Source organism: Peribacillus cavernae (assembly GCF_003989135.1).
Taxonomy (GTDB): Bacteria; Bacillota; Bacilli; order Bacillales; family DSM-1321; genus Peribacillus; species Peribacillus cavernae.
The window spans coordinates 173,015-230,685 of the sequence record NZ_RYZZ01000006.1; the positions used below are offsets into that span (position 1 = coordinate 173,015).

Here is a 57,671-nt window from a genome sequence, read left to right on the forward strand (position 1 = left end):
AAAAAATCGAAGGAATTTTGAAAGAGCTTGTCCAGAATGCATACGAAGAAGTGAACGAAGAGCAAATGCTGCTTTGCTTGGAATGCGGAGACGTCGATTTAACGATTGCAACAATGAATCATGATGAATTTCAAGATGCTATCAAGGAAAATTTTGAACTGGATGAATTTGGCGAAATCATCACTCATGACAAATATTTGGAACTAATGGAAGACCTGCATGAATATTATGTGGAAATTTTTCATACATCCGGCTTATTTGATTATTTTCCTTCAGGATTTTATGAAGTGAATGGTAAAAAGGTCTTTTCTGAAACAGATATGCTCGCACCAATGGGTATTTTTTATGCTCCATTCGACGAGGCAAAAAAAGAAAGTAGCGATTGATCGTTTATATGATATTAAGTTTGAGACCAACCATAGATTGCACTCCTCAAAATAATCGGCTTTAACTCTAGTTTAATATCATCAGGAAAGACTGATTCAATCCGCTATTTAAGAGACCTTCTAGTTCAAATTTCAGTTCCATATATATACTATATAGCACCCTCATTAAATTCTAACTTTCTCTCTCTAACACAGCCTATTTAATAAAAAATATATTCGTTCAAAGTTGATGAATTTGTTTTTATTCTTTAAAAGTCCCAGTAATTCCTCTCCGCGTCTGGAGCATTTTGATAACATATTTGTATACTCCCAGCTCAAAAACAGCGGTGTAAACTGAGTGTAAATAAAATGACTTTGTCATAATTTGACTTCATTCAGCATAAAAGAATATAATTCTATTATAAATAATAGGTTCAGAATCTTCATAAGCTTAGAATAGATCTGAACCGTTTGAAGAATACATATATATTAGTGAAAAGGAGGGGGAAAAGTGATTGAATTCAAGGGAGTAAATAAGTATTACGGGGATTTTCAAGTATTGAAAGATATTAATCTTTCAATAAATAAGGGGGAAGTTGTCGTCATTATTGGGCCATCCGGTTCTGGTAAAAGTACGATGCTTCGCTGTATAAATCACCTTGAAACAATTACGGAGGGGGAATTGACCATCAATGGTACCCTGGTCGCCGATAAAAAAACAGATATTAATAAGCTAAGGCGAAACATTGGTATGGTATTTCAGCATTTTCATCTTTATCCACACAAAACGGTGCTGGAGAATATCACTCTTGCTCCCAAAAAAGTTCTTGGGAAATCTGAGAACGAAGCAAAAGAAACAGCCAGGTATTATCTTGACAAGGTAGGTATCGCCGAAAAGGCGGATGCCTATCCATCCCAGTTATCAGGTGGACAGCAACAACGTGTCGCCATTGCTCGGGGCCTGGCGATGAATCCAGAAGTTATGCTGTTTGATGAACCGACATCAGCGCTTGACCCTGAAATGATTGGTGAAGTGCTTGACGTTATGAAGGCCCTGGCAAAAGAAGGGATGACGATGGTCGTTGTCACCCATGAAATGGGCTTTGCAAAAGAAGTCGCGGACCGGATCGTGTTCATAGATCAGGGCCAAATTCTAGAAGAAGCAACACCGGCGGAGTTTTATGCAAATCCCCGTGAAGAGCGGGCGAAGCTATTTCTTAGCCGTATTTTAAATCATTAATTAGTAGGGGGAAGGGTATGTTGAAGAAAAAAAAGGTTTTTAAGCTTGCGTTTATTTCACTGATGGCTGCGATGCTATTGGCGGCTTGCGGCAGTGGAGATAAGGAAACGAGCGGCGGTAACAAAGAAGAGAAAAATGCTTTGGAGCAAATTAAAGACCGTGATAAAATCGTCATCGGCGTAAAACATGATACCCGTTTGTTTGGTTTGAAAAACCCAAGCACCGGCGAAGTAGAAGGATTTGATATCGATATCTCGAAGCAACTTGCCAAAGAAATCCTTGGAGACGAAAAAAAGATTGAATTTAAAGAGGTTACATCCAAAACCAGAATCCCGCTCCTTAATAACGGGGATATTGATGCGATCGTTGCCACAATGACGATTACAGAAGAACGCAAGAAGGAAGTCGACTTTACGGATGTCTATTTTGAAGCAGGCCAATCTCTTCTTGTGAAGAAAGGCAGCAAAATCAAAGGTATTGAAGATTTGGGAAAAGGAACGAAAGTACTGGCTACAAAAGGTTCTACTTCTACGATGAACATTCGTGAAAAAGCTCCCGACACACAAGTATTGGAATTCGAAAACTATGCAGAAGCCTTCACTGCCTTAAAGACAAAAAAAGGCGATGCATTAACTACGGATGACGCAATCCTTTATGGTATGGCCGCCGAGGATCCATCTTACGAATTAGTGGGCGGCACTTTCACGGAAGAGCCATATGGAATCGCTGTGAAAAAAGGAAACACAGAGCTTGTCAAGGCACTTAATGATGCTCTGAAAAGCACTAGGGATTCCGGTAAATACGATGAAATCCAGAACAAATGGATTAAAAAATAATATCTTTATTAATCAGGATGGGCTTTTCGCTCATCCTGATTAATTAGGAGGCGACAGCACATTGCTCGATTTCTCAATTCTCACTGAAAATTTAGACATGTATTTAGAAGGATTTAAGACTACAATCATCGCTAGCCTTATCGCGCTGGTCGCAAGCTTTCTACTTGGTACACTCCTTGCAGTTTTTCGTATTGCACCATTTAAGCCACTAAACTGGCTGGGCACTATCTATGTGGAATTCATTCGAAATATTCCGCTATTGATCATCGTTTTTTTCTTTTTCTTCGGTTTAGGGTTCGATGGTTTGACTTCCGGGACGATCGGTTTGACTATTTACACTGCTTCATTCATTGCTGAAGCAATCAGAGCTGGCATTCTCGCTGTGCCTAAAGGCCAGATGGAAGCTGCGCGTTCATCTGGTCTATCATATGGTCAAACGATGCGGATCATCATCCTTCCGCAGGCGATAAAAATTGTTATCCCGCCGCTTGGCAACCAATTTATTAATCTGGTTAAAAACTCGTCTATCTTAGGGATTGTAGCCGGACTGGATTTGATGTACCAGGCAGACCTCATCTCTTCCCGTACGTACGTAGTTTTTGATGTATATATTTTCGTAGCTTTATTTTATTTAATTCTTACCATACCATTAAGCCTTGGCGTAGGATATTTGGAAAAACGCCTGGCTAAGAGTAATTGAAGGAGGTGCCACGATGGATTTCATTGGTGCTTATGCTCCCGATCATCTTACATTTCTACTGAAAGGCTTCTGGGTTACGCTTAAGGTGGCATTCATTTCGATTATATTGAGTTTCATTATCGGGGCCATTGTCGGCACACTGCGTTATGCAGCCATCCCGATAGTATCACGGGTTCTTGCCGTAGTGGTAGAAACGATTCGTAACCTGCCGCTGTTATTGATCATTTTCTTTACGTATTTCGCGCTTCCGGAAATCGGCATTAACTTAGAAATCACATATGCAGCAATTGCCGCTTTAACGGTTTTCGAATCCGCGATGTTATCGGAAGTCATCCGCAGCGGACTTAAGTCGATTGAAAAAGGGCAAATCGAAGCGGCCCGTTCATCTGGACTGACTTACGTGCAAACACTGCAGCATATCGTCATGCCACAGGCTCTAAAAAGAATGGTGCCTCCAATTGTCAGCCAGTTTATCTCTTTATTAAAAGATACCTCATTGGCTGTAGTTATCGCACTGCCGGATTTGATGCATAATGGACAAATCATTTATGCCCAGAAAGACTCCTACATTATCCCGATTTTCCTCATTGTGGCGATCATGTACTTCATCGTAAATTACTGTCTGTCACAGATTGCCCGCAGATTGGAAGTAAAACGGGCCTAACCGGACCTGGCTCAAGTCCTGAGCCAGGTCTTTTTATTTATAGTCAAAAGCCCATTTTCCTTCACTTTTTTCACCTATCATGCCTATCCCCGCATATGTCTATAAGAAAGTTAGGGGGAAGAGGAATGGGAGTTATGAATATAAATGATTATCTGCATACCCTCGCCAACTGGAAGCAGGATGCCCTTGATTCATTCTCAAAAAAAATGAGCGATCAAAACAAATGGTTTCCTTGCATTCCAGCGGTACAGGGGTTTGCCTTGAACCATTTCCGCTATGGCTTTGGGGGAAAACCTGATAATGACACCACTGCCTTACAAGTGGCTGCACTATTAAAAGAATTCTCGATCCAATCGAAAGACTACGGCAGCAATACATCGTTAATTATCTTTTTAGAAACCCCTGATGAAATGGTTGAGGATGGATCTGTTGATTATTTCGAAGAGTTGTTTTGGAAACTCTTAAGTACCATTTCGTCAATGGATGAGAAGGAGTGGGTCGCTCCCATTCCGGTAAATCCGGAAAGTTCATTATGGGAATATTGCTTCCATGGCGAACAGTACTTTGTCTATTGTGCAACTCCTGCACATAAAAGCCGGAAAAGCAGACATTTTCCATGTTTTATGCTGGCCATCACACCAAGGTGGGTACTTAATGAATTTAACGTCAATCAAACATATGCTGGTAAAATAAAAGGTAGAATCCAGACAAGATTAATAGAGTATGATAACATTTCGCCTCATCCTGATTTAAATGTGTATGGAGCTGAGGAGAATTTAGAATGGAAGCAGTACTTCCTAAGGGATGATAAATCATCGCTCGGTTCCTGCCCTTTTTATTACAAGAAATAATTGCAGCATCACCCCGTATCGAAGTGAATGGAATCAATGTGAAAACGATCACTCTTCTTACTTTTACTGTCTCGCTATCTGCAGAATGCATCCAGTTTTATTTCCAAATTGGCGGTTTTAATGTCGATGATATCTTGCTGAATACTTTAGGCGGATTGGGGTATTGGGTTTTCATGCTATGCAATTATGGAAAAAAAAGATGTTTCCATAGAAATTTATGAACGAATGAACTCCCCGGCTCTATTAAACCGGGGAGTTTTTGTTTTTATTGAAGACCTTCGTAACTCGTTTAACCTATCTCCTTTCATAACTGAAGATTCTCTTATATTACTGAACCGTAACAATCCAAATACAATTATTAAAACGTCCTTCATACCCACAAATTTTCCTATATAAAATCGAATCATTTAACAAGAAAATAGTCGGATATATAGTGTTAAGAATCCATTTATTAAGTCATTTAAGGAGGTCTTACGCATGAAGATAATTGATATTGACAAATTATTGGAGGCTACGGTTGAAATCGCAGAAGAAGGTCATTCATATGAGCTTAACAAAGTTGATATAGACCAGTTGCTTGAAAATACAATGGATTGGTAGAAAGCCGGTATAAGAGCTCCTGGCTTTTTTCAAGAGAGAAGAAAGTGTGGGTTTTCCTACGACCCGGTTATTGAATTACCGTCGCTTGGACTCCTAAATATAAAAAATCGATCAAAGGCCTTACATAGACATTTCAGATTACATACAAACTTTGGAGCTGGATACCAACTGAAGGATAGTGATCCAGATAAACTTGTCGAAAGCATACAAAAAATAATCATTGGAATGATCCACTATTTTTCCAATCGAACAAAGCCAAGTACAATAAACATGGAAACCCAGCCAACTACAAGCACGGATTGAAGAATAGTCTCTACCAATACATCGTTCATGAAATTTCACTCCCATCTGGTACAGTTTATGTTTAGAATATGCAAACTCCTTGCTAATTATTTGCAAGTGTAAAAGGGAGTATAGTTTCTTTTGGGGATGACATCACCATAATCAAAAGAGGCTAACCCACATATAGTGGATTAACCTCTTTTTTTATTTCATGCCTAACGCTTTTTTAGTAGCTGGACCAACAATTCCATCGGCAGTTAATTTCTTTGCTTTTTGGAACTTGCGTACAGCGGAATCCGTGTTTTGTCCAAAGGTCCCATCAATACCTTTCGTGCTGTAGCCGAGCTTAGTAAGAATTCGCTGAAGTTCCGCAACCTCAGCTCCGCGGCTTCCTTTTTTCAATACTGCGTTTGAAGCCCCTGGGGGGACAGTTCCATTTGACTTTTGCACATTAAATCCGTTCGCCGCGGCAAGAGAGTCAAAAGATTTTCCTGATGTCGTGATAATAACAGGTGTATTTACCTTTACCTTGGAAAATAACCACTGAACCTCATTGTTATACATCCGTACACAGCCGCTGCTCACATACTGACCAATCGAACTGGCATTATTGTTGCCGTGAATCGCATAAGTCGTTCCCCACGTACCCCTTGCATTAATCCCAAGCCATCTGTTTCCTAACGGATTGTTTGGACTTCCTCCAGGAATTTTCCCTTTGTAGTAGGGACGATTGACAATTTTGTTGACAATCTTGAACTTCCCTTCAGGTGTATACGATGCATTTCTTCCGGTAGCAACCCGGAAAACCTTTGTCAGCCTGCTGTTCTCATAGTAGGCAAGCTGATTGTTTGATTTGTTTATGATGATAAACTGGCTCCCCGCTGCAAAAGCCGGCTTAACACCAACAAACATAAAACAAACCAATACCATACACAGTAGAATTTTTCTCATGTTTCCCCTTCCTTCTTTCTAACTTTTTAATGAAACCCTTCTATCCTATGCTTCTATATTTGCGTCTGATTACAGAAATGTTTGCTTTTTTACAAAAATATTCCAAATCGATTAGACGTACTTTCCATTTCACGTGCCTTTTGGATTTATGTATCATCCTCGATCACGGTGAAGTGGCACGTGTAATAAATGTCCACCGGGACTGTAGCCGTCTTTGATCGTCCCTGACGTCTTTTTACTTTTTCCATCCGTTTCACTTCACCAATAAGTTGATGATAATTAATCTTGTAGCCGAATGTTGATCCAATTGTACGGCGGCATCTTCGTGGCAATGGTATTCGATCTCACTCCAGGTTTTCATGGATTTTTCGATCTCCGATCGTTCGTTGGACACGTCAAGATCTTTTTTCTGAGATCCCTTCCTTCTCCAGAGCTTCAAAAGCAATATCGTGATAAATGCCTGGAAGGTCAATCTATGCGAGCTTTTCCAAAGCCCGCCCCAAGCGGTCATCGTTAAAATCATCGGGCTACCGAGCCTTGTCAAATAAATTGGAAATCTCCACGTTTACAAAATTCATTCACACGATAAAGGGGTTCTCGCTTAACAAAAAGGTTAATAACCAACGCTTTAATGGCTTGACCGGGGGACATTTCCGCTCGGTTTGAATCCCAGGAAACACGATCGTTAATATGCTTCACCACATTCAGTTCATCGCAAAAGTGAGCAAATGACGGAGGAAAACAAGCATAGATTTTTGAGCATCTTCAACTGTGCTGGACACGCAGATCACCTCATTCAGGAAGTATTCTAACAATGATTCGACCTTAGGTATCTTCAATCCTTTTAAGTGACAATCAAAATCAATTTTCGTCAATTTCTTACATGAGGAAAATAGGTTGACCGTTTAACCAGATTTATGTATGGTAGAATAATTCTGGTAGAAATTTATGGAGGGATGAGAATGGAATATCAGGGTTATTCAGTTTATGACGATGATTCATTTTTTGACAAATATATGGCCAGAAGAAGTCGCAACAATAGCCCAAATGCTTTAATTGAGAAGCCTATTATTTTAACTCTTATTGGAGATGTCAAAGGAAAAACGTTATTGGATCTTGGCAACGATAGAAGAGTATTTCCACAGCTTAAAGCAGGCCGGATTTTGCATTGAAGACATTAAAGAAGGGAAACATCGCAGGAACATTTTCAAAATCAGGAAGAATTTGAGCGTAGGATGAGAATTCCGCTATTCTTACTATTTCATTGTAAAAAATAAGCATTCATTCTCTTTGTTCCATTAAATTCATAAAGAACTACATTCAATCCAAATGGGACTGTCACGATTTTCATACCTGGTCATTTAATATAAGAGAGAAAAATAGGTATGGAGGTGTCCATTTGTCCAGGGTGACCATTGATGATTATCTTCAGGAAGGAATTCATGGCAAGAAGGTGCTTAAACCGGAGGAACGGAAAAAATACCTGGGGACCTTGAGGGAAAGGGTAGTTGTTGTTTTAACCCGGGCTCAGGTGAGGGAGGCAACCACTTATCCGGAAATTGCCCGACTTCTAAAAGAAAATTACAAGGCAACTTTATTGTTGAATGGCGCTATGAATTACTCAGATTTAGCAAAATATATTGCTTTAGCCTCAAAAATCAAAGCCCCTTATAAAATTATAGCTAGCCCTGAGCATACATCTGAATTAGGGCTGGTTTTGGCCTCTGATACAGCAGTTGATAAAGACACGATTACTATTGATCAGCGCCCTAAACAAAAAGCGGAAAAAAGGAAGAGACCAGGTTTTGTTTCGAGATTCATCAACAAACTGAAAAAGAAAAGAAATTGATTTGCGTGCATTACTAGTTGTAATGCATTTTTTGATTTATGCAGCAGGAATTTCAATAGTCATGCTGAATAAACAAAGAAAGTACAAGACAATATCCTGAGCCTGGAGGGAACCGTATGAACAGGTCGATATTCCCTGCTTTTTCCGCAATCGTTATCAATGGGATCGTTTTAGCATCATTATTTTTGACCATTTTAGTTTTAAATGGCTTCAGCAAACCTGGTTTGACACAGGCACAGACGGAACTGCCTAGCGGACAAATAAGTACTGTGCTAAAAACACAATCTCTCCAAGCAGCTGATCACGATTGGACAAAGAAAGATGGTGAACGCCTGGTCCAGAAGATTCTAGATATCACCGTATTTGCCGGAAAACATGAAATGCTACGTTTCAAAAAAGGAACAAAGGCCCGTTTTTATCTGAAGGAGAAAGGACACGAGCTGAATGGACAACCTGCCGAACTCTTTTTGATCCAGAACGGAAAAAAGGACAAAATCAACCATGAGAAGGGAGCCTTCCTTTTTCCTGATAAAGAAGGAACGTTCATTTTTGAAGCAAACTTTGAGTCGGAGCAAGGGTCTATTCAATACGTAACTGAACTGGAGATTTACTAACAACAGGGGATCGCAAAATATCAATTTAACATTCTGGAGATTAATTCAACAAAACTTCACAGGAATTCAACTAAACTGAGTTGGAATTCAGCCAAACAATATCCAGAAGCTAATTCAACCAAATTTGCAATTGTCAATCCGAAAAAAAGTAAAACACCCGCCGCTAAATAGCTCAGCAGGCGGGAGGGTACTATCTTGACACATTTTCCGAACGAGAAAGCCTATTACGGTGCCACAGCACCCCCTTAGAGGGGAGTGTTAATCATTTTTTAGAGCTTTTCCCATTCCCTTCAGGAAGTGAATGCCGAATCCAATCGAGCGATTAATATCTGGATCGTTCAAAACCTTCATTATATCTCGGGCGCCGACTTTTTTATTGCTATTTAAATGCTCGTTGGCCGCATGCAAGCCGGCAATGCTGCTTTTCACAACCTTTTCAGTGGCATGAGGATCTGCCTGCATAATCGCTCCGGTAGCACCCATTAACACATTTAGCAGGTTTGTTACCGGTTCCCGCGAAACTTGTTCCAGGGCAACTTTTGTGATTTTTTCCTTGGATTGAATTATGGAGTGAGCAGCTCCAAGGACCCCGATGTCATTCAGTTGGCCAACAATTCCCATCAGTTTGTTAAGAGCTTCCTCATTCTCGGAAAGGAGGGACTTTAACTCATCAAGTTTTTGCTGTTGCAGTTCCTCGGCTGTCAGGACTTTTTTCTGAATAAATGTTATAGGTTGAGCCATATGAATTTCCTCCTTACAATCAATGTGTCAGATGAACATAACCAGGACGATTCCATTTACGTTCTACCTCGACACCTTTTTGAGGGTTGCGTTTTTTAGTACGATGGTTACTTGCAGCTAGAGGAGTTTCCCCATCTACACGCAATATCTCCATACGGACCATAGTTTGCTTATAGGCAGGCGTATTCGTACGCTGGTCGACCGCAGGGCCTGATAAAAAGTTAATCGCCGAATCTTTGTCTACTGAATTCATCGGCAAGAAAAGCTCATTTGCTTTAACACGATCTGTTACAAGTGCATGTAATTTAACTGCACCAAACGGAGAGATAAGGCGCACAAGTGAACCATCATGAATTCCACGGTCTTTTGCAAGTTCAGGAGAAACTTCGACGAATACTTCAGGTACTTTAGATTGAATCCCAGTTGATTTGTTCGTCATATTTCCTTCGTGGAAATGCTCAAGCATTCTGCCATTGTTGATGTGAAGGTCATATTGTTCAGGGAATTCAACAGGACGTACCCAATCAGAAAGGGCAAAACGGGCTTTTTTATCAGGAAAATTAAATCCATCTACATAAAGCAGCGGTGTGCTTTTCCCATCAAAGCTGCCCCATAGGAAACTGTTCCAACCTTCAAGCACGTCATAATTTGCTTCTCCAAAAAGAGGAGATAAACTTGCCATCTCTGCAAAGATTTCACTAGGATGGCTATATTCCCAATTTGCACCTAAACGGTTCGCAACCTCTTGCACGATCCACCAATCAGGCTTGGAGTCTCCCAGTGTTGGAAGTGCTTGATACAATCTTTGTACACGTCGTTCTGTGTTTGTAAATGTTCCATCTTTTTCAAGAGATGGAGTGGCAGGCAAGACTACATCTGCATATTGAGCTGTTCTGGAAAGGAAAATATCCTGAACAACAAAGAATTCAAGGCTTGATAAAATATCGTGTACGTGATTGGCATTGGAATCTACAAGCGCCATATCTTCTCCGACTAGATACATAGCTTTCATCTTGCCTTCATCAATCGAGTGAAGCATTTGAATATTGTCAAGACCTGGTTTTCCGTCGATTTTCACGCCATAAGCTTCTTCAAATTTTGCACGGGCAGCATCATCGGTAATGTGCTGATAACCTGGAAGCCAGCCTGGGAGAGTTCCCATATCGCAGGCACCTTGTACATTGTTATGCCCACGAAGAGGGTAGGCACCAGCGCCAGGCCGGCGATAGTTTCCTGTAGCAAGAAGCAAGTTGGAAATCGCGGCGGACGTATCAGAACCACCGGTGTTTTGGGTTACACCCATTCCCCATAGAATACTAGTACCATCCGCATCGCGAATCGTTTCAGCTACGTGGATCAGGGTTTCTCTTGAAATACCCGTCATTTTTTCAGCATATTCAAGGGTATACTTTTCAAGAACTTCATCGAAATCTTCAAAAAAGTTAACATTTTCTTCAATGAACTTCTGATCGTGCCATCCTTGATCGATGATATATTTCGTTACAGCCATCAGCCAAACCTGGTCCGTTCCTTGCTTTGGACTCATAAAAATATCAGAGCGTTCTGCCATCTCGTTTTTACGAAGATCAGAAACAATCAGTTTTTGGCCATGCAGCTTATGCGCACGTTTAACGCGGGTAGCAAGTACCGGGTGGCCTTCCGCTGGATTTGCTCCAACGATGATTACAAGGCCTGCTTTCGCGATATCCTTAATAGTTCCGGCATCTCCGCCCATACCCACTGTACGGAATAAACCATCGGTTGCCGGGGATTGACAGTAACGTGAGCAATTATCAACATTGTTCGTTTCAAAGACCTGACGTGCTAATTTTTGAATGACATAATTTTCTTCATTGGTAATTTTAGAAGAAGAGATAAAGCCGACGGAACCTTTACCGTATTGTTGTTTAATTGAACCCAATTTACTTGCAACTAAATCGAGCGCTTCTTCCCAGCTGGATTCAACAAACGTTCCATTTTTACGGATTAACGGCTTGGTGATACGTTCCTCAGAATTTACGAAATCCCAGCCGAATTTTCCTTTTACGCAAGTAGAAATCGCGTTAACCGGTGCATCGGAGGTTGGCTGGATTTTTAGGATTTTGCGGTCTTTTGTCCAAACCTCGAATGAGCAGCCTACGCCGCAAAACGTACAAACCGTTTTCGTTTTCTTCGTGCGTGTGTCACGCATAGCCGCTTCTACTTCGGAAATCGCGAAAATAGTTGTATAGTCTGGTTCTACTTCTTTAATTAGATCTATCATCGGTGTAAGCATTTCATCATCAAGGGCAGTCATGAATCCAGCTTCTCCGAGCATTGATTTCTCTTGCAAAGCATTACATGGGCATATCGTTACACATTGTCCGCAACCTACGCATGAAGAATCATTAATAGTAGTACCAGCATCCCAGATTACCCGTGGACGCTCCGCCTCCCAATCAATGGAAATGGTTTCATTCACCTGTAAGTTCTGGCATACTTCCACGCATTGGCCACAGGCAATACATTGATTTGGATCATAACGGTAGAAGGGATGTGTCATGTCTACTTGATCCGTCGTGACCTTAGGAGTGTAGGGATATTTCTGATGGGCGATCTCCATCATTTCTGCTGTATTATGTAATTTACAATTGCCGTTATTGTTATCGCAAACTGTGCAATATAATAAATGGTTTTCCAAAATCCGATCCATTGCCTCTGTCTGCGCCGCTTTGGCAGGGCTGGAAGCAAGTTCGATATACATGCCTTCTTTTGCAACAGTAGAACAGGATCGCCCCAACTTTCCGTTTACCTCGACAATGCAGGTATCACATGTTTGAATCGGATCGACTTCAGGTACGTAACAAATCTGTGGATGCTGGATATCATTTTCATTCAATATTTGAAGGATGGTTGACCCTTCTTTAGCTGTGTATGGCTGATTGTTAATCATCAGGCTGATTGTGCTTTTAGCCATTATGTTCAGTGTGCCATCCTTGCTTACAAGACTGATTGTGCCATTTCCCATTTTAATCCTTCCTTTCAAAATAAAAAAACCACCACGAAGACACAACTCTCCTTTTCAAAAAAGAGAATGCGCTTACATGGTGGAACAGTTCATTAGCAGATCTTACTAAATTACCAATCCATTTTTAAATAGTCCGATAGAACCTTAACAATCGTGTTATTAAGACTCCAACTCAAAGCTATTATAAACCTACTATTTAAAATACACAAGATGTCCACAAATTAACATCAGGCTTTTATTTTATGAAAACTTCATTTATGATAACTATTGTCAGAAGATCAAACAGCTTAAGAAATGAGCTCAAGAAATATAGTACTCACAGGGGATAGATGCATGTCAAAACAAATCCATGAATTCAATGATATTCTCAGAAAGCTTAGAAAAGAATTATTTGGGAAAGGACCGGAAAAAATCCATACCGTTTTTATTGAAAATAAAGCGATTTCGACCTTATACGGGAACCTGACACCGACGGAAAAATTTATTGCCCGGACTCCTGAAGGCCGGGATATGGTTCATTCGGCCAGGACAAAACTGATACAGGAAGTGTATAAGAATTCCCCACCGGAAGGGATGAATACACTGGTAGGTGCAACATTGATCCACTTGTTTTCAGATATCAAGGTGGAAGAGGATATCGGCATTTCCGTATTTATCTTTGACAAAAACATTACATAAAAAGGAGGGGACTATAATGAAGGCATTAGAGGTAAAACGGGACATTCTCCGTTTTTCGAATTCAGAGGCAACATGGACAGAAGACAGCGTCGTAACTGAATACCCTGTTACCGTGAAAATCAATGGAGAAGAATTCGTCACAATGGTTTGTACGCCAGAGTACATCGAAGATATGATTGTTGGTTACCTGGCCTCTGAGGGAATTATTAAAAAAGCTGAGGATATCGACGAAATCTGGGTGCAGGAAAAGGATGGCGTGGCACACGTCAAAACCAATAAGATCAATCCTTATTACCATAAGCTGCAAAATAAGCGCTATATTACTTCGTGTTGCGGAATGAGCAGACAAGGATTTGTCTTTGCCAATGATGCATTAACCGCAAAAAAGATGGAACAAATTACTGTGAAAGTCTCCCCTGAGGATTGTTTTCGGTTAATGGACGAGCTGCAAAGGTCGGCTGAGATGTTTCAAAAAACTGGCGGTGTCCACAATGCCGCACTTTGTGATTTAAACGGCACCCTTCTCAGCAGAATGGACATCGGCAGGCACAATGCCCTGGATAAAATCTATGGATATTGTCTGCGCAACAACATTACGATACGTGACAAAATACTAGTCTTCAGCGGCCGTATTTCTTCGGAAATCCTGTTAAAGGTGGCGAAAATCGGCTGTGAGATTGTCATATCAAAGTCGGCGCCCACCGAGCTTGCCCTGCAGGCCGCCGAAGAACTAGGGATCACTGCCATCGGCTTCGTCAGGAACCAATCATTAAATGTGTACACCTGTCCAGAGCGGGTCAAGTTGGAACAGGAACTTAATGCATAATACGAGATAATTCTTTTCGTAATATACGAGGTATGTTCAAATGAAAACTTGTCTGAATTATATTAAAAAAGGGTCTGTCCAAAAGTCAACAATGACTGAAATGGACAAACCCTTGTTCTTTTTGGCAAGCACAGTAGCAGAACTTTTTGCTATATTATTTCAACTGCTACATCGTACCCGTTTCATCTGCTGTTTCAGTCACATTCTTTCTTTGCCGCAAACGATAAAACAAGCGGAAGTTTTTAACCAGGGTCTTGATTACGGAATAGAGCGGAATCGCAATCAAGATACCAATAAAACCGTAAATGGAACCTGCAACCAAAAGCAGGAGAATAATTGTCAGAGGATGAATTTGGAGACGCTTGCCCATTACATGGGGCGTTACCAGGTTCCCTTCGAGCTGCTGAACAATGACGAGAACTAGTAAAACCTTCAAGGCCATGATAGGCTCGTGCTGAAGTGCAACGAATAATGCCGGAATGATTCCGATGAACGGGCCAAGAAAAGGGACGACCGTCAAAAACATCGCAAACAATGCCAGAACGATTGCGTAATCAAGTCCGATAATCATGTAGCCTATATACATTAACACACCGTCCACGACCGCAATCGTAAGTTGACCGACGATATAGGTCGATAATGTCTTATCAACGTCTTTTACTATTTTGTTGCCTTCATTCTCAACATTATTCGGAATATATTTGAGAAGAAATGGCTTTAGCTTTTCGTCATCCTTCAGAAAATAAAAAAGAATGAACGGTACAATAATCAAAACTGTTGCTATGCTTGTGATCGTTGAAAAGATCTGGACTAGATTGCCTGTGATCTGAGAAGAGATTGATTGAAAATAGCCGATTGCTTTTCCTTGAATATTTTCGCTGTCTTTTACCATACCAAAGTCATTTTCTTTGATCGCTTCCTCGGATTTGTCGGAAAACTCTTTGACCTTATTTGGAAATTGACTAGAAAGGTTTTGCACCTGTTCAGAAACTGCAGGGCCAAAATAGTGTACCACAAGGAATATGACTCCCACAGCAGTTGCAAATACTGCCAAGATGCTAATTGTTTTTGGGAGGAATTTGGATAACAGCTTTACGAGCGGCCTGACAATATAATAAAGCAGACCGGCAATAAGGATTGGGAAAAAGATGGTAGCAATCATTTTTTGGAATGGCGCGAAAAAATAATCCATTTTCCCGAGTAAGTAAATAATGAGTATTGTTAGTAAAATACCTGCTGCATATTTGAAAAACGGTTTATTGATCCACAAAATGTATACCTCCTCAGCGTTTTCATCTGGATCTGTCTGCTTAACTAATTCCTTCTTTTTCGTAATAGTAAACTTTTCAGGCAAGGTTATGAAAAAGCGAAACGGAACCATGAAAAGCTGAGTGTCTTTTTTGATCAGGAAACTCAGTGTATCAACTAGATAATATGATTAGCTTCTGTCCTTAAAATCGTGCAAAGGGACAGGAGCTTCTTTAATTCATTTTATGCTTTTCTATTCATACATTCCCAAGAAAAAAACCCAATTCTTCCTTCATATTTTTTAACTTTCCAGGGAAACATGAACACAATGGCACCTTATTGAATGAAAGGAGTTATTCTATGAACAGCATTCACCGAATATTTCTCCTCTGTGTTACCCTTTTATTATTCACTGTTCCTGGTTTGGCTTCATCAAATGCCAGCAAACAATTCGACAAAGAAATTCCAATCATGCAGTTTCCGGTCCTGAGCGACGTTCATATATGCGGTGAGCCAAGAACAATTGAAGGGATTCCAATTTGCAGCGGACAAACCGATGAAAAGTTCCTCCACGCCTTGGAAGATTATCAGCAAATCGCCCCAGGGTACAAAGCGATTGCCATAATCGGAGATTTCACAAATCAAGGACTTGGCGAACAATATGATAAATTCATGAGTCTTTTGCAAACCGGTTCCAACCCTGGTGTGGATAAAATACTCGCGATCGGAAACCATGAATTTTTTGAAGCCAGATACTGGAATCGCCCTTTGCTTTCCAATCAAATCCTTGTAAAAAGATTTATTACAAAAACGAATAGGGAAAATGTCTATTACGATAAATGGATTGAGGGCTACCATTTTATAACACTTGGAAGTGAGAGAAAGCTTCCCGAAAACCCAAATGGTCCATATATATCTGACAAACAATATCGCTGGCTGGAACGAACCATTAGCATGAAGGCAAAAAAAAATAAACCAATCTTTGTTTTTCTTCATCAGCCAGTTAAGCATTCCGTATATGGCACAGAAGGAAAATATACGGATTTTGAAGGAACAAGGTTAAAGGGTATCTTGCGTAAATATCCACAGACCATCCTATTCAGCGGCCATTCACATTATGAGCTGAATAACCCCAAAACAGTCTATCAGGACGGATTTACGATGGTCAATACATCTTCGGTAAGTTATGTAATGAGTAACAAAGGCAAAAAACCAGGATTATCGCAGGGTCTACTTGTCGAAATATACAAAGACCGAGTAGAAATCAAGGCGAGGGAATTCAGTAACAAATCCTGGATCAAAACATTTACGGTCCAACTTGATAAATAGCACCATTACCGTCATGATGGTGCTGATTTTCAGCATAAATAGACGAAACTACATAAAAAAATCAGAATTTTTAATAATATGGGGTTGATGTTTATACAGATAAAGGAGTACAATGGCTTTTATAGATTCCATGTATAATTTATTTTATTGATGAGGAGTTAACGGAATGAATACACAAAATATAACAATCACCCTTAGCGAAACAAAAAAAGAAAAACCTCAATCCGATCAGCTTGAATTCGGGCAAGTATTCACGGACCATATGTTCATGATGGACTATACCGAAGAATTGGGCTGGCATGACCCTCGAATCGTTCCTTACCAGCCAATCACTTTAGATCCAGCTTCGATGATTTTTCACTACGGCCAATCCGTTTTTGAAGGATTGAAAGCATATCTAACAGAGGACGAAAGGATCTTGCTATTCCGTCCCGAAAAGAATTTTCAGCGCTTAAACAAGTCAAATGACAGACTTTGCATCCCTGAAATAGATGAGGAGCTGGCTCTCACTGCACTAAAGCAGCTGATTGAGACTGATCGGGAATGGATACCGACGGCAGAAGGCACCTCTCTTTATATCCGTCCCTTCGTCATTTCAACTGAACCATATCTGGGGGTTGCACCTTCAGGTTCTTATAAATTCATCATGATCCTGTCTCCTGTCGGCTCATACTATAAAGAAGGCATTCATCCTGTTAAAATCGCTGTGGAAACACAATTTGTCCGGGCTGTAAACGGCGGGACAGGCACGGCAAAAACGGGTGGAAATTATGCTTCAAGTTTAAAAGCACAGGAAGTATCAGGAAAAATGGGCTATTCCCAGGTGTTATGGCTTGACGGAGTCGAAAAGAAATATATTGAAGAAGTCGGAAGCATGAATGTCTTTTTTAAGATCAACGGAGAAATCATCACTCCTGCATTAAATGGCAGTATTCTTCAAGGAGTTACCCGGACTTCGATTATTGAATTGCTAAAATACTGGAATATCCCGGTAACCGAACGGAGAATCTCGATGGAAGAAGTTCGGCAGGCACATAAAAACGGGACATTAGAAGAAGCATTCGGGACCGGTACAGCTGCAGTCATTTCTCCGATTGGAGAATTCTTCTGGCAGGACGAGAAGTTACTCATCAATGAAGGCAAAACCGGGGAGCTTTCCAAAAAGTTATACGATACTTTGACTGGTATCCAACGCGGCAAACTGGAAGACCCGCTGGACTGGGTAGTCGAGGTCACAAAGGCGAGCAGTCTTTCCACTGTCCGTTAATCTCGTGACCCAGAATAGATTCAACTTAAAGGGCTCAATCATTTAATGATTGAGCCCTTTTGAATTTGCTTTTTCTATATACGAAACTGTTTCGTTGCAGCCAGGCGAACAACTCACAGTGCCAGCAAAAACAATGCATCGCACCCGTTAGAGTACGGAACATCAAGAAACGGTCGGTCGCCTGCTTGAATGGGATAAGGAAGGAACCGTCACACTTGTATATGCTGCCAAGGATCAGGAATACAATCATGTTGTGGTGTTACGGGATTTCCTTACGAACGATTCTTAAGAAATGTGATAAAATAAGTATGGATGCATCGTGATCTTGAAAAAGGCTTGCCTATTGAAGTAGAAAGCTTGCAAGGAAATGTCTTGGAACAAGCAAACAAACATGAAATTCAAGTACCGGTTATTCGTGCTATCTATTCACTTCTTCATCCTTATATAAAATGAACGAATTTATAATGGCTGATGATCCTAATCTCCATGGAAAGTCAGCTTTTTCTTTTTCCAGAGGTCATGCAGCGTTCAGAACTCTTCAAAATCTTGTTGCCATAAGTAAATTAGGCAGTAAAATAAAGATTATGATTTTTTCGAAACGGGGTGGACAGATTGCGTCCAATTACGTTGGGTGTTTGTGCGGCTTTCTTTTTTGCTTTTACGTTTATTTTTAACCGGATGATGGATTTGTCTGGGGGAAGCTGGATTTGGAGTGCTTCGCTGCGCTATTTCTTTATGGTGCCGATGCTGCTTATTATCGTCTTATTCAAAAAGAGTCTGGTTCCGCTATTTGATGAGATGAAAAAGCGGCCACTATCATGGGTGTTATGGAGTACTATCGGTTTTGGCCTGTTTTATGCTCCGATTTGTTTTGCTGCGGCTTACGGTCCGGGCTGGCTGATTGCCGGAACATGGCAGATTACGATTATCTCGGGGTCCTTGCTCGTCCCGTTATTCTATGAAACGATACAGACGGTGAATGGCCCTGCGCGGATAAGAGGAAGAATCCCGTATAAAGGGTTGGCGATGTCCCTGGTCATCCTTTTTGGGGTCGCTCTTATGCAGTACGAACAGGCTTCAGAACTCTCCATAAGATATGCCATATTATGCGTGGTGCCGATTATCATCGCATCATTTGCATACCCGCTTGGAAACCGCAAAATGATGGAAATATGTGCAGGTCGGCTTGATGCCTGGCAGCGCGTTTTAGGGATGACGATTGCAAGCCTGCCGTTTTGGCTGATTCTCTCGTGTTACAGTTTCATCACAGTGGGAATGCCGGCAAAAGAACAGATATGGCAATCCGCGGGTGTTGCGCTATTTGCCGGCGTGTTTGCCACGGTTCTTTTTTTTGCTGCAACCGATTTGGTGAAGGGGAACATGCGGAAATTAGGAGCTGTCGAATCCACTCAATCATTGGAAGTCTTATTTGCGGCGACAGGAGAGATTCTTCTGCTCTCAACAATATGGCCTTCATTCATGTCATGGATGGGAATGGGGCTTGTGATAGTCGGCATGGTTCTGCATAGTTATGTTTCCACAAGGACAGAAAACACCGTTTTACAAGCTGTAAACAAAGAAAAATTCACAGGATAATGCCTTTTCTCATTCCAACTGCAACTGCCTCGGCTCGGTGATTAACGCCGAGCTTCCTTACGACAGAACTTATATAATCTCTAACCGTATATTCACTTACAGACATCATCGATGCCATCTCCTTCATTAAATATCCGTTGGCAAGGTGTTGAAGTACTTCCGTTTCCCGTTTACTAAGCGTGTTTTTTTCGGGGAACGAAGGAAAGAAGGGGACAGTCATGCGTTTGAAATAGTAGGAAAGAAGCGACAAATAATTTTTTGTAAATGGATATTCCCCAATATAGCTGTCTACCAAAACAAAACCAACCACAATATTAACGAGACTGATTGGAACAATGGCCAGCGTCGATAGTTCAAAATGGCGGACATACTTATCCGGAAACGAATTAAGGATATCCTCTCTGTTTATGAAAACAGGCTTATTTCTCGTTAAGGCCTGAAAAAGCGGGAAGATTGGTCGAACGTCATCCTTCACAGCTTCCAATGAAACCATTTTGTCATTTTCGATTAAGAATATTCCTTCACCTGTATGGCTCAATGGTGAGTAGGTAAACAACGAGGCACGCTGGAATGGAAAAAATTGAATGCATCCCCGCATCATCCATTCAGCTTTTTTCCGTACATCAGATACTTCTGCGATTTTTTCCATATATTCATAAACTGCTTGATCCATCATTCGACATTTTTCACCCCTATATTTTCAGTGATGTTATTCCTGTTTCTTTCATCTTATAATATAGTGAAAGCCCTTACAATCCTGAATGTTTTTCATCGACATTCTTTCCTGTTTTGCTAGTGTCGGGCTTTATATGTTCCCAGGAGGTTATGTATGGAAAAGAGAACGATTTTAACTACGAGTAAAAGAGGACTTTTGGAAGATTCCCTGCCGTTTCGCCTTTTTCAGAAAGCGAAACGGTTGGGGACCTGGAATCCAGCAGACATTGATTTTACGCAGGATGCTAAGGATTGGCAAACATTCAGCCATGAACAAAAAGAAGGGATATTAAAGCTGATTTCGCAATTTCAGGCTGGGGAGGAAGCAGTAACAAGGGACTTGCTGCCATTAATGATGGTGATCGCGAAAGAAGGCCGTCTTGAGGAAGAAATGTTTTTAACCACCTTTTTATTTGAAGAAGCAAAGCATACCGAATTTTTTAGGCTTGTTTTGAATGCACTCGGTGAAAAAGGAGACCTTTCCATTTATCATACGGAAACCTACGATACTATTTTCAATCAGATCCTCCCCAATGCAATGGAACGTCTTGTCGACGACCATTCACCTGAGGCCTTAGCCGAAGCTTCGACTGTTTATAATATGTTTGTCGAGGGTGTACTAGCTGAGACAGGATACTATTCTTTTTATCAATCATTGGAACAGATTGGCACCATGCCGGGGCTATTGAAAGGCATCGGCTACTTAAAGAAGGATGAATCCCGCCATATAGCTTACGGGACGTTCCTGCTGCAGCGTTTGATCAGTGAGCACCCACATATCTTTGATATTGTTACAAGCAAAATGGAACAATTAACACCGCTGGCCATCCAGCTCAACCAGGAGGGAATGGTGGAAGATTCTCCATTTGGCAATGACTTTGAGGAGACAATGAATTTTACGATGAAGCAGCTATCCGTTCGGATGGAGATTCTGGCAAGATCACAAGGCAGGAAAGTGGAGGAAATATATAAGCAGAAGGAAAGCGAATTCGGGATCGTATAACAAGCTAAAAGGAGGACGTTACATGACTGTTCAAGTAGACATTCAAACGTTTCCGTTATTTATTAACGGAAAATGGGAACCGGCAACTGGCGGAGAAACCTTCGATGTTCATAATCCGGCAACAGGAGAATTGGTTGCCAAAGCAGCAAAGGCCAGCGTAGAAGATGTGGATAAAGCTGTACAGGCTGCGAGGGACGCGTTTGATAAATCGGATTGGAAATATATGTCTCCAAAGGACCGTTCCAAAGTATTAAACGCGATTGCCCATGGGATTGCAACAAATGCAGAAGAGCTGGTATATCTGGAATCCATCTCCAGTGGCGGCACAGTTCGCCGGATCGCCAGCAACGATATATTGCAGATGGTAGATTTATTTAATACCATGGCAAAATTCGTCCTGGAATATCCTTTTTCAGAAACACTTCCTTCGCCGCCGTTTCCGGGACCTGCGCATAATTTTGTTTGGAGGGAGCCGATTGGTGTTTGTGCAGCGATAACACCGTGGAATATGCCGATGTTGATAGCCACCTGGAAAATTGCGCCGGCACTTGCGATGGGAAATACAGTTGTCATTAAACCGGCAAGCTATACGCCGTTATCTACTCTTAAACTGGCAGAAATCATTTCACAATTTGTTCCCTCCGGAGTCATCAATGTTGTAACCGGTGCTGGGGCAGAAGTTGGCGAGGCTCTTGTCCGCCATTCCAAAGTGGACAAAGTTGCCTTTACGGGATCGACCGAGGTTGGCAGGAACATCATGTCAATTGCATCGGGCACAATCAAGAATACAACCCTTGAACTTGGCGGAAAGTCGCCAAATATCATTCTCGAAGATGCTGATCTGGATATCGCAGTGCCTGGCAGCTTATTCGGTGTCTTTTTACATTCCGGCCAGCTTTGTGAATCCGGCACCCGTTTATTTGTACCGGACAAGCTGTATGATCAAGTTGTAGAAAGGCTTATTGCTTTGGCTGAAACATTGAAACCGGGCAATCCTCTTGACCAGCAAACTGAAATTGGGCCTGTTATTTCCAGGAAACAAAAGGAAACCATCCTCAGCTATATTGAATTAGGTAAGCAGGAAGGCGCTACGTTGGTTTGCGGCGGGAAGGAAATGACAGTTTCCGGCTGTGAAGGCGGCCATTTTATCGAGCCAACCATCTTCACAAATGTTACAAACGATATGAAAATTGCCAGGGAGGAAATCTTCGGCCCTGTACTCTCGGTAATCCGCTATTCTGATGTAGAGGAAGCAATCGCCATGGCTAATGATTCGATTTACGGGCTTGCGGCGGGAATCTGGACACGCGATGTGAATAAAGCATATGCAGCTGCAAGAAAATTGCAGGCAGGGATCATCTGGATCAATGACTGGCATATGCTGCGCAATGATGCTCCTTTCGGGGGTTATAAGCAGAGCGGTATAGGCCGTGAAATGGGAAAACATTCTTTGGATGCATATACACAACTTAAACATGTCCATACATCAATGGTTCCTGAACTGCATAAGCGGAGCTGGTACCAAATTTTATTCTCAGATTCGGTTCAATCTTAAAAAGGGGGAATTGTTTTGCTTACTACGACATTATCCAGTTTCTGGCTGCGCACAGCCATTCATACTGGTTCAAATTCAAGGGCGCTCGCACCGGATTTATTTAGGGGAATGGGGGCAAAAAGAGTCGTTCTTTTCAGTGACAGAGGCCTGGAAAAAGCGGGAATTGTTGAAAAGGTAGCGGAAATATTCAAGCTGACACCACACGGGACAGGGCCTGAACTTGCCGGCATCTTTCTGGATATTACACAGGATGCTGAAAGCAAATGCGTGAATGCCGCCGCGCGCTATGCAAGGGAAGTAGGTGCCGATGCCCTGCTTGCTGTGGGAGGAGGCAGTGTGCTTGATACCGTAAAAGGAGTAAAGTACTCATTGTTCAAGGGGTTAACCGATATTAGCGAAGCAATTCCAGGTGGCTTTGTGTCAGAATCATTCCCGCAGGCACAACACATCCCGATTCCGCATATCGCCATTCCGACAACAGCAGGGACGGGTTCGGAAGTTTCACCGATTGCCGTTATCTATAATGAAGAAATAAAGTTGAAAACGAATATTATCAATCCATTTTTAAGTGCAGACATGGCAATTCTCGATCCTGACTTGACCACAGGACTTCCGCCATTGATTACTGCTTTTACGGGGATGGATGCGCTGACCCATGCAATAGAAGCACTTGCTTCACCGAATGCGACATCACTCACGGATTCTTATGCGCTGCATACCATTCGTCTTATCGAAAAAAACCTGCCAATCGCAGTCAGCGACGGGTCCAATCTAGAAGCGAGAATGGAAATGCTCCAGGCCAGCTTAATGGGCATAACGGCGTTTAGCTTCGCATTGAATGCGATACCTGTCCATAACCTGGCACATGCGTACGGTGCGATATTCCGGATACCTCATGGACTTGCGAATGCTGTATTTTTGCCGATTGTAATGGAGTACATTCCTGATCTTTATCTGCCAAAAGTAAAAGAACTTGCACAAGCATTGGGTATAAAAGCGGACCATGAAGATCCAGCGGCTCTGCTCGAAAAGGCAATCGAAAAGATCCGCCTCTTACAGGTGAAAACAGGGCTGCCTGCTGATTTCTCACAATACAATATTTCAGCAGAAAACCTGCAAAAGGCGATATCCGCAGTCGCTTCTGATCCGGCAGCAGTCAACTTTCCTTTGCCGAAAGAATTAATCGAAGCCATCGGACAAAGGGTCGTACCACTTCCCGTTCAATAAAACAACGGACAGCTTTGCTTTTCAGCGGAGCTGTCTTTCATTTTGATTACTGTTTATTTCTCCATGTTGTTATTGATCGGGTAAAGCTCGCCTTCAGCATCGTTTCTCTTAATCGGATCTTGACCGGTGAAAAATCACAATTGAAATCATCCATGGAGCTTGACGTCCTTTCCCGAGCGCAGGTTCAGTTGGTACAATCTTTCCCCCTGGAAAACCACTTATTCTCTCGCCTTGGGAAAAATCTCTTATCGGATACAAGTAAAATTAAAAACCCTCTTTGCTTTAAAAGAGGAAATCCTCATTCAGCAAGAGGGGGTGCGTTACATACTATTTAGCGCAGTTCCGTTTATATCAAACTCAGGTGTGTCATCCCTTAATTGTGCCACATCGAATGCATTGGCAGCTAAAAGATTTTTTGAAGGATCATGATGGTCTTGATCAGCCGGGTTTCTAACGGCTTCGTTATTCTCTTTATTCCAGAGACTGAGAACCATACTCATACCAGCTCCTTTGACGAGAATAGCCATTGATCTTTGTAATCAAACCCTTTTTAAGAAAAACGATACTCTCCAACATTTCTATATTCTAACCCTGATCACCCGGACTGAATACAGCTTCGTCATTCTCTTTATTCCATTGGCAGTAGTTCACGCGCATGATAAAACAGCTCCTTTGGTCCCGAGAATATCTTACATTTTATTAATTCCCCCTGCTGAAAGAATTAAACAAAATTTTCTGAAAAGTAGGTAACTATTTCGAATGCTTTTTTGAAAGGAAAAGTTGCATTCATTTCTTTATAAACATCGAATACGCTATTATGTACATAAATACTTTTAAGGAGCACGTTATAAATGAAAACATACAAATCTAGACAGGAAGTACCTGTACAAGAACAATGGAATCTAACTGACATATACGAAAATAAAACGGCCTGGGAGCAGGACTATCAACAAATTGAAAAGCTAACAGAAACGTTAAAGGCTTACGACGGTCGTTTGGATGATGCCCAATCTTTATATAACTACCTGACACAAAGTGAAGAATTATCCTTCCTATATCGCAAAGTATATGCTTACGCTATGCTTCATGTGGATTGTGATACGAGGGATACCACTTCCCAGGCGTTGTTGGACAGATCCAGCCAGCTTGGACAAAAAGTCAGCGCTGCCAGTTCTTTTTTTATGCCATTCCTATTGAGCCTTGAAGAGGAAACGCTGAAAAAATATATTTCTGAAGTGGAAGGCCTGCAATATTTTGAGGAAGATTTATTGGATTCGTTTCGCTACAAAAAACATGTGCTCAACAGAGACCAAGAGGAAATTTTATCGCAAATGGGGGAAACCCTGTCTGCTCCTCAAAAAACGTTTGGAATGTTTAATAATGCTGACATCAAGTTCGGGGAAATCACGGCTGAAAACGGCGAAAAAGTCAATTTGACCCGCGGCATGTACGCTAAATTGATTGAGAATGAAGACCGCAAAAAGCGGGAAGAGGCTTATAAAGCATATTACAAGCCTTATATTCATCTGCAAAATACGATTGCTTCCACATTGTCTGCAGCAGTTAAGAATAATGTCTTGATTTCGAAATTGAGGAATTATCCTTCAGCAATTGAGAAGTCCCTTTTTTCTGACATGGTCCCTTTAACGGTTTATGATAACCTGATTAAAGCGACGAAGGAAAATATCGAACCAATGCATACGTACATTAGCCTGCGCAAGAAAATCCTTGGGGTGGATGAACTCCGGCAGTATGATTTAAGCGTACCTCTGGTGAAAGGCATCAAACAGGATATTTCCTATGAGGAAGCTTTCGAAACGATGCTAAGTGCACTAGCACCACTTGGAAAGGATTATGCGGCAACTTTATCCGGATTTAAAGAAAAGCGCTACATTGATGTCAGGGAAACGCCCGGCAAGCGCTCAGGGGCTTACAATCTGGGAGTTTACGGTGTGCATCCGTTTATTCTGTTGAACCATCAAGATGATCTCGATAGCTTATTCACATTGGCCCACGAATGTGGCCATGGAATGCATTCCTATTACAGTACAAAGCACCAGCCGCAAATCACGGCAGGGTATTCTATTTTTGTTGCTGAGGTGGCATCAACTGTCAACGAAATTCTGCTCATTCGTTACTTGCTTGAAACGACAAAAGATAACCACATGAAAAAACATTTGCTCAATCATTTTATCGACGGGTTTAAAGGGACCTTCTTTACCCAGGTCATGTTCGCTGAATTCGAAAAAATCGTCCATGACAAAGCGGAGGCCGGTGAACCGCTGAATACAGAGGCATTCAATACAATATATGAAAAACTGTTTAAGGAATATAACGGTTCCGATCTGCTCGTGTTAGATGAAGAAGTGAAATTTGGCTGGTCGCGCATCCCGCATTTTTATCGTCCTTTTTATGTCTATAAATATGCGACTGGCTATGCTTCCGCGATTCATATTGCAGATAGAATCCTATCAGGTGATAAGGAAACATTGGATCATTATCTCGATTTCCTGAAAAGCGGCAGCTCGGATTATCCGCTTGAGCTGTTAAAGGCAACAGGTGTGGATTTGACAAAACCGGAGCCGATTCAAAGCGCCCTTTCCATCTTCAGTGATTTAGTTGATGAATTTGCCCGGCTTTAAACAAACGCTTTTTAAATGACCGCAAATATTTAAAGTAAGGTAATAAAATCGGAAAACAGCATGTTAGCCATTTCAACCTTTGATTTACCTTGCTAACTGACTATTCCCATCCTATAATATAATTGATAACAATTCTAACTATCATTAATTTCGATAATATCTGCAGGATTTCAGAAAACGTGTTTCGTTTAGGAGTGATCGGGTGAGGATACCAATATTAAAGATGTACGATCTTCTGCTTGTTTCCATCCAAGTAGAACTTGATGATATCAGCGCTTTAGAACTTCAAGAAGATCTATTGAATAAAATTCATGAAACTACGGCAAAGGGAGTCGTTCTTGAATTAACCTCAATGGAAATTATTGATTCCTACATAGCAAGAATCCTGGGAGAAATAGTCAGCATGGCGGAATTGATGGGTACAAAAGTCGTTTTGACTGGTATTCAGCCTGCGGTCGCGATTACTCTAATTGAGCTTGGAATCCACCTGAAAAGTGCAAATACCGCTCTTGATTTAGAAAAAGGTATAGAAATTCTCAATGACATTTATTAAGGTGATACATGAAAACAACAAATGAAGTATCTATAAAAAATGAATGGGACATTGTGGCTGCACGCCAGGCTGGCCGGGAAGCCGCAAAACGGCTGGAATTTGGAATCGTGGATCAGTCCAGGATAACGACAGCTATTTCCGAATTAGCCAGAAATATATATTTATACGCACTTCCAGGAAAAATTGTAATTGAGGAAATCCATAAAAATAATCGGAACGGGTTACGGATCGTAGCAAAAGACAAAGGCCCTGGAATAGAAGATATCAGGAAAGCACTTGAAGACGGATATACAACATCGGGCGGCTTGGGAGCCGGCGTACCGGGAGTCAAACGCCTGATGGACGAGTTCGAGATTGATTCAGCTATTGGTGTCGGTACAGAAGTAACGGCAGTTAAATGGCTTAAATAACTTTTTATATCTTACTGAGAAACTATCAACTTCTCGGTTTTTTTATTTTTATTGAAATGGAAGGAAGAATGTGAGTGAATTCGATTAGCGACCATATGAATGATCATCTGGATATTTTGTTCGTCGGCTTTAATCCGAGCATTCGCTCGGGCGAGACCGGACACCATTATGCAAACCCTAATAACAGGTTTTGGAGAATTCTCCATGAAGCAGGCATCACGCCCAAAAAATATCGGCATGAAGAGGATGAGATATTATTGGATCTGGGTTATGGATTTACAAATATCGTTTCGAGGCCAACAAAAACCGCCGAGGAAATATTGAAGGCAGAATATAAAGAAGGCAGAGAAGAACTAAAGAAAAAAATTGCTCATTTTAAACCGAAAGTCATCTGCTTTGTCGGAAAAGGCGTTTACCAGCAATATAGCGGGCTGAAAGTGCTTCCCTGGGGAGTTCAGGAGCATTCTGTCGTTTCGGGAACGATTGACTTTGTGGCTCCGTCATCCAGCGGGCTGGTAAGGATGAAGATGGAAGAAGTGATCAAGATCTATAGTCATCTGCCAGAATTGCTCCGTTCTCTTAAAGCAGGAAAAAATGATTAGAAGTTTATTAACAAATAAGATTCGCGGTAAGGAGTTTAGCTTAGATGAAACTGGTATCCTGGAATGTAAACGGAATAAGAGCTTGTGTGGGGAAGGGATTCATTGATTATTTCAAGGAAATGGATGCTGATATATTCTGCATCCAGGAATCCAAATTGCAGGAAGGGCAAATTCATTTGGATCTTGAAGGGTACGAACAATACTGGAATTATGCGCTTCGGAAAGGGTATTCCGGCACAGCGATATTCACAAAGAAAAAGCCTTTATCAGTCCGCTACGGTGTCGGAACGGAGGAACAAGACGCAGAAGGCAGAGTCGTCACTCTCGACTTTGAAGAGTTTTATATGGTGACTGTATATACACCGAACTCAAAGCGGGATTTGGCTAGGTTGGATTACAGATTGGCCTGGGAAGATCAAATTAGGAACTATCTGAAGGAATTAGATGCTGTTAAGCCCGTAATTCTTTGTGGTGATTTAAATGTAGCACACATGGAGATAGACTTGAAGAATCCGAAAGCGAACAGGAAAAATTCAGGTTTTACGATAGAAGAACGCGGGAAAATGACAGAATTACTTGGCTCCGGCTTTATCGATACATTTAGATACTTATATACTGATAAAGAAGGCTCGTACACGTGGTGGTCGTATATGAGCAAGGTCAGAGAGAGAAATATTGGCTGGCGAATTGATTATTTCATTGTATCGGAAAGATTGGCTCCATCGATTATAGATGCACAGATTCATTCCCGTGTCATGGGAAGTGACCACTGTCCTGTCGTCCTGGAGATTGATATTGATTAACTTTTTGCAAAAAATAAAAGAAATATTTTTGACGAAATAAGGGAATAATCTTACAAATAACCGCTCTTACCCAATATACTTAACAGGAGGTAATCATGAACTCTTTTATTGTAAGCTTTCACCAAGAAGATAATGTCGACACGATGCAGGTTCAAAAATTAAATCAGGAAGAATTAGAAAAAGCGGCCGGGAGGGGAACAAGGCGTTTATTCGAATTAGATACGAACATTGGTTTTTTTATTTTTTTAGATGCTGAGGATGATGACGGTGACCTTTCCTACCTCGTGCTTCAGTATGAAGAGGAAAGCGAGGAGCCAAGTGCCTGTTACTCCTTTGGAATGAAGGATTTTTATGAATTCATGGCCCTCTTTTTACAGGATGCTTATTTTTACGAGGAATCCGAAGAAGAGCAAGAAGAGGAGTTTGGACCAGTTCATCACCTCGCTCATCTCTTGCACCATATTACGGAGGCTGGGAAAGATATAAAGCCATAATCCCATATGCGTTTTATCCATGTGCAGCCGATGTTATAGGAATTCCCTGACAGTTTGGATGAATTCCCCGGCGGTTTGGTTGAATAAATCTCAAAATTGGTTGAATTCACCTGCATTTTGGTTGAATTATTTTGTTGAATCATTGTTGACAAAATTCTCACTATTTTGTAAGCTAACTGTAACTCACTCCTAGAAAGTTTCCACTTTCAAGATCAGTGAAGCTTACTGAATGAATCTCATATTTTTTAAACTGAGGAATCTATTTGACTTCGCCAGCCCGAAGCAGCGGAATAGATTAAAGCCAGTTGTATCATTTATTTGATATGGCTGGCTTTTTTTATTGAAAAGGAGGGTGGTTCATATTGGCGCTTTGGATGGCATACAAGTCCTTGATTTAACAAGGGTATTGGCAGGACCTTATTGTACGATGATTTTAGGAGATATGGGGGCCGATATCATAAAAGTAGAAGCTCCCGGCGGAAGTGATGAAACAAGGGAATGGGGCCCTCCCTATGCCGGGGATGAAAGTGCGTACTATCTGTGTGCGAACCGGAATAAGCGGGCGATTACCTTAGATTTAAAATCAAAGGAAGGAAAAGAGATTGTAAAAAAACTAATCATCCATGCCGATGTTGTGGTCGAGAACTTTAAACACGGAACGATGGCGAGATTAGGCTTAGCGTATGAAGATTTAAAAAAGATCAATCCAAAGCTCATCTTTTGTTCGATTACAGGGTTTGGGCAATCCGGACCGTATAAGGACCTGCCCGGGTATGATTTTATCATCCAGGCGATGTCGGGGTTAATGAGTATAACCGGAGATGAACAATCAGGACCAATGAAAGTGGGTGTTGCTATTACCGATGTCGTCACCGGCATGTATACAGCAATCGGAATTTTGGCTGCCCTGAACGAACGGGACAGAACAGGAGAGGGACAAAGCATTGACATATCCCTTTTCGATTCGCAGTTGAGCACTTTGGTGAATGTCGCCAGTAATTATTTGATTTCAGAGAAAGTTCCAGGACGGCTGGGCAATGTGCATCCCAATATTGTCCCTTACCAAACCTTCGAAACGATGGACGGAAAAATCGTCATTGCGGTTGGAAACGATCGGCAGTTCAAAAGCCTCTGCACCGTTCTTAACCTTGAAAGGTTAAGTACTGATAACAGATTTTCTACCAATCCAGCACGAGTGGAAAATAGGAATGCATTAATCGATATGCTTTCCGAAGTGATTAAAAGGAAAACAACAACGGAGTGGATTTCCCTTTTAAACGCCTATAGTATTCCGTGCGGGCCAATCAATGATCTTAAACAAGTTTTTGAAGATCCCCAGGTAAAAGAAAGACAAATGGTATGGAACTGTGAGCATCCGACCGCAGGAGATATACGATTTGTTGGCAGCCCATTGAAGTTTTCGAGGACACCGGCTGAATGTAAAAGGCACCCGCCCGTTGCCGGTGAACATACTGAAGAGGTTTTAACACATTTAGGCTATGATCCAGTTGAAATCAGTAATCTTAAAAAAGATAAAATTGTCTGAGGAGGAAGTCAAATGAATTTTCATTTAACGGAAGAGCAAGAGATGGTAAGAAAGGTTGTCAGAAACTTTGTCGATAAAGAAATCATGCCATACATCGCGGAGTGGGACCGCCAAGGCCAATTTCAACCCAATATTATGAAACGGCTTGCAGATCTAGACTTGATGGGGGTTTGCATTCCGGAGAAATATGGCGGCAGCGGAATGGATTACAACACATTAGCGATTGTATGTGAAGAGCTGGAACGAGGCGACACCGCCTTTCGGACAGCGGTTTCGGTCCATACGGGATTGAATAGTATGACATTGCTGCAATGGGGAAGCGAATCGCAAAAGGAAAAATATTTGACTCCACAGGCAAAAGGCGAGAAAGTCGGAGCATTTGGTTTAACCGAGCCAGATGCAGGTTCAGACGTCGCCTCATTAAAATCGACTGCCGTTAAAGAAGGCGATCACTATGTGCTAAATGGTCAAAAAACATGGATATCCCTATGCGACGCTGCTGATCATTTTATTGTTTTTGCCTATACAGACAAAAGTTTAAAGCATAAAGGTATTTCAGCGTTTATCGTCGAACGCGACATGCCTGGTTTTTCTTCAAAAGCGATAAAGGGAAAACTGGGAATCAGGGCCGGAAATACGGGGGAACTGTTCTTTGACAATATTAGAGTACCAAAAGAAAATTTACTAGGTGAAGAAGGAGAGGGATTCAAAATTGCGATGTCCGCCCTTGATAATGGCCGCTTTACAGTAGCGGCAGGCGCCTGCGGACAGATCATGGCCTGCCTGGAAGCAAGTGTGCAATATTGTCATGAACGAAGCACATTCGGCAAAGAAATCGGCAAGCATCAATTAGTTCAGCAAATGATTGCGAAAATGGAAGCAGGCTTACAAATGTCCAGGCTGCTGGTTTTTAAAGCAGGCTGCCTGAAAAACGAAGGGAAGAGAAACACTCGTGAAACTTCGCTGGCCAAATGGCAAGCATGTGATTTTGCCAACGAGGCTGCCAATGATGCGGTCCAAATTCATGGTGCCTATGGCTACTCAAATGAATATCCAGTCGAACGATACTTAAGAAACTCAAAAGCGCCGGTCATTTATGAGGGAACCCGTGAGATCCATACAGTGATGCAGGCGGAGTATGTACTTGGTTACCGGGAGGATAAGCCATTAAATCAGTCTCTCCCTGACTGGCCCCACAAGGTAACAACTGCAAATAGATAATTGATTATTTAGACATCTCCATTTACTATTAATCTAATAAACAAGTGAAATGGAGATGTTTTTTGTGTTAAATAATACATTATTTATTGCCGGGCATGCACGGCTTCCGCAGGGGATGGCTGCCAAGAGTGTCTTTGACTCATTAACGATAACCGTCGAGGTTGACTTGAAATATGGGGTCATTTTGGACGCCTCCTGTACGTTAGCAACCGATCACGGACGCAACTTTGTCCGTAATTTGTTAAGGGGCAATTGTTTACAGGATGGAATTGATACACCGCTGAACCTTATACAAACGTACTATCGCGGAAAAGCAACGAACGCTCTGGTAGCCGCTCTGAAAGATTTATATATCCAATACGAACAAACAAAAGGTTTGGTTAAATAACACGATTGTGGATATGGTGAAGCATATCGATACAACAACCTGAGATGTTTCACTGTATCAAGAATTTCCGAAGAGCCACAGCTTCGGGTTTGAAAACGCAGCCAATTTCATATACATCTTGCAGATATTTGCCGGAATAAGTATAAAAAACTTGTTTTTTTTGAACATTCTTACTAAACTGATAGTATACATACCAACTGGTTGGTATGATATTTTCATAATTACATACAGATGTGTTTCAGCAAAATTCACAACAGTATTTAAGGAATGGAGTTGGTGTTATGGATTTACGCCTTTCAGATGAACAGAAAATGGTTCAAAAAACAATTCGAAGATTTGTAGAAAAAGAGTTGATTCCTCTAGAAAATGATGTGTTAAGAAATGAAAGGGAAGGGAAACCGAGCCTTCCGCCCGGTAAATTGAAGGAGCTGCAGCTAAAAGCAAAAGAAGCAGGATTCTGGGGCATTAACACTCCTGAGGAACACGGCGGTGCAGATTTAGGACAGATGATGCTGGCGATTGTCTATATGGAAGTTTCCAAGACTTTCGTTCCATTCCAATTTGGCGGATCCGCCGATAATATTCTCTATTACGGGAACGAAGAACAAAGAGAGAAATACTTAATTCCGACAATCAACGGAGAGAAAAAATCCTGTTTTGCAATGACCGAACCGGGAGCTGGATCTGATACACGAAATATTAAGATGACAGCTGTAAAAGACGGCAATGATTGGGTTTTAAATGGAGAGAAAACATTTATCACCGGGGGAAATGAAGCAGATTTTGTTATGGTTATCGCGATTACGGATAAAGAAAAACATCAGGCTACAGGCCGTGATGGCGTTACTTGCTTTATCGTCGACCGGGACATGGGCTGGAAATCAGAATATATTGATACGATGGGCGAATGGGGACCGGCCGGCCTGGTGTTTGACAATGTCCGAGTGCCAGAAGAGAACATTCTGGGTGAAGTCCATGGCGGATACAAACTCGGTCTTGAGTGGATCGGCTTTGCAAGATGGATTGTCGGGGCACGTGCGGTCGGCTCAGCGGAACGGCTCCTGCAAATGGCGATTGATTATTCGAAAGAGCGCGAAACATTTGGCAAGCCCATTGCAGATAGGCAAGCAATTCAGTGGCAAATTGCCGATTCGGCGGTTGAAATCGAAGCAGCCAGATGGCTTGTTCTAAATGCAGCTTTTTCACTCGATAATGGAGAAGATAACCGTCATCTTGCATCCATTGCTAAATTATACGGTGCTAACATGGGCAATAGAGTGGTGGACCGTGTCATGCAAATCCATGGCGGAATGGGTTATACAAGAGAATTGCCAATTGAACGCTGGTACCGTGAAGCAAGGCTTTGGAGAATTTATGATGGCACAGATGAAATCCAGCGCATGATTATTTCCAGGAACTTACTTAAAGGACATGTTAAAGTTGGGCAATTTGGATAATGAGAAACGTCCTTAAGCTAATTGAAGCTAGAACTATCAAAAAGCTAAGTTGGGAGGAATTGTAATGGCAGGCAGATTTGCAGGAAAAGTGGTATTTGTGACAGGGGGAAGCCGTGGTATCGGCAAAGGAATCGTACAGCTGTTCGCAGAAGAAGGGGCAAAGGTTGCCTTCATCGATTTAAACGAAGAGTCTTTAAGTGAGACTACCAGTGAATTAAAGGATAAGGGGTATCAAGTATATTCCAGGGTTGCTAGTGTCACAGAAGCAGACCAGGTCGAAGATGCGATGAAAGAAGCTTATGATACATTTGGATCCATTGATATTCTCGTAAATAATGCAGGTGTCATCCGTGATAACCTATTATTTAAAATGACAGATTCAGACTGGCAGATGGTAATGGATGTACATCTGAAAGGCTCTTTCAATGCGGCACGTGCGGCACAGAAGTATATGGTGGAGAAAAAATATGGCCGAATCATTAGCATTTCCTCGACGTCAGCTCTTGGTAATCGCGGCCAGGCAAACTATGCGACTGCAAAGGCCGGACTTCAAGGATTTACGAAAACACTCGCGATTGAACTTGGAAAATATGGCATTACCGCCAATGCGGTTGCCCCGGGGTTCATCGAGACGGAAATGACAAAGGAAACAGCCAGCAGAATCGGGATTTCTTTTGACGATTTGATACATGCTAGCGTCAGCAAAATTCCTGTCGGCAGAAGCGGGAAGCCTTCCGATATTGCCAATACAGTTGCATTTTTTGCTGATGAAAAGTCATCCTTTGTAAACGGCCAGGTCATCTATGTTGCTGGAGGACCAAAAGCGTAATAGCGAAAAAGGGGGTGGAATATCGATGTTCAAGGATTCGATTGGAAAAAGATCCAATAAAGTTAAAAATATCGTCGAGAGAGGCGCTGTCAAAAAATTCGCAGAAGCGATTGGTGACACACATCCGCTTTATTTGGATGAGGAAACAGGAAAGCATTCTAGATATAAGCAAAATATTGCTCCGCCAACCTTTCCAAGGGTTTTTGATTATGGGATCATTGAGGGATTAAACCTGCCTAATAAAGGGCTTATCCATGGGGAACAGATCTATCATTATGAAAGGCCGCTGCTAGTAGGGGAAGAAATTTATTGCTATGCAGAAGTAAAGGATTACTACGAAAAAGCCGGAAAGAACGGCAGTATGGGATTCCTCGTATTAGAAAATAACGGAGAAGATATCAATGGAAAAGCCATCTTCACTTCCACATCTATCGTTATCATAACTGAAGCAGTAAGGAAGGTGCTCACAGTATGACGAAGCTCTCTGAGTTGGAAATCGGCGAGTCACTTAAAGACGTACAGCTTGAAGCAGTCTCCCGATTAGACTTAATAAAATATGCCGGTGCTTCCGGTGACTACAATCCGATTCATACGATCGATGAAGAAGCCAGCAAAGCCGGCCTTCCGGGAATCATAGCCCACGGCATGTGGACGATGGGCAATCTGGCCAAACTCTTCACTGCTCACTATGAGGAAGGTTTTATCAAGGATTACTCGATTAGATTTAAAGGCATGGTATTTGTAGATGATGTTATTACATTGCAGGCAACACTAAATGAAAAGACGCAAAATCAATTAAGCTTTGATGTAAAGGCAGTCAACCAGGCAGGTAGCGAAGTCATAAAAGGGAAAGTTCTCTATCATCAATATTGAACTTTTGAACGCAAGAAATGCAAACGTTTTCTATTGCAGGATGAATAAAGTAAAACCCATTGACTTGAAGGTAAAATCTTTTTGTCGCTGGGTTTTATTCCTTTTATACATACATAACAAGTGGGAAAAGTGGTGATCTTTCGATGAATGATTTCCAAAATACGTTTTATTCGATGATTGAAGAATTACCCCATCCAGTTATCCTGATAAGCGAAGATGATCAAGTAGTCAAGTTCAATCCCTATTTCAAGGAGCTTCTGGTTCGTATTCCGAAAGGCGGTTGTGAAGTAAGCGCCATTTTTGAGGAATGGAAGTATTTTTCTGATCAAAAAATCGCCACTGGCCATTTAGCGGAAAAGAAATATATGTTTCTAAAAATCAATGGATATACTGGGGAAGATTCTTATCGGGTATATATTGGACATGAAACGGCATTTTTAGACGGATTAACGAAACATGTAAAAGAAGTTGAAAAGATAAACCGCGCATTAGATGCCATCATTGAAAATTCTTATGATGGGATATACATTACAGACCGCGAGGGGATCACACTCAAAACCAATTCGGCGATTGAGAGGATTACAGGGATACCGAAAGAATATTATATCGGCAAGTCCGTAGATCGCTTAATCAAAAGAGGGATCCTGTCTTCAAGTGTAACCCATAAAGTCGTCAAGCAAAGAAGGACCGTTTCAGTTGTCCAGGAAAATTATGCCGGAAAAGAGACATTAATTACGGGTAGCCCTGTTTTTAATGAAGATGGCGAGATTGATCGGGTTGTCACGAATATCCGAGATTTATCGGACCTGAACGATCTATTAGATGAGTTAACAAAAGTAAATCAATTAAACAGCAAATACAAAAAAGAAATAGAGAAGTTGAGGAACATCCCATCTCGTGACAGGATTATTTTTGCAAGCGAAAAAATGAAAAGCATAGAGGAAATAATCGATAGAATTGCAGATGTCGATGCTACTGTTTTGCTATTGGGGGAAACAGGAGTGGGAAAAGATGTTCTTGCGCGGATGATCTACACCGGAAGCAATCGCTCTGTAAAAGGGGAATTCATTAAAATAAATTGCGGCGCGATCCCCCCTGACCTTTTAGAGTCAGAACTTTTTGGGTATGAAACGGGTGCCTTTACAGGAGCGAGCCAAAAGGGAAAACCGGGCATGTTTGAACTTGCAGATGGCGGGATTCTTTTTTTGGATGAAATCGGTGAGCTTCCCTTACCCCTGCAGGTTAAGTTGCTGCGTGCTATTCAGGAAAGAGAAATCCAGCGTATTGGCGGGACGAAGCCTAAAAAATTCGATGTCCGGATTGTATCTGCGACGAATCGCAATTTAAAAGAAATGGTCAGGAAAGGAGAATTTCGTGAGGACTTATATTACCGGCTCCATGTGATCCCAATTACAATCCCGCCTTTGCGGGAAAGAAGGGACGATATTTTGCCATTGATTGACTTTTTTCTGCAAAATACGAACGATCGATATAATCTTCAGAAAAAACTGGATTCTTACGTGAAAGATTTCTTTTTTCGGTATGACTGGCCTGGGAATGTACGCGAGATGCTGAACTTAATCGAACGCCTTGTGTTAACGACATCCAATGAAACGCTTACGATAGAAGACCTGCCATCAGATCATAAAGAACTATATCTGTCTGACTGCGCCTGCCAATCGAATCCGCTTTCATTAAAAGAAGCAGTTGAACTTGCTGAAAAGAAAGTGCTGACCCAGGCAGTACAAAAATACCATACGACTTATGAGATTGCCGAGGCTTTGGAATCGAGTCAAGCAACGATCGTAAGGAAATTAAAAAAATATGAAATTAAAAGTAACGAACTGACGAGGTAATGCAATAGCTGCGTCTTTTTTTACTATTTTCAGAGAACAAGAGAACAAATAGAAATTAAAAGTAAATCATTAATTCAATAATGAATCACGTCTGTAAGTGGATTGCCCAAGTTTATAATTCAAAAATGAATTATTTCGAGATTAATAATCCTAGAATGTTTGATATATCAGTACATGAAGGGTTGGCACAGTTATTGCATATAAAATAGGAAGGAATAGAAAGGGGTCTGGGGAAATGACAGTTGAAGTAACAAACGAAATGGACCAAATGAAAATTATGATTCGCAATTTTGCAGAAAACGAAGTGGAGCCGTATGCTCAGCAAATCGAAGAAGAGGATGCCATTCCTCCGCATCTGATCGATAAAGCGAAGGAACTGGGACTCTTTGGAATGAGCATTCCGGAAGAGTATGGCGGAATCGGTTTAAACACGGTGGAAAAAGCAATCGTATTGGAACAATTAGGACGAACCCATAATGGATATGTTTCCTTGATAAGCGCACACACCGGGATTGGCAGTACAGGTTTAGTCAAGCTTGCCTCTGAATCTCTGAAAAAGAAGTATTTACCGGACATGGCTGCCGGGAAGAAAATTGCAGCTTTTGCCTTATCAGAACCGGGAGCGGGATCTGATGCAACCAATTTGGCCACAGTCGCCGAGAAAAAGGGCGCTCAATGGATAGTAAACGGTTCGAAACACTTCATTACTAATGGCCCAGTTGCTGATGTTTTTACCGTTTTTGCCGTTACAGATAAACAAAAGGGTGCGAAAGGCGGAATTACAGCCTTTTTGATCGAGAAAGATTTTCCCGGCCTAATCGTTGGTAAAAAAGATAAAAAGATGGGGCTGCGCGGATCCTATACAAGCCAATTAATCTTCGAGGATTGCCTTGTTCCGGACTCGAACGTCATCGGGGAAGTCGGCATGGGGTATGTTTCAGCGTTGAAAATCCTGGGAGAAGGCCGTGTCGGCCTGGCTGCAAGAGCAGTTGGTTCCTGCCAAAAACTAATTGAGTTGTCGGCCGCATACGCAAAAGAAAGAGTCCAGTTTGGAAAACCGATTGCAGCAAACCAGGCCATCCAGTGGATGCTTGCAGATATGGCAACAGAAACGGCCGCGGCCCGAGCCCTGACAATGGAAGCGGCAAGAAAAATAGATGAAGGAAAAAAAGTGATTAAAGAAGCTTCCATGGCGAAATTGTTTGCGTCGGAAGTATTTAATAAAGTGGCCGATAAAGCGGTTCAGATTCATGGCGGTATGGGATACATGGCCGACTATCCAGTCGAACGCTTTTACCGCGATGCCAGGATTACGAAAATTTATGAAGGTACCAATGAAATCCAGCGCTTAATTATCGCGAGAAACGTATTGGATGAAAATTGATGGAAATCCATCTCTTACATTGACCTCTATGTTAATTTCATATTTTGATTTGTAAAGGAGGAAATTCATCGTGCGTTGGATTGTCCTGGCACTATTATTTCTGGGAATGATCATTAACTTTGCGGATAAATCGATCATTGGACTTGCAGCTGTGCCGATCATGAAAGAATTCAATCTTTCCTATAGTCAATGGGGGCTTGTCGGCAGCAGTTATTACTGGCTATATCCAGTCACAGGGATCATCGGAGCGGCCTGGGCAGATCGAATTGGCGCAAAAAAAATGCTCGGATTACTTATGCTTACCTGGGCCGTTTTGCAGTTTGGTGTCTTAGGTATTACAGGGTTTTTCGTACTGATTGTATACAGGGTGTTGCTGGGCGCATTTGAAGGGCCATTCAGCCCGATATCCTACAGCCATGCACACAATTGGTTTCCACCGAAGCTACGTGGTTTTGCTAATTCAGTTGTCGTATCCGGGGCAACAGTGGGAGCAATGGTAGTAGCTCCTCTCCTTGTTGCCTTAATTACTATTCTGGGCTGGCGGTGGGCTTTTGCTATTTTAGGGGCCGCGAGCCTTGTCTGGTTTGTATTGATTCAGTTTACTCCGGAAAGTCCCAAAGACGCTGAAGGAAAGCAAAAGACAGCTAAGAAAAAGTTAGAAAAACTCAATGTCAAGGCTTTTCTTACTTTACTTTCTTCTCCTTCCGCTCTTTTTACAACACTTGCTTACTTTTCCACCTATATTTTTGTGGTGTGGATATCGGTGTGGCTGCCTGTATATTTGGTGAAAGTTATCAAGATGTCCTCGGTGCAAATGGGATATGCAGTGGCAGGCATTGGGATCGTGTCTGTCGGTGTTTATATTGCCATCTCAATTATCTCGGACCGGTTATTTAAGAAAAATCAGAACTGGCGTGTATCAAGGGTTTACGTCGTCGGCTTCTCCATGATGGCAGGCGCATTAGCGATGATTTCCACGCTTGTCTTCCAAAATGCGATCTGGGTCATCGTTGCCATGTGCCTTGCTAAAGGATTGACTTACGCCATTTTACCGATAGGGCCAACGATTGTCATTAACCTAATGCCTGATAGAGGCAGTTTAATGACTAGTATTTTGACATCCTCCGGAAATATTGCAGGGATTATCGGTCCTATGCTAACGGGTTTCATTATTGAGTTAGCAGGGGATAACACTGCACTTGGCTTTAACCAGTCTATTTTGTTTATGGGAGCAATCATCCTACTGTTCGCAATACTCTTTTCTATTTATGTAAAACCTGACATAAAAACGAATCCTGAAGCCAATTAAATGGGAAAGGAAAAATGCTCATTATCACGAATAGAGGAGGAGAGGATTTTTTTGCAGCATTTAATGAACCGGCCCTGGTCTAAATTTTATGAAAATGATAAGCCTGTACAATTGCCTGTTATATCCGTCTATTCTTTGTTGAATTCGGCGGTGAAAAAGTATCGATCAAAAACGGCGATTATTTTTGAAGACAGCAAGACATCGTACGGAGAGCTCGGAGACCAAGTGATTCGTTTGGCAGGCAAGTGGAGAGAAATGGGTTTCGAAAAAGGGGATCGAATCGGTTTGATGCTTGCCAACCATCCTCATTATATTGTTTCCTATTATGCTGCTCACGCACTTGGGTTAGTAGTTGTTCAAATAAATCCAATGTACACGACGAGAGAATTGCTGCAAATTGTGAACGACTCGCAGGTAAAAGCCATAGTCGCAGATCCGCTTGCAAGCAATACCATCAAACAATTGGAAAGCGTTTATGAATGTACCTATTTATTCGGCTCCCAATTAACTTCTGGTGGAGAAAAGGACCGTTTTATTAATCTTGACGAGCTGATTGCTTTTGGAGTTCCCCTGGATACTCCAGAACAAGTAAATCCGCAAGAAGATGTGGCTGTCATACAGTATACAGGCGGCACAACCGGAAAAATGAAGGGGGCGATGTTAACCCATTACAACTTAACATCCAATGTGGTCCAAAGCTTTGAAATGTATGGCTCGACTATGGTCCCGGGTAAAGAAACTGTTTTGGTCGCCACTCCGCTTTATCATGTCTATGCGATGACAAGTGCAATGAATTTGGGAATTTATATTGGGGCAGATCTCTTATTGTTCAGGAAATTCGAAGTGAATCACGTCCTGGAAAACATAAAAAAGTACAAACCAACATTCTTTCCTGGCGTTCCGAAAATGTATAATGCATTTGTAAATCATCCTGAGGCGGACAAATATGAATTGAATTGTTTGAAAATGTGTTCATGCGGCTCTGCACCGCTTCCTATCGAAATTATCAAGCGTTTTGAAGAGTTGACAGGGACACGGATTGCAGAAGGGTTTGGGTTATCCGAATCCTCTCCTTCAACCCACCGCAATCCGGCTTTCGGCAAAAAAAAGATTGGCAGTATCGGAATTCCGGTGCCGCAAACAGACTGTATCATTATCGACGAAAACAATATTGAGCTTGGACCTCATTCTGTAGGTGAGTTATTGATCAAAGGGCCACAAATTATGAAGGGATATTGGCACAATGATATAGAAACAAATAAGGCCCTTCAAAACGGCTGGCTCTATACGGGCGACCTGGCCACGATGGATGATGAAGGGTACTTCTATATCGTGGGACGCAAAAAAGAAATGATTATTGTAGGCGGTTTCAATATTTACCCGCAGGAAGTGGAAGGCGTTTTATATGAACACCCGGATATAAAGGAAGCGGCCGTTGTCGGCATTCCCCATAAAGAGCTTGGTGAAATCGTAAAAGCCTATGTGGTTCCAAAGGATGGCAGACAAATCGACTTGGAAGAACTAAGGGGCTACTGCTATACAAAATTGACGCCCTATAAAGTGCCAAAAAGCATCGAAGTACGAGACAGTCTCCCTAGAAACACAGTCGGGAAATTACTGAAACGGCTGCTGATAAAAGAAGAAACGGAAAGAGAACAAGGTAATTAAAAAGGAGAACAATTTTAAAGACTAACAACGGGGTGAACAGGATGAATTTTCGTCTGGACGAAGAGATCGAGTTTTTAAAAAGAAATGTACGTGATTTTGTTCAAACTGAAGTAGAAGCGGTCGCAATGCAAATTGAAGAAGAGAACAAAATCCCCAAAAGGATTATTGACATGTCCAAAGAACTCGGTCTTTTTGGTTTAAGCATACCGGAAGAATACGGCGGGCTTGGCATAGGAATGGTTGGAAAATGTGCGTTGTATGAGGAAATTGGCGCTACTCATAATGGATACACAACTTTGATAGGAGCGCATACGGGTATCGGAACTGTCGGCATCGTCGAGATGGGTAATGAAGAACAGAAACAGAAATATTTGCCGCTGATGGCCAGCGGTGAAAAGATCGGAGCTTTCGCTTTAACCGAACCAAGCGCTGGTTCAAATGCCACCAATTTGAAAACGAAAGCCATTAAAAAAGGCGATAAATATATTTTAAACGGGACAAAGCACTATATTACAAACGCTACAGAGGCGGATGTTTTCACAGTGATGGCCGTCACCGATGCTTCAAAAGGAGCGAAAGGGATCACATCCTTTATCGTCGAAAAGGATTTTCCAGGATTCCAGGTTGGCGCTGTCGAGAAAAAAATGGGCTTAAGAGGATCGCACTCAGCCGAAGTCATTTTGGAAGATTGTGAGGTTCCGTTTGAAAATGTGTTAGGCACAGAGGGACAGGGCTATGTTAACGCTCTAAAAATTTTAACTAACGGACGCGCAGGCTTGGCCGCCCGCAATCTCGGCTCCTGCCAGAAATTACTTGACCTATCAATGGCTTATTCACAGGAACGGGTTCAATTTAATGTGCCGATTATCGAGCACCAGGCTGTGAGCCATATGATTGCTGAAATAGCCATGGAAATTGAGGCTTTGCGGTCATTTACCTATCGAGTCGCCTGGATGGTTGATGAAGGAATGAATGTCATCAAGGATGCAGCAATGTTGAAGTTGTTTGGCTCGGAGGTTTACAACCGTGTGGCTGATAAAGCTGTACAGGTTCATGGCGGCATCGGGTACATCTCCGATTATCCAATTGAGAGATTTTTCAGGGATGCACGGATTACGAGAATTTATGAAGGTACTTCAGAAATTCAGAAAAATATTATCGTTGGACAATTAAAAAAACAATACAGCTAATGTAAGAGAGGAGCAAACCCTATGAATCAAAATGAAATTGTTATCGTCAGTGCAGTCCGGACACCAATCGGCCGTTATGGAGGCGCACTCAAAAATATCAATTCCGGTCATTTAGCCTCGCATGTTATTAAAGAAGCAATTAAACGGGCTGATATTAAAGCTGAACAGGTAAATGAAGTGATCATGGGAGAGGTAAGGCAAAGCACCGAGTCTTCGAATGTGGCAAGGGTAGCCGCTTTACGTGCCGGCGTACCGGACACTTCTCCAGCGTATACGATTAACCGGCTTTGCGCCTCAGGGATGCAGGCGATTGCATCGGCTGTCCAGCAAATCCAGTCAGGCCAGGCCGACATTATAGTGGCCGGCGGTACGGAAAGCATGAGCAGTTCTCCCATCTATTTAAGAGGGTCCCGTTTTGGCGGTGACCGGGCTCATCTCGTAGATTCCAATGTGGAAGCCGGCCAGCAGCCGAAAGAAATATACGGAGATCAATTGGGAATGGGAATTACGGCAGAAAACGTTGCCGAAAAATACCATGTTTCCCGTGAAGACCAAGATGCATTTGCATTGGAAAGCCAAACACGGGCTGACAATGCAATGAAGCAAGGAAAGTTTAAAGAGGAAATTATTCCGGTAGAGATCACTGAAAAAAAACATTCCTACACAGTGGAAACCGATGAACATCCGCGCCCGGAAACAACTTATGAGAAGCTTTCCTCATTAAATCCCGCTTTTCGTAAAGGCGGCAGTGTAACAGCGGGCAATGCCTGCGGCCGTAATGACGGAGCGTCTGCTTTAGTGCTGATGAGCGCGGCCAAAGCAAGCGAGCTAAATTTAAAACCGCTTGCTAAAATAGTCGATTGGACGGCTGTCGGGGTTTCGCCTGAAATCATGGGCATCGGGCCGGTTCCTGCTGTCAAAAAGTTACTCGAACGTACAAACAAAAAGCTGGAAGACATCGATTTATTTGAGCTGAATGAAGCTTTTGCCTCTCAGGCTTTGGCGGTTATCCGGGAATTGCACATCGACCAGGAAAAGGTCAATGTAAACGGCGGGGCAATTGCCCTCGGGCATCCAGTTGGATCAACCGGTGCCCGTATCGTCACTACCCTTTTGTATGAGATGAAGCGCCAGCAAAACCGATTTGGAATTGCCACCCTTTGTGTAGGCGGCGGGCAAGGTATGGCAATGATGATTGAAAACCTTACATGATAATCAATCAGGCAAGCTCTTGAAGGCAGTCTCCTATGAGGCTTATTAACGATTGCTTTTTCCGCGGGACTGCCACAAAGTTTGCCTGTCCATAAGAAAGGGTGATAGATACTCAGTGGCAACGATCGATGAGGTAAGAGAAAGTTTTGAAAGCAGTCCGTTTTACAAGCATTTAGGCTTTGAAATGATCGAGTTTAGAGATCATAAAGTGAGAATCAAATTGGATGTGCAAGAACAGCTATTGAATGCCAATGGAACCTTGCATGGGGGCGTCCAGGCAAGCATGCTCGACTTTGTTCAAGGCATGCTGCTCCGGTCTGTTACTAAAACGAAATGCCTGACGATCAATCTGACCACTCATTATCTGGCAAGTGTTTCTGAAGGGGAAATATTTGCAGAAGCAAAGATCATCCAGCTGGGGCATAAGATCGCTACATTGGAAGGGGAAATTAAAGATGCTTCCAATAATTTGGTAGCGAAAGGGCTGGGTACATTTAAAATCCTGCGTGATTAAAATAAATATTAGGTTGAAAATTCCGAATCTATCATTTATTATCTTTATAACAAAACATACTTACCAGTTAGTATGTTTTTAAGAAAATTTCTATACTTACAGGAAGATCAATGATTAAAGAGGTTAAAAACCCTATAAGGAGTGAGGTTACTAAATGAAAAGAGATGCAGTGATTGTTTCCGCTGTAAGAACAGCTATTGGCAGGCAAGGAAGTGCCCTGGCAGCTGTCCCTGCCCACGTCTTTGGTGCTGAAGTCATTAAAGAAGCGATTCGACGTGCGAACATAGACCCTGAAACAGTTGATGATGTCATTTTTGGAAACGTTCTTAGCGGCGGCGGGAATATTGCAAGATTGACCGCGCTCGAAACAGGATTATCGATTAACCTGCCAGGATTGACTGTTGACCGCCAATGCGGTTCAGGGCTGAATGCGATCAATCTTGCTGCCCAGGCGATCCGGGCCGGGGACGGCGACATCTTTATTGCCGGCGGGACAGAGAGCATGAGCCGCGCTCCGTATTTGCTGGAACGCCCTGAAAAGCCATACAGCCCTGCTCCGCCGCAATTCAAAAAGTCCCAGCTTTCTCCGAAAGAAATCGGAGATCCTCCAATGGGGATCACAGCGGAGAATTTAGTGGAAAAATACCAGATTAGCAGAGAAGAACAGGATGAATTTGCGCTTCGCAGCCAGCAAAGAATGGCAAAGGCGATGGAAGAAGGACGTTTTAAAGAACAAATCGTCACTTTGAACATTCCAGTAAAAAAAGGGGATGCCATCCCATTCAAAACGGATGAGCACCCACGCCCGCAAACGACGATTGAAGCGTTATCCAAGCTTCAGCCTGCATTTCTTAAAGGCGGCACCGTTACAGCTGGCAATAGTTCCGGGCTAAACGATGCTGCGTCTGCAGTTGTAGTGATGTCGCGGGAAAAAGCCGAAGAGTTGGCCCTTGCCCCATTAGCGACGATTCGTGCATATGCCGTGGCAGGAGTCGATCCAACCATCATGGGAATCGGGCCTGTACCGGCTGCCAAAAAAGTGATGGAGAAATCAGGGCTTTCATTGGAGGATATCGATGTCATCGAAATCAATGAAGCTTTTGCCGCTCAAGTAATAGCTTGCAACAGGGAGCTTAGCATGGACATGGAGAAAGTGAATGTAAACGGCGGTGCAATTGCCCACGGCCATCCGCTTGGGGCTACAGGTGCAATCCTTACGACAAAAGCGGTTTACGAACTGAAGCGGTCTGGGGGAAGATATGCGCTCATCACCGCTTGCATAGGCGGAGGCCAGGGAATTGCCACAATCATTGAACGTGGGTAAAAGTTTGACCTGTATTTTCAATTCAGAAGGAGGTAATTTTTATGAGCCTGCATCCTCAAGCAAAAGCTTTGCTTGAAATGCTTCAAGCGAGAGAAGCTCTGCCGATGGAACAGCAAACGGTCTCCGAGGCAAGAGCAGCATATGCAAAAATGTGCACTCTCTTAAATAAACGCCAAGAAACTCATAAAGTTGAAGAACGAAAAATAGAAGGGTTCCAAAATGAGATATCAGTAAGAATATACACTCCCAGCGAAGAAAAACCACTTCCTGCGCTCGTTTACTTTCACGGGGGCGGCTGGGTGATCGGCGATCTGGAAACCCATGATGCTCTCTGCCGTTCCCTTGCAAATGAAGCGGAGTGTATCGTAGTTTCGGTAGATTACAGCTTGTCGCCCGAATCTAAATTTCCTGTCGCTGCCCGCGATGCATATCTTGCCGTAAAATGGACGGCCGACCATGCTGAAGAGTTAGGGATAGAAAAAAGTTCCCTTGCAGTAGGAGGGGACAGCGCAGGAGGCAACCTTGCAGCCGTTGTCTGCTATCTAGCCAATCAAAGAAAAGGACCGTCGATCAGCTATCAAATGTTATTTTACCCGTCAACCGGCTATGCAAAAACCCCTTCCTCTGATATGTATGGAGAAGGTTATCATTTAACAAAATCGACGATGAAGTGGTTTCAAGAGCAATATTTGAATCACCCGGATGATACCAAAAGCCCATTAGCCTCACCTATGTTAATTCCGGAAGCGGAGACTCGCTTGTTACCTCCAGCGTATATTATGACCGCTGAATATGACCCGCTTCGTGATGGAGGGAAAATGTATGCCGAAAAACTGAAAAATGCAAGTATCGAAGCAACGTACGTCTGTTATCCAGGTATGATCCACGGATTCTTAACTATGTCGGAAGCTTTAGATGATTGCTCCCGAGCCATTAAAGAAGCAGCGCAATCGCTAAAAGCCCATTTTACGGAAAAAGCGGCTTCCAGTAAATGATATAAAAGGGTTCAGGATTTTGCGGCGAAAGCTCGAACATTGCAACGAGGATCTTAATATTGTTGCGAAATCAAAATGTATCATCATAAATCGTTAGTCAAAACAAATAAAAAAAGGGGAGAAACTATGGAAATTCTCGTACAACAGTTATTTAACGGCCTGACAATTGGAAGCGTTTACAGCCTGGTTGCCCTGGGTTTAACACTGGTTTATGGCATCCTGCACATTCCTAATTTTGCCCATGGCGCTCTGTACATGTTAGGCGGATACATTACGTTGACCATGATGACATCACTCGGGCTTCATTACTGGCTGGCTATTTTCATTTCCATTCTCGCAGTCGGGCTTGTTGGGGTCTTGATGGAACGATTTGTGTTTCATCCCTTAAGAGACTCACCGCCCATTCATGACAAAATCGCTGCAATTGGAATCCTATTATTCCTCGAGGCATTTGCACAATTCGTATGGGGGGCGGATTATCGTACAATGCCGACCCCATATGATCAAGTCATTCATATATTTGGCATTACGTTTACATTACAAAGGATGCTAATCATTGTTTCAGCAGTTGCTGTGATGATTCTGTTATATCTCTTCCTGAAAAAAACATTCATTGGCTCAACGATCATTGCCATGTCACAAAACAGGGAAGGCGCAAACCTGGTAGGTGTCAATACCAATAAAGTGGCGATGATGACATTCATGATTTCCGGGGGGCTTGCTGCCATTGCTTGTTCACTTGCAGCACCTATCAATCTTGTATTTCCAGGTATGGGCCAGCTGGTCATCTTAAAAGCATTTGTCATCATCATTCTAGGCGGAATGGGCAGTATTCCCGGAGCAATAATTGGCGGCTATATCCTTGGCTTCAGTGAGAGCCTCGGTGCCACGTATATCTCAAATGATTACAAAGATATCATCGCATTTGTTCTATTAGTCATTATTCTGTCCGTTAAACCAAAAGGATTGTTTGCGAAGGAGGGGCATTAATGGCGGCTATTTTCAAGCAAAGAAACATCATAACAGGCTTGGTGTTACTTTCACTTGTCTTTCCTTTTATTACCCAAAACGAATATTACCTTCATATCATGACACTATCCTTTATTTGGATGATCGGTGTCTACGGCCTAAACTTACTTGCGGGATATACCGGCTACTTGTCCCTTGCCCACGCTGGCTTTTTTGCAATCGGGGCATACTCACTTGGAATATTAACTGTAAAGGCCCAACTTAATTTCTGGCTTGCGTTCATTCTTGCCTGCCTGATTACAAGTTTTCTGGGATTTTTGATCGGTTTGATCGCTTTACGAACTAAAGAGCATTTCTTCGCAATCTATACACTGTGCGTCGGCTACATTATTTATCTGGTCATTGACAAATGGGAGAGTTTAACAGAAGGTGTCAGGGGCTTGATCGGAATCCCGGCTCCTTCTAATATTGGCCCTATTTCCTTTCAAACGGCGTTATCACAATACTACCTAGTCCTAGTCATTCTGCTTCTAGTGATTCTGATCGTCTACCGAATCGTCCATTCCCTGACTGGAAGAACTTATATAGCAATTCGAAATAGTGAAGATCTTGCCCAAACGATTGGGATCTCGACGATGAAAAATAAATTGACCGTCTTTGTACTGTCTACATTCTTTGCCGGGCTGGCAGGTGCATTGTATGCCTCCTTTGTGCGGTTCATCGGTCCGGATATCGGTTCTACTGCGATAACCTTTGATTTGTTGACCTATTTGCTCGTTGGTGGGCTGGGAACTTTGTCAGGGCCAATCATTGGGACAATCCTTATCGTTTGGGTCTCACAGCAGCTGCAATTTCTCCAGGACTATCGGATGCTAATCTTTGGACCGGTTTTGACCTTGTTAATTATTTTTTACCCGCGGGGAATTGTTGGCGCTTTCACGGGTTGGAAACATAAATACGAGGATAAAAGGTCTAAAAACAAGGACATCCCCAACGATTCATTAGTAAAATCGAAAAAGCAAGTGAAGGAGGGATAAACGATGTTTTTAGAAACAAAGAGCTTAACCAAAAAGTTCGGAGGATTATTTGCGGTAAATTCTGTTGACTTTTCGATTGAAAAAGGAAAAATCAACGCGATTATCGGTCCAAACGGAGCCGGGAAATCGACCTTTTTCAACCTGATCAGCGGTTTCCACCGTCCCAGTTCAGGAGCGGTAATTTTTAAAGGCAAGGATATTACCACGCTGCCTTCCAACAAAATAGCGGAATTAGGGATTGCCCGCACCTTTCAAACAACGAATCTCTTTGAACAATCAACAGTATTAGACAATGTCATCGTCGGCCATCGACTGCGCACCAAATCTAACTTGCTTGATGCAGTCCTCAGGACGAAACGCTTAAAGTCAGAAGAAAAGAAGTGCAGAGAAAAGGCAATCGAAGTATTAGATTTCGTCGGGTTAACCCATGCGGCCCATAAACAAGCCGCTGGCATTTCCCAGGAAGAGAAAAAGCGAGTAGCCTTTGCGCTTGCGCTCGCCACGAACCCGGAAATTGTCTTTCTTGATGAACCTGCGGCCGGGGTCAATCCCGATGAAACAGAAGGCCTCGCGCTGTTAATGGAAAAAATGGTCCAAAAAGGAATAACGGTATGCCTGATTGAACACAAAATGCAAATGATCATGAAATTAGCAGATAAAATCATGGTCTTAAACTACGGGGAAAAAATTGCCGAAGGGACTCCGGATGAAATCAAAAACAATGAAACAGTCATTAAGGCGTATCTAGGAGGAAGTGCCATTGCTTAAGCTAAACGGTGTTTCCGTTAAATACGGAAGCTATACAGCGATTCAAAAAGTGAATATTGAAGTGAACGAAGGGGAAATTGTCGTTTTGCTCGGTTCAAATGGAGCAGGGAAAAGCACGACTTTCAGGACAATAAGCGGTTTGAACAAACCATTTGAAGGAGAAATCCATTTTGAGAAAACGTCCATAAAAGGGCGGTCTCCCGATCGCATCGTGCAATCTGGGATTGTCCAATGCGCAGAAGGCCGAAAGCTCTTTTCAGAGATGACAGTGCACGAAAATCTAAGGATGGGTGCTTATGTCCATCGACGGAAAAAGGATGAAATCAAACAGTCACTGGCAACGGTATACGATTTGTTTCCGATTTTAAAAGATAAAAGAAACAATTCGGCCGGTTCATTAAGCGGCGGTCAGCAGCAAATGCTGGCCATCGGCAGGGCTTTGATGTCAAAACCGAGGCTCATGCTCCTCGATGAACCGTCCGTTGGGCTGGCCCCACTAATTGTTGAACAAATGTTTGACGTGATTCAGCAAATCAATAAGGATGGAACAACCATTCTACTCGCCGAGCAAAATGCGAATGCCGCCCTGAGAATAGCCACTAAAGGGTATGTGTTTGAAAATGGATCCATTGTCCTCGAAGGTACTTCTGACGAGCTTTTTGCCAATGATGAAGTACGAAAGGCTTATATCGGCGCCTAAATGTCCAATAAAAAATGCTTTTTAAAGGGGGTGGTGAAAGAAAAACCATCTTGTTTGCGAAATTTAGTCTTTGATAATTAAGGGGGAAAAGGATGAAGATAACAAAGTTATTTTTCGTGGTGAGTATGATGTTTACTTTGATTCTAATTTTAGCAGCATGCAATGGCAATGGCTCACAATCCAGCAAGACGGCATCAGGAGGAGACAGCAATAAAGGCAACACGGTAAATATCGGGTATAGCGGTCCACTAAGCGGTCCGGCTGCATTCTATGGAGAACGTACCTTGAATGGAGTGAAAATGGCTGCCGAAGAAATCAACGATGATGGCGGCTTTGAAGTGAAGGGAAAAAAGTATAAAATCAACCTTGTGTCACTTGATGACAAATACCTGCCGAACGAAACGGGTGCCAATGCTAAACGATTGATTCAGGAACATAAGACCCCTATCATCTTTACTCCGCATAGCGGCGGAGTTTCTGCACTGCAAGTATTCAACCAGCAAGATAACTTCATTATCGGTGCTTATACAAGTGAACCAAAAGTAACAGAGTCAGGAAACGCACTCACAGTCCGGATTCCGCCTCGTTATGATGGTTATATCGAACCTTTTTCGGAGTACGCAATGAAAAGGTACGGAAAGAAAATCGCCGCATTGCCAACATCCTCCCAATATGGAAAGGACTGGACAGAAAAACTTATTCCACATTGGGAAAAAAGCGGCGGGAAAGTCGTTTATAACTCTTCCATCGACTTCGCGAAAGACACTGATTTCTTTACGATTGTCACCAATGCGTTAAAAGAGAAACCGGACGTGTTATTTATCGGCGGTGCATCTGAGCCAACGGCCAAAGTGGCAAAGCAAGCAAGGGAATTAGGATTTAAGGGCGGCTTTTTGGTCATGGATCAAGCAAAGTTAGATGAAATGAAAAAAGTAACAGGCTCCTACGATGTCCTTGAGGGATCAATTGGCGTCTTGCCATTAGTTGATACCAATAATCCAGGTACAGATCAATTTGTTGAAAATTATAAAGCGAAATATAAAGAAGATCCAGGCTCTGAGGCAGGTCTGAACTATATTGCAATGAACATTTTTGTTGAAGCAATGAAAGCAGCCGGGTCAGTGGATGACGTCAAAGCAATTCGGGAACATATGCAGGATGGGCTGGACAAACTGCCTGAGGAGAAACAGGTCTATTCAATACCTTCGATCGACAAAAATGGCGGCTTCGAATCTGAACTAATTGTCGGGGCAGTTGAAGAAGGAAAAATCGTTCCGATTGAAGTGAAATAACAGGACACCTTATGTTGTGAATATCTCATTATTAATTAATCTAGTAAATGACTCCGGTTTCTAGCCGGAGTCATTTATTTGTCTGTATATTACCTGGATTGGCAGCAGTTAAAATGAAAAAGCCCCCAATCAAGTCACAGTAGAGAACCCGCTGGAAATCAAGGCGTTTATAAAAAGTGTTTTTCTAGGAAAAATGGGGAAAGAATGATTTAATAGTTCTAGACTACAGAATAATAAGGGGTAAAAAGATGATCAAATTTGAAAATGTATCAAAGTCATATCCTGACGGGACACACGCAGTGAAATCCCTAAACTTGGAAATTAAAGAAGGGGAGTTTTTTGTTATTATCGGACCGAGTGGATGCGGAAAAACAACTTCGTTAAAAATGATCAATCGGCTGGTTGAACTAACAACCGGGACTATTTATATTGATGGGAAGAGAATCAGCGAGTATAACATTCACGAATTGAGGTGGAACATCGGCTACGTTCTTCAGCAGATTGCGCTCTTTCCTCATATGACGATTGAAGAAAACATTGCAACTGTACCCGAATTAAGGAAGTGGAAAAGGGAAAAGATTCAAAAGCGCGCAGTGAACCTCCTGGAAATGGTTGGCCTCGAACCGGAAAAATACCGCGGCAGGAAACCGAAAGAGCTTTCAGGAGGCCAACAGCAGCGAATCGGCGTCATTCGTGCCTTAGCTGCTGACCCGCAAATTATCCTGATGGATGAGCCATTTAGTGCTCTTGATCCGATTAGCCGCGAAAAGCTGCAGGATGACATTCTCGATCTTCAAAAGCGGATTAAGAAAACGATTGTCTTTGTTACACATGACATACAAGAAGCCGTTAAGCTGGGCGACCGAATTTGTGTCATGCAGGCAGGTGAGATTGTCCAGGTCGGTACACCAGGAGATATCCTACAAAATCCTGCGAACGATTTTGTACGGGAATTCATTGGCACTCAAAAAACAATTCTTCCCGAAGAAGAAACAATCGAAAAAGCAATGCGCAAGATGCCTGCAGGGGATGCAGAGACAAAACCCTCTGTCTCGATCCTTGCCTCTTCTTCCATAGCAGAATCCTTGGAAAAGCTGTCTCATCACAATGAACTTGCAGTCGAAAAAGAAGGGAAGATGATAGGAATTATTACCAGGCAGTCGATCATTAGGTATTTAGCTGCAGGATCGGGAGAAAGAGGAAAAGAAAATGAATAATTTTTTAGATGTTCTCATTGACAGACAGGATGAACTAATTGGTGCATTACTCGAGCATATTCAAATTTCTTTTATTGCCCTCTTTTTCGCTGTTGTGATTGCCATCCCGCTTGGTATTTATTTGACAAGATATAAGAGAATCGCAGAGGGAGCGATCGGCGTCACGGCAGTTCTGCAAACCATTCCATCGCTGGCCTTGCTTGGACTGCTCATTCCCCTGTTCGGAATTGGCCGAATTCCCGCAATCATTGCATTAGTCATTTATGCGTTACTGCCGATTCTGCGAAATACCTATACGGGCATTAATGAAGTGGATCCTTCACTTGTAGAAGCTGGCAGGGCAATGGGAATGAATCGCCGCAAGCTGTTAATGAAAATAGAGCTGCCGCTTGCCTTGCCTGTCATCATGGCAGGTATTCGGACTGCGATGGTGTTAATAGTCGGAACGGCAACATTGGCGGCGCTCATCGGTGCGGGAGGGCTTGGTGATTTGATCCTTCTCGGCATTGACCGGAACGACACATCACTCATCGTGCTTGGCGCGATTCCAGCTGCTCTGTTAGCAATCCTTTTCGATATTTTGCTTCGCCAGTTTGAGCGAATCTCCTTTAAGAAGGCATTGGTTATATTGGGGGCAGTTTCAGCAGCGGCCTTGCTGATCATCGTTCTTCCTTTCGCAATGGGAGAGGAGAAGAAAGATATCGTTATCGCAGGCAAGCTCGGTGCAGAGCCTGAGATCTTGATTAATATGTATAAGCTCCTCATCGAAGAAGATACCGATTTACAAGTGACCCTTAAGCCAGGCCTGGGGAAAACCTCTTTTGTATTCAACGCTTTGAAAACAGGAAATATTGATCTCTATCCTGAATTTACCGGGACAGCGATCTCAGAGTTCTTGAAGGAAACAGCGACGAGTACTGACGAAGGCGCAGTATATGAACAGGCAAGAAAAGGGATGTTAAAGGAATTCAACATGGAAATGCTGAAACCGATGGATTATAACAATACCTATACACTGGCAGTACCACAGTCACTGGCAGAGAAATCTCAACTTAAAACCATATCAGACTTACAAAAGGTAGAGCAAGAAATAAAAGCAGGCTTTACCCTGGAATTTTCCGACAGGGAAGATGGATACCGCGGAATCCAAAAGCTTTACAATATTCAATTTCCAAATGTAAAAACGATGGAACCTAAACTGCGTTATCAAGCGATTAAAACCGGTGATATCAATCTGGTCGATGCTTATTCAACCGACAGCGAATTAAGGCAATATCAACTTACAGTACTCGAAGATGATAAGCATTTATTTCCACCTTATCAAGGTGCTCCAATACTAAGGAAGGAGACCTTGGACGACCACCCTGAAATCCGGAAAGCATTGAACAAACTGGCAGGAAAAATTACGGATGATGAAATGCGCAAGATGAATTACCAGGTCAATGTGGAACGGAAAGGGGCCAATGAAGTTGCCAGGGAATACCTTGAGAAAGAAGGACTTCTAAATTAAAATTGATTTTTGCTGGACTTAATCAGCTTCGCTTTTTACAGGTGAAGCTGATTTTTTTAAAATAATATAGAAGGTTTTTTTAACGCATACAGAATTTTATAAAGGTTAAAAAAACAAGCGAGTATAACCGAAAATAATTTAGGTATCGATCTGACTAATGAAGGAAATTAAGGAAATAGTAAAGAACAAAGCCAGGAGGATGGATTTGTTCATTTCCTTACACTCATCTAAGACAATGGAGGTAGAAGGATGCCGGAGCTTCCCGAAATGGAAAACTACAGACTACTGCTTAACCAAAAGATAAGTGGCCATGTCATAAAAGATATAGAAATTAATCGTATTAAATCAATAAACGTTGCTCCTGAAGACTTTCAGGAAAAAGTATTGTCACAAAAGGTTGTAAATATAGAAAGAAAGGCTAAGCATCTATTGTTCCATCTTGAAAATGGCTATATCTTGTTATTGCATTTAATGCTCGGCGGTTTGATGTATTATGGGTCAGATGACGATAAGCCAAAACGGACGATTCAAATCCAATTATCATTTGGAGGAGAAACCCTTTTTTTTATCGGTTTACGCCTTGGTTATTTGCATCTTTATGATGAACAAGGGATAAAACAGGAACTGTCCCATCTAGGTCCTGAGCCTTTGGAACAGGCCTTTACTTTGGATTTATTTTTAAAAATGATCGAGAAAAAGCGCGGCCGGCTGAAGGCAAAATTAGTTGATCAACAATTTATCTCAGGTATTGGCAATTGTTACAGTGATGAAATCTGTTATCACGCTAGAATTTTACCGATAAGAGAGATCAGCGAGCTGACACAAGGGGAGGCAGCCCAAATTTACCGCTCGATAAAGGAAGTGCTCCAGGATGCACTGAAACACGGCGGTTACATAGAAACGCCCTTTTTTAAGGATGATGCCTTGACTGGCGGCTTCGATTCTTTATGTAAAGTATATGACCGGGAAGGCGAAACCTGTTTAAGGTGTGGATCGAAAATCAAAAAAGAGATCATCTCATCCCGTAAAGTGTTTTATTGTACAGGCTGCCAGAAATAACAGTGAGATACGATCATCTGGATGGGAACCTCTATATTTAAGATAGAAGGGAGAGGGGGTTAATGAAATTCGGCTGCCATATCAGCATAAAAGAAGGCTATTTAGGTGCCGCAAAGCAAGCTATTGCGCTGAATGCGTCTGCTTATCAATTTTTCCCCAAAAATCCTAGAAGCCTGACTATTAAAGATTTTAATCGGGCTGATGCGATGTATTGTAAAGAATTTTGTCTAGAAAACCAGCTGATTTCTATCGCGCATTCCCCATATCCCACCAGTCTTACAGCTTCGAAAAATAAACGGGAGGCGGTTATCGTATCGCTTATCAATGACCTGGAGATTGCCGACTCATGCGGCGCCGCAGGGGTGGTTGTCCACTTCGGAAGCCAGATCAGTGAAACCGATCCCCTGGCCAGCTATCAGCTGATGATCGAAATGCTCAACTCTGTTCTGGTTCAATGGGAAGGAGATTGCAAGATACTTCTTGAAAACAACGCCGGTATCCCGGGACCTGGGACAATCGGAACGACTCTTGAGGAGCTTGTCCAAGTCCGAAGCTTATGTGATGACCCGGGAAAAATCGGCTTTTGTTTCGACACATGCCATGCCTTTGCAAGCGGGCTCTGGAACGGGTATAACTGGAAAGAGCTGGCCGGTAAAGGACTTAATTTAGGATATTTCGATCATTTGTATGCCATCCATCTCAATAACTCCAAATACGGGACCGGACTTGGCAAGACGCAAAAAATGACTCCGGATCATTTCACGGAGTCATTTTCTCATATTTAACGATTACCGTATCTTATTCTGCAACCGTTCCAGGACTGGAGGTTACTGCCGTACTGTTTTTCCAAGTTACGACTAGGGCATAACTAATCATTAGAATAAAGGCACCGAAAATATAAGGGAAATTAATATTGATGTCGAAAAGGATGCCGGCAAGAGCCGGCCCAATCATGTTGCCGATGCTCATGTACATATTATTCATTCCAGCTACGAATCCCTGTTCATTTCCGGCCATTTTTGATAATAAAGTGTTCAGCGCCGGGCGCACTAAAGAGGTGGCCGTAAAGAAGATGACTGTGATCGCTAATATCGACCAGAAATTTGTCGCCAACAACAACACGATCATCGAAGCAGCAGATAGCAGGAATGTCCAGTGCATAACCTTTTTCTCCCCAAAGCGTGTCAGCATCTTATCGACTAATATGGATTGAATGAACACCCCGATCAAGGCGCCAATCGTGATGATAATCGAAATATCCTTAGGGGTAAACCCGAATCTTTCATCTACATAAAGTCCAAAAATTGCTTCAAAATTCGATAAGCCAAAAGTCATCGTAAATACAAGAATCAACAACATGAAGTAAGGAGCTTTAAACGATTTTTTCATTTGTTTGATAATGCTTTCCTTTTGACGGGTAGCTGAACGGGCTTTGTGTTGTGCTTCCTTTGAGAGTGTCTCTGGTAACAGTACCAGGGAAATAAGTGTAGCAATACCTGCAATCACTGTTGAAGTGTAAAACGGTACCCGTATCCCGATCTCAGCAAGAAAACCGCCGATCCCGGGACCAATGACAAAGCCAAGGGACATTGAGGCACCGAGAAGCCCCATTCCTTTGCCGCGTTCTTTTTCTGTAGAAATATCAGCGACATAGGCCATCATTGGCGGAACCATGAATGCCGCTCCAATCCCTCCAAGAAGCCTGG

At 42.3% G+C, this 57,671-nt stretch carries 60 protein-coding genes and 2 pseudogenes (2 of these 62 running past the window's edge); 53 read left to right on the plus strand and 9 right to left on the minus strand.

Going from position 1 to position 57,671, the window contains the following annotated elements; all coding sequences use genetic code 11:
* The 8 genes from ELQ35_RS05365 to ELQ35_RS23415 form a co-directional block, all read left to right on the plus strand.
* Window positions 1-386, plus strand: the 3' portion of a protein-coding gene (locus ELQ35_RS05365) for a hypothetical protein (RefSeq protein ID WP_126863803.1). 34 nt of this gene lie to the left of the window's left edge; 386 of the gene's 420 nt are visible here — the last part of the coding sequence; its start codon lies off the left edge, out of view; the stop codon is at window positions 384-386.
* Window positions 387-876: 490 nt separating this feature from the next.
* Window positions 877-1,605, plus strand: coding sequence for an amino acid ABC transporter ATP-binding protein (locus ELQ35_RS05370; protein ID WP_126863804.1), 729 nt, complete (start codon window positions 877-879; stop codon window positions 1,603-1,605).
* Between the two features lie 17 nt (window positions 1,606-1,622).
* On the plus strand, window positions 1,623-2,441 hold the full coding sequence (locus tag ELQ35_RS05375; protein ID WP_126863805.1) for a transporter substrate-binding domain-containing protein: 819 nt from the start codon (window positions 1,623-1,625) through the stop codon (window positions 2,439-2,441).
* 61 nt (window positions 2,442-2,502) lie between these two features.
* The gene (locus tag ELQ35_RS05380) at window positions 2,503-3,141 is read left to right on the plus strand and encodes an amino acid ABC transporter permease (protein ID WP_126863806.1); all 639 of its coding nucleotides are present in this window, start codon (window positions 2,503-2,505) and stop codon (window positions 3,139-3,141) included.
* Window positions 3,142-3,154: 13 nt separating this feature from the next.
* Window positions 3,155-3,805, plus strand: a complete 651-nt coding sequence (locus tag ELQ35_RS05385; protein WP_126863807.1) for an amino acid ABC transporter permease — start codon at window positions 3,155-3,157, stop codon at window positions 3,803-3,805.
* Window positions 3,806-3,930: 125 nt separating this feature from the next.
* Window positions 3,931-4,656 carry a YqcI/YcgG family protein gene (locus tag ELQ35_RS05390; protein WP_126863808.1) on the plus strand — a complete coding sequence of 242 codons (726 nt, stop codon included), beginning with the start codon at window positions 3,931-3,933 and terminating at the stop codon, window positions 4,654-4,656.
* A gap of 23 nt (window positions 4,657-4,679) precedes the next feature.
* Complete coding sequence (locus ELQ35_RS05395) at window positions 4,680-4,877, plus strand: VanZ family protein (protein WP_246025982.1); 198 nt, start codon at window positions 4,680-4,682, stop codon at window positions 4,875-4,877.
* Window positions 4,878-5,133: 256 nt separating this feature from the next.
* Window positions 5,134-5,256, plus strand: coding sequence for a hypothetical protein (locus ELQ35_RS23415; protein WP_281278102.1), 123 nt, complete (start codon window positions 5,134-5,136; stop codon window positions 5,254-5,256).
* Between the two features lie 486 nt (window positions 5,257-5,742).
* On the opposite strand, the gene ELQ35_RS05405 is transcribed toward ELQ35_RS23415, so the two are convergent.
* The 3 genes from ELQ35_RS05405 to ELQ35_RS23685 all read right to left on the minus strand — a co-directional run bounded on the left by ELQ35_RS05405 (window position 5,743) and on the right by ELQ35_RS23685 (window position 7,242).
* Window positions 5,743-6,489, minus strand: a complete 747-nt coding sequence (locus tag ELQ35_RS05405) for a L,D-transpeptidase family protein (protein ID WP_126863809.1) — start codon at window positions 6,487-6,489, stop codon at window positions 5,743-5,745.
* A gap of 253 nt (window positions 6,490-6,742) precedes the next feature.
* Window positions 6,743-7,033 carry a hypothetical protein gene (locus ELQ35_RS05410; protein WP_126863810.1) on the minus strand — a complete coding sequence of 97 codons (291 nt, stop codon included), beginning with the start codon at window positions 7,031-7,033 and terminating at the stop codon, window positions 6,743-6,745.
* A complete protein-coding gene (locus ELQ35_RS23685) occupies window positions 7,030-7,242 on the minus strand; it encodes a DUF4277 domain-containing protein (protein ID WP_126863931.1) in 213 nt (70 codons plus the stop codon). The genes ELQ35_RS05410 and ELQ35_RS23685 overlap by 4 nt, the downstream gene beginning before the upstream one ends.
* A gap of 209 nt (window positions 7,243-7,451) precedes the next feature.
* Here ELQ35_RS23685 and ELQ35_RS05420 point away from each other — a divergent pair, with 209 nt between their 5' ends.
* From ELQ35_RS05420 to ELQ35_RS05430, 4 genes and pseudogenes are all read left to right on the plus strand, one after another.
* Window positions 7,452-7,661, plus strand: a complete 210-nt coding sequence (locus ELQ35_RS05420) for a hypothetical protein (RefSeq protein ID WP_307364920.1) — start codon at window positions 7,452-7,454, stop codon at window positions 7,659-7,661.
* Window positions 7,612-7,766 (plus strand): annotated as a pseudogene (locus tag ELQ35_RS23690) (SAM-dependent methyltransferase); the annotation flags it as partial. The gene ELQ35_RS05420 and the pseudogene ELQ35_RS23690, both read left to right, overlap by 50 nt.
* A 131-nt stretch (window positions 7,767-7,897) precedes the next feature.
* Complete coding sequence (locus ELQ35_RS05425; RefSeq protein WP_246025999.1) at window positions 7,898-8,338, plus strand: YueI family protein; 441 nt, start codon at window positions 7,898-7,900, stop codon at window positions 8,336-8,338.
* 116 nt (window positions 8,339-8,454) lie between these two features.
* Window positions 8,455-8,952 (plus strand): hypothetical protein, encoded by a 498-nt coding sequence (locus tag ELQ35_RS05430; protein ID WP_126863812.1) that lies wholly within the window; start codon window positions 8,455-8,457, stop codon window positions 8,950-8,952.
* A 258-nt stretch (window positions 8,953-9,210) separates the two neighbouring features.
* On the opposite strand, the gene ELQ35_RS05435 is transcribed toward ELQ35_RS05430, so the two are convergent.
* Together ELQ35_RS05435 and fdhF are read right to left on the minus strand one after the other, a co-directional pair.
* Window positions 9,211-9,693, minus strand: a complete 483-nt coding sequence (locus tag ELQ35_RS05435) for a helical membrane plugin domain-containing protein (RefSeq protein ID WP_126863813.1) — start codon at window positions 9,691-9,693, stop codon at window positions 9,211-9,213.
* A gap of 19 nt (window positions 9,694-9,712) precedes the next feature.
* Window positions 9,713-12,649, minus strand: a complete 2,937-nt coding sequence (fdhF, locus tag ELQ35_RS05440; protein ID WP_126863932.1) for a formate dehydrogenase subunit alpha — start codon at window positions 12,647-12,649, stop codon at window positions 9,713-9,715.
* A gap of 384 nt (window positions 12,650-13,033) precedes the next feature.
* Between fdhF and ELQ35_RS05445 the strand changes: the two genes are divergently transcribed.
* Window positions 13,034-13,378, plus strand: a complete 345-nt coding sequence (locus ELQ35_RS05445) for a Na-translocating system protein MpsC family protein (RefSeq protein ID WP_126863814.1) — start codon at window positions 13,034-13,036, stop codon at window positions 13,376-13,378.
* Between the two features lie 16 nt (window positions 13,379-13,394).
* Window positions 13,395-14,204 (plus strand): formate dehydrogenase accessory sulfurtransferase FdhD, encoded by an 810-nt coding sequence (fdhD, locus tag ELQ35_RS05450; RefSeq protein WP_126863815.1) that lies wholly within the window; start codon window positions 13,395-13,397, stop codon window positions 14,202-14,204.
* Between the two features lie 166 nt (window positions 14,205-14,370).
* Here fdhD and ELQ35_RS05455 read toward each other — a convergent pair whose 3' ends face one another.
* Window positions 14,371-15,474: an AI-2E family transporter gene (locus ELQ35_RS05455; protein WP_126863816.1), complete on the minus strand. Its 1,104-nt coding sequence runs from the start codon at window positions 15,472-15,474 to the stop codon at window positions 14,371-14,373.
* A 338-nt stretch (window positions 15,475-15,812) separates the two neighbouring features.
* Here ELQ35_RS05455 and ELQ35_RS05460 point away from each other — a divergent pair, with 338 nt between their 5' ends.
* The 5 genes and pseudogenes from ELQ35_RS05460 (at window position 15,813) to ELQ35_RS05480 (ending at window position 19,644) form a co-directional block, all read left to right on the plus strand.
* Window positions 15,813-16,781 (plus strand): metallophosphoesterase family protein, encoded by a 969-nt coding sequence (locus ELQ35_RS05460; protein ID WP_126863817.1) that lies wholly within the window; start codon window positions 15,813-15,815, stop codon window positions 16,779-16,781.
* Window positions 16,782-16,947: 166 nt separating this feature from the next.
* Window positions 16,948-18,048 carry a branched-chain amino acid aminotransferase gene (locus ELQ35_RS05465; RefSeq protein ID WP_126863818.1) on the plus strand — a complete coding sequence of 367 codons (1,101 nt, stop codon included), beginning with the start codon at window positions 16,948-16,950 and terminating at the stop codon, window positions 18,046-18,048.
* 169 nt (window positions 18,049-18,217) lie between these two features.
* A pseudogene (locus ELQ35_RS23695) lies at window positions 18,218-18,337 on the plus strand (DUF488 family protein, N3 subclade); the annotation flags it as partial.
* Between the two features lie 23 nt (window positions 18,338-18,360).
* The gene (locus ELQ35_RS23700; protein ID WP_126863819.1) at window positions 18,361-18,501 is read left to right on the plus strand and encodes a ketopantoate reductase family protein; all 141 of its coding nucleotides are present in this window, start codon (window positions 18,361-18,363) and stop codon (window positions 18,499-18,501) included.
* 159 nt (window positions 18,502-18,660) lie between these two features.
* Window positions 18,661-19,644: a DMT family transporter gene (locus tag ELQ35_RS05480; protein ID WP_126863820.1), complete on the plus strand. Its 984-nt coding sequence runs from the start codon at window positions 18,661-18,663 to the stop codon at window positions 19,642-19,644.
* Here the strand turns inward: ELQ35_RS05480 and ELQ35_RS05485 are convergent.
* Window positions 19,634-20,320 (minus strand): LuxR C-terminal-related transcriptional regulator, encoded by a 687-nt coding sequence (locus ELQ35_RS05485; RefSeq protein ID WP_126863821.1) that lies wholly within the window; start codon window positions 20,318-20,320, stop codon window positions 19,634-19,636. The two genes, ELQ35_RS05480 and ELQ35_RS05485, sit on opposite strands and share 11 nt — an antisense overlap.
* A gap of 153 nt (window positions 20,321-20,473) precedes the next feature.
* Here ELQ35_RS05485 and ELQ35_RS05490 point away from each other — a divergent pair, with 153 nt between their 5' ends.
* From ELQ35_RS05490 to ELQ35_RS05500, 3 genes are read left to right on the plus strand one after another with little or no spacing between them, the layout of a single operon-like run.
* Window positions 20,474-21,361, plus strand: a complete 888-nt coding sequence (locus ELQ35_RS05490) for a R2-like ligand-binding oxidase (RefSeq protein ID WP_126863822.1) — start codon at window positions 20,474-20,476, stop codon at window positions 21,359-21,361.
* Between the two features lie 22 nt (window positions 21,362-21,383).
* On the plus strand, window positions 21,384-22,916 hold the full coding sequence (locus tag ELQ35_RS05495) for an aldehyde dehydrogenase family protein (protein ID WP_126863823.1): 1,533 nt from the start codon (window positions 21,384-21,386) through the stop codon (window positions 22,914-22,916).
* 15 nt (window positions 22,917-22,931) lie between these two features.
* On the plus strand, window positions 22,932-24,143 hold the full coding sequence (locus ELQ35_RS05500; protein WP_126863824.1) for an iron-containing alcohol dehydrogenase: 1,212 nt from the start codon (window positions 22,932-22,934) through the stop codon (window positions 24,141-24,143).
* A gap of 320 nt (window positions 24,144-24,463) precedes the next feature.
* Here ELQ35_RS05500 and ELQ35_RS05505 read toward each other — a convergent pair whose 3' ends face one another.
* Entirely contained in the window at window positions 24,464-24,637 is a 174-nt protein-coding gene (locus tag ELQ35_RS05505) for a hypothetical protein (protein WP_185861673.1), read from the minus strand.
* Window positions 24,638-24,994: 357 nt separating this feature from the next.
* Here ELQ35_RS05505 and pepF point away from each other — a divergent pair, with 357 nt between their 5' ends.
* The 31 genes from pepF (at window position 24,995) to ELQ35_RS05660 (ending at window position 56,750) form a co-directional block, all read left to right on the plus strand.
* The gene (pepF, locus tag ELQ35_RS05510) at window positions 24,995-26,785 is read left to right on the plus strand and encodes an oligoendopeptidase F (RefSeq protein ID WP_126863826.1); all 1,791 of its coding nucleotides are present in this window, start codon (window positions 24,995-24,997) and stop codon (window positions 26,783-26,785) included.
* Between the two features lie 202 nt (window positions 26,786-26,987).
* Window positions 26,988-27,338, plus strand: coding sequence for an STAS domain-containing protein (locus ELQ35_RS05515; RefSeq protein WP_126863827.1), 351 nt, complete (start codon window positions 26,988-26,990; stop codon window positions 27,336-27,338).
* Window positions 27,339-27,346: 8 nt separating this feature from the next.
* A complete protein-coding gene (locus tag ELQ35_RS05520; protein ID WP_126863828.1) occupies window positions 27,347-27,748 on the plus strand; it encodes an anti-sigma regulatory factor in 402 nt (133 codons plus the stop codon).
* Window positions 27,749-27,822: 74 nt separating this feature from the next.
* A complete protein-coding gene (locus ELQ35_RS05525) occupies window positions 27,823-28,350 on the plus strand; it encodes a mismatch-specific DNA-glycosylase (RefSeq protein ID WP_126863829.1) in 528 nt (175 codons plus the stop codon).
* A 44-nt stretch (window positions 28,351-28,394) separates the two neighbouring features.
* On the plus strand, window positions 28,395-29,153 hold the full coding sequence (locus ELQ35_RS05530) for an exodeoxyribonuclease III (protein ID WP_126863830.1): 759 nt from the start codon (window positions 28,395-28,397) through the stop codon (window positions 29,151-29,153).
* Window positions 29,154-29,248: 95 nt separating this feature from the next.
* Window positions 29,249-29,647, plus strand: coding sequence for a cytosolic protein (locus ELQ35_RS05535; RefSeq protein WP_126863831.1), 399 nt, complete (start codon window positions 29,249-29,251; stop codon window positions 29,645-29,647).
* A gap of 352 nt (window positions 29,648-29,999) precedes the next feature.
* Window positions 30,000-31,193, plus strand: a complete 1,194-nt coding sequence (locus tag ELQ35_RS05540; protein ID WP_246025983.1) for a CaiB/BaiF CoA transferase family protein — start codon at window positions 30,000-30,002, stop codon at window positions 31,191-31,193.
* Between the two features lie 12 nt (window positions 31,194-31,205).
* Entirely contained in the window at window positions 31,206-32,414 is a 1,209-nt protein-coding gene (locus tag ELQ35_RS05545; protein WP_126863832.1) for an acyl-CoA dehydrogenase family protein, read from the plus strand.
* A 64-nt stretch (window positions 32,415-32,478) separates the two neighbouring features.
* A complete protein-coding gene (locus ELQ35_RS05550; RefSeq protein ID WP_281278103.1) occupies window positions 32,479-32,802 on the plus strand; it encodes a DUF3870 domain-containing protein in 324 nt (107 codons plus the stop codon).
* Between the two features lie 281 nt (window positions 32,803-33,083).
* Window positions 33,084-34,259, plus strand: coding sequence for an acyl-CoA dehydrogenase family protein (locus tag ELQ35_RS05555; protein WP_126863834.1), 1,176 nt, complete (start codon window positions 33,084-33,086; stop codon window positions 34,257-34,259).
* A gap of 64 nt (window positions 34,260-34,323) precedes the next feature.
* Complete coding sequence (gene fabG / locus ELQ35_RS05560; protein WP_126863835.1) at window positions 34,324-35,088, plus strand: 3-oxoacyl-ACP reductase FabG; 765 nt, start codon at window positions 34,324-34,326, stop codon at window positions 35,086-35,088.
* Window positions 35,089-35,113: 25 nt separating this feature from the next.
* Window positions 35,114-35,563 carry a MaoC family dehydratase N-terminal domain-containing protein gene (locus tag ELQ35_RS05565; RefSeq protein WP_126863836.1) on the plus strand — a complete coding sequence of 150 codons (450 nt, stop codon included), beginning with the start codon at window positions 35,114-35,116 and terminating at the stop codon, window positions 35,561-35,563.
* Entirely contained in the window at window positions 35,560-35,961 is a 402-nt protein-coding gene (locus tag ELQ35_RS05570; protein ID WP_126863837.1) for a MaoC/PaaZ C-terminal domain-containing protein, read from the plus strand. The genes ELQ35_RS05565 and ELQ35_RS05570 overlap by 4 nt, the downstream gene beginning before the upstream one ends.
* Before the next feature lie 143 nt (window positions 35,962-36,104).
* Window positions 36,105-37,817, plus strand: coding sequence for a sigma-54 interaction domain-containing protein (locus ELQ35_RS05575; protein ID WP_246025984.1), 1,713 nt, complete (start codon window positions 36,105-36,107; stop codon window positions 37,815-37,817).
* A 235-nt stretch (window positions 37,818-38,052) separates the two neighbouring features.
* Entirely contained in the window at window positions 38,053-39,201 is a 1,149-nt protein-coding gene (locus ELQ35_RS05580; protein WP_126863838.1) for an acyl-CoA dehydrogenase family protein, read from the plus strand.
* A gap of 70 nt (window positions 39,202-39,271) precedes the next feature.
* Window positions 39,272-40,510 carry an MFS transporter gene (locus ELQ35_RS05585; RefSeq protein WP_126863839.1) on the plus strand — a complete coding sequence of 413 codons (1,239 nt, stop codon included), beginning with the start codon at window positions 39,272-39,274 and terminating at the stop codon, window positions 40,508-40,510.
* A gap of 51 nt (window positions 40,511-40,561) precedes the next feature.
* Complete coding sequence (locus ELQ35_RS05590; RefSeq protein ID WP_246025985.1) at window positions 40,562-42,178, plus strand: long-chain-fatty-acid--CoA ligase; 1,617 nt, start codon at window positions 40,562-40,564, stop codon at window positions 42,176-42,178.
* A 41-nt stretch (window positions 42,179-42,219) separates the two neighbouring features.
* Window positions 42,220-43,368: an acyl-CoA dehydrogenase family protein gene (locus tag ELQ35_RS05595; protein WP_126863840.1), complete on the plus strand. Its 1,149-nt coding sequence runs from the start codon at window positions 42,220-42,222 to the stop codon at window positions 43,366-43,368.
* A gap of 21 nt (window positions 43,369-43,389) precedes the next feature.
* On the plus strand, window positions 43,390-44,580 hold the full coding sequence (locus ELQ35_RS05600; protein ID WP_126863841.1) for a thiolase family protein: 1,191 nt from the start codon (window positions 43,390-43,392) through the stop codon (window positions 44,578-44,580).
* Window positions 44,581-44,695: 115 nt separating this feature from the next.
* Window positions 44,696-45,094 (plus strand): PaaI family thioesterase, encoded by a 399-nt coding sequence (locus ELQ35_RS05605; RefSeq protein ID WP_246025986.1) that lies wholly within the window; start codon window positions 44,696-44,698, stop codon window positions 45,092-45,094.
* Window positions 45,095-45,248: 154 nt separating this feature from the next.
* The gene (locus ELQ35_RS05610; RefSeq protein WP_126863842.1) at window positions 45,249-46,418 is read left to right on the plus strand and encodes a thiolase family protein; all 1,170 of its coding nucleotides are present in this window, start codon (window positions 45,249-45,251) and stop codon (window positions 46,416-46,418) included.
* A gap of 41 nt (window positions 46,419-46,459) precedes the next feature.
* Window positions 46,460-47,413, plus strand: coding sequence for an alpha/beta hydrolase (locus ELQ35_RS05615; protein WP_126863843.1), 954 nt, complete (start codon window positions 46,460-46,462; stop codon window positions 47,411-47,413).
* Between the two features lie 126 nt (window positions 47,414-47,539).
* A complete protein-coding gene (locus ELQ35_RS05620) occupies window positions 47,540-48,403 on the plus strand; it encodes a branched-chain amino acid ABC transporter permease (RefSeq protein WP_126863844.1) in 864 nt (287 codons plus the stop codon).
* Entirely contained in the window at window positions 48,403-49,419 is a 1,017-nt protein-coding gene (locus tag ELQ35_RS05625; protein WP_126863845.1) for a branched-chain amino acid ABC transporter permease, read from the plus strand. Before ELQ35_RS05620 ends, ELQ35_RS05625 begins: the two co-directional genes overlap by 1 nt.
* Before the next feature lie 3 nt (window positions 49,420-49,422).
* Window positions 49,423-50,187 (plus strand): ABC transporter ATP-binding protein, encoded by a 765-nt coding sequence (locus tag ELQ35_RS05630; protein ID WP_126863846.1) that lies wholly within the window; start codon window positions 49,423-49,425, stop codon window positions 50,185-50,187.
* Window positions 50,180-50,887 carry an ABC transporter ATP-binding protein gene (locus ELQ35_RS05635; protein ID WP_126863847.1) on the plus strand — a complete coding sequence of 236 codons (708 nt, stop codon included), beginning with the start codon at window positions 50,180-50,182 and terminating at the stop codon, window positions 50,885-50,887. The genes ELQ35_RS05630 and ELQ35_RS05635 overlap by 8 nt, the downstream gene beginning before the upstream one ends.
* A gap of 92 nt (window positions 50,888-50,979) precedes the next feature.
* Window positions 50,980-52,179: an ABC transporter substrate-binding protein gene (locus tag ELQ35_RS05640; protein ID WP_126863848.1), complete on the plus strand. Its 1,200-nt coding sequence runs from the start codon at window positions 50,980-50,982 to the stop codon at window positions 52,177-52,179.
* A 248-nt stretch (window positions 52,180-52,427) separates the two neighbouring features.
* Entirely contained in the window at window positions 52,428-53,396 is a 969-nt protein-coding gene (locus ELQ35_RS05645; RefSeq protein WP_126863849.1) for an ABC transporter ATP-binding protein, read from the plus strand.
* Window positions 53,389-54,906: an osmoprotectant update ABC transporter permease/substrate-binding subunit OpuFB gene (gene opuFB, locus ELQ35_RS05650; RefSeq protein ID WP_126863850.1), complete on the plus strand. Its 1,518-nt coding sequence runs from the start codon at window positions 53,389-53,391 to the stop codon at window positions 54,904-54,906. Before ELQ35_RS05645 ends, opuFB begins: the two co-directional genes overlap by 8 nt.
* Window positions 54,907-55,155: 249 nt before the next feature.
* Window positions 55,156-55,965 carry a bifunctional DNA-formamidopyrimidine glycosylase/DNA-(apurinic or apyrimidinic site) lyase gene (gene mutM / locus ELQ35_RS05655; RefSeq protein WP_126863851.1) on the plus strand — a complete coding sequence of 270 codons (810 nt, stop codon included), beginning with the start codon at window positions 55,156-55,158 and terminating at the stop codon, window positions 55,963-55,965.
* Between the two features lie 62 nt (window positions 55,966-56,027).
* Window positions 56,028-56,750, plus strand: coding sequence for a TIM barrel protein (locus ELQ35_RS05660; protein WP_126863852.1), 723 nt, complete (start codon window positions 56,028-56,030; stop codon window positions 56,748-56,750).
* A 13-nt stretch (window positions 56,751-56,763) separates the two neighbouring features.
* Here ELQ35_RS05660 and ELQ35_RS05665 read toward each other — a convergent pair whose 3' ends face one another.
* A protein-coding gene (locus ELQ35_RS05665) for an MFS transporter (RefSeq protein ID WP_126863853.1) crosses the window boundary here: on the minus strand, window positions 56,764-57,671 show its 3' portion. 307 nt of this gene lie beyond the right edge of the window; the window shows 908 of its 1,215 coding nt (coding positions 308-1,215); the start codon falls outside the window, past its right edge; its stop codon occupies window positions 56,764-56,766.

What these genes read in the sequence shown, in the direction of transcription:
- ELQ35_RS05610 (WP_126863842.1), top strand. Translation starts at nt 45,249, where the DNA reads ATGAAAAGAGATGCAGTGATTGTTTCCGCTGTAAGAACAGCTATTGGC.
- ELQ35_RS05420 (WP_307364920.1), top strand. Translation starts at nt 7,452, where the DNA reads ATGGAATATCAGGGTTATTCAGTTTATGACGATGATTCATTTTTTGAC.
- ELQ35_RS05595 (WP_126863840.1), top strand. Translation starts at nt 42,220, where the DNA reads ATGAATTTTCGTCTGGACGAAGAGATCGAGTTTTTAAAAAGAAATGTA.
- ELQ35_RS23700 (WP_126863819.1), top strand. Translation starts at nt 18,361, where the DNA reads ATGCATCGTGATCTTGAAAAAGGCTTGCCTATTGAAGTAGAAAGCTTG.
- ELQ35_RS05620 (WP_126863844.1), top strand. Translation starts at nt 47,540, where the DNA reads ATGGAAATTCTCGTACAACAGTTATTTAACGGCCTGACAATTGGAAGC.
- ELQ35_RS05555 (WP_126863834.1), top strand. Translation starts at nt 33,084, where the DNA reads ATGGATTTACGCCTTTCAGATGAACAGAAAATGGTTCAAAAAACAATT.
- pepF (WP_126863826.1), top strand. Translation starts at nt 24,995, where the DNA reads ATGAAAACATACAAATCTAGACAGGAAGTACCTGTACAAGAACAATGG.
- ELQ35_RS05385 (WP_126863807.1), top strand. Translation starts at nt 3,155, where the DNA reads ATGGATTTCATTGGTGCTTATGCTCCCGATCATCTTACATTTCTACTG.
- ELQ35_RS05460 (WP_126863817.1), top strand. Translation starts at nt 15,813, where the DNA reads ATGAACAGCATTCACCGAATATTTCTCCTCTGTGTTACCCTTTTATTA.
- ELQ35_RS05520 (WP_126863828.1), top strand. Translation starts at nt 27,347, where the DNA reads ATGAAAACAACAAATGAAGTATCTATAAAAAATGAATGGGACATTGTG.
- ELQ35_RS05485 (WP_126863821.1), bottom strand. Translation starts at nt 20,320, where the DNA reads ATGATGGATCAAGCAGTTTATGAATATATGGAAAAAATCGCAGAAGTA.
- ELQ35_RS05625 (WP_126863845.1), top strand. Translation starts at nt 48,403, where the DNA reads ATGGCGGCTATTTTCAAGCAAAGAAACATCATAACAGGCTTGGTGTTA.
- ELQ35_RS05490 (WP_126863822.1), top strand. Translation starts at nt 20,474, where the DNA reads ATGGAAAAGAGAACGATTTTAACTACGAGTAAAAGAGGACTTTTGGAA.
- ELQ35_RS05645 (WP_126863849.1), top strand. Translation starts at nt 52,428, where the DNA reads ATGATCAAATTTGAAAATGTATCAAAGTCATATCCTGACGGGACACAC.
- ELQ35_RS05615 (WP_126863843.1), top strand. Translation starts at nt 46,460, where the DNA reads ATGAGCCTGCATCCTCAAGCAAAAGCTTTGCTTGAAATGCTTCAAGCG.
- ELQ35_RS05405 (WP_126863809.1), bottom strand. Translation starts at nt 6,489, where the DNA reads ATGAGAAAAATTCTACTGTGTATGGTATTGGTTTGTTTTATGTTTGTT.
- ELQ35_RS05565 (WP_126863836.1), top strand. Translation starts at nt 35,114, where the DNA reads ATGTTCAAGGATTCGATTGGAAAAAGATCCAATAAAGTTAAAAATATC.
- ELQ35_RS05570 (WP_126863837.1), top strand. Translation starts at nt 35,560, where the DNA reads ATGACGAAGCTCTCTGAGTTGGAAATCGGCGAGTCACTTAAAGACGTA.
- ELQ35_RS05465 (WP_126863818.1), top strand. Translation starts at nt 16,948, where the DNA reads ATGAATACACAAAATATAACAATCACCCTTAGCGAAACAAAAAAAGAA.
- ELQ35_RS05530 (WP_126863830.1), top strand. Translation starts at nt 28,395, where the DNA reads ATGAAACTGGTATCCTGGAATGTAAACGGAATAAGAGCTTGTGTGGGG.
- ELQ35_RS05390 (WP_126863808.1), top strand. Translation starts at nt 3,931, where the DNA reads ATGGGAGTTATGAATATAAATGATTATCTGCATACCCTCGCCAACTGG.
- ELQ35_RS05375 (WP_126863805.1), top strand. Translation starts at nt 1,623, where the DNA reads ATGTTGAAGAAAAAAAAGGTTTTTAAGCTTGCGTTTATTTCACTGATG.
- ELQ35_RS05435 (WP_126863813.1), bottom strand. Translation starts at nt 9,693, where the DNA reads ATGGCTCAACCTATAACATTTATTCAGAAAAAAGTCCTGACAGCCGAG.
- ELQ35_RS05640 (WP_126863848.1), top strand. Translation starts at nt 50,980, where the DNA reads ATGAAGATAACAAAGTTATTTTTCGTGGTGAGTATGATGTTTACTTTG.
- ELQ35_RS05600 (WP_126863841.1), top strand. Translation starts at nt 43,390, where the DNA reads ATGAATCAAAATGAAATTGTTATCGTCAGTGCAGTCCGGACACCAATC.
- ELQ35_RS05545 (WP_126863832.1), top strand. Translation starts at nt 31,206, where the DNA reads ATGAATTTTCATTTAACGGAAGAGCAAGAGATGGTAAGAAAGGTTGTC.
- ELQ35_RS05630 (WP_126863846.1), top strand. Translation starts at nt 49,423, where the DNA reads ATGTTTTTAGAAACAAAGAGCTTAACCAAAAAGTTCGGAGGATTATTT.
- fabG (WP_126863835.1), top strand. Translation starts at nt 34,324, where the DNA reads ATGGCAGGCAGATTTGCAGGAAAAGTGGTATTTGTGACAGGGGGAAGC.
- ELQ35_RS23415 (WP_281278102.1), top strand. Translation starts at nt 5,134, where the DNA reads ATGAAGATAATTGATATTGACAAATTATTGGAGGCTACGGTTGAAATC.
- ELQ35_RS05535 (WP_126863831.1), top strand. Translation starts at nt 29,249, where the DNA reads ATGAACTCTTTTATTGTAAGCTTTCACCAAGAAGATAATGTCGACACG.
- fdhD (WP_126863815.1), top strand. Translation starts at nt 13,395, where the DNA reads ATGAAGGCATTAGAGGTAAAACGGGACATTCTCCGTTTTTCGAATTCA.
- ELQ35_RS05495 (WP_126863823.1), top strand. Translation starts at nt 21,384, where the DNA reads ATGACTGTTCAAGTAGACATTCAAACGTTTCCGTTATTTATTAACGGA.
- fdhF (WP_126863932.1), bottom strand. Translation starts at nt 12,649, where the DNA reads ATGGCTAAAAGCACAATCAGCCTGATGATTAACAATCAGCCATACACA.
- opuFB (WP_126863850.1), top strand. Translation starts at nt 53,389, where the DNA reads ATGAATAATTTTTTAGATGTTCTCATTGACAGACAGGATGAACTAATT.
- ELQ35_RS05660 (WP_126863852.1), top strand. Translation starts at nt 56,028, where the DNA reads ATGAAATTCGGCTGCCATATCAGCATAAAAGAAGGCTATTTAGGTGCC.
- ELQ35_RS05445 (WP_126863814.1), top strand. Translation starts at nt 13,034, where the DNA reads ATGTCAAAACAAATCCATGAATTCAATGATATTCTCAGAAAGCTTAGA.
- ELQ35_RS05580 (WP_126863838.1), top strand. Translation starts at nt 38,053, where the DNA reads ATGACAGTTGAAGTAACAAACGAAATGGACCAAATGAAAATTATGATT.
- ELQ35_RS05505 (WP_185861673.1), bottom strand. Translation starts at nt 24,637, where the DNA reads ATGGTTCTCAGTCTCTGGAATAAAGAGAATAACGAAGCCGTTAGAAAC.
- ELQ35_RS05575 (WP_246025984.1), top strand. Translation starts at nt 36,105, where the DNA reads ATGAATGATTTCCAAAATACGTTTTATTCGATGATTGAAGAATTACCC.
- mutM (WP_126863851.1), top strand. Translation starts at nt 55,156, where the DNA reads ATGCCGGAGCTTCCCGAAATGGAAAACTACAGACTACTGCTTAACCAA.
- ELQ35_RS05430 (WP_126863812.1), top strand. Translation starts at nt 8,455, where the DNA reads ATGAACAGGTCGATATTCCCTGCTTTTTCCGCAATCGTTATCAATGGG.